A 55,959-nucleotide genomic window follows, 5' to 3' on the forward strand; every position below is an offset into this window, starting at 1 on the left:
GAGGCGCGGGTCGGGCCCGACCCGCGCCTCCCGTCCGTCAGACGCGCAGGTCCACCGCGGACGACGCGCGGACGCCGTCCACCTCGACGACCACCCGCTCACCCCAGAACGCGACGCGGTCGCGCACGGCGGCGACCGCGGGGAAGGGGTCCGGGTAGGACCACGCGACGTCCTCGACGGTGCCGTCCGCGCGTCGGACACCCCAGTACGCGGTCGCGTGGCCCTTGTACGGGCACTCGCTGACGGTGTCGGTGGCGACGAGCTCGTCGAACCGGACGTCCTCGCGGGGCAGGTACCAGCGCGTCGGCAGGCCGGTCTCGTACACGGCGACGGGCGAACGGGAGTCGGCGAGCACTCGGTCGCCGTCGCGGACCACCACGTGCCGGCTGCTCGGCAGTGCGTCCACCCGGTTGTGCGGGTCGCGGGGGTGGGTGATGACGCGCTCGTCCTCCTCGTACCAGGCGTCCAGGACCCCGGGGGTCCACGTGACGCCGAGCCACCCGTCGAGGCCGTCGTCGTCCCACGACCAGGCGACGTGCGGGACGACCCGGTCGGGGAGCCGGAGGTGGTACCAGCGTCGGGCCGGTCGGACCGGGCGCCAGGACCGACCCGGTGCGGGTGCGTCGTCCGCCGGCGACAGGAGGTCGGTGCGGACGTCGGCTCGCGGGATCCCGTACTCGGGGACCTTGTGGCCGGCCTCCCACACGAGGATCGGCGCACGGGTGTCCACGACCGTCAGGCCGTCGACGACCGCGCGGACCCAGCGGCTGCTCGGCTCCCACGTGAGGTGGTCCGGCAGGGCGGGGTGACGACGGCGGAGGGTGTCGGATTCGGCGGGCTGCGGCACGGGGCGATCATGCTCCTCGGACGCGGTCCGTGCGCACTCCTACGTTGTGTGACGTCGCGCAACGCTCCGTTACGTCGCCGCTCGTGGACCGTCGGTGGTGCGTGTTTGCATCACTCCACTGACGAGGGAGTGTTCCATGACGCACGTCGAACGGGCCGCCCGCGTGGCCTCGGTGCCACTGCGGATCGCGGTGTTCTCGCACGGGACGGAAGCGCCGCCGGCGAGCCGGGCGTACCGCGACGAGCTGGACCTGTTCGCCGCCGCGGAACGACTCGGGTACGAGAGCGCGTGGGTCCGTCAGTTCCACTTCCGGCACGACGACGACCCGACCCGCGGCGGGCTGCCGTCACCGTTCGTCTTCTTCGCTGCCCTCGCCGAGCGCACCTCGACCCTGCGGCTCGGACTCGGTGCGGTGACGCTCCCGCACGAGGACCCGGTCCGCGTCGCCGAGGACGCCGCGGTGCTCGACGCGCTCAGTGACGGCCGGGTCGAGCTCGGCGTCGCGAACGGCGGCGGCCCGGAGACCCTCGACGTCTTCGCACCGGACCTCGCCCACGCCGAGCACGAGGCACGTCGGGCGGCCTTCGACGCCCAGCTCGACACGCTGCTCGGTGCGCTCCGCGGGGAGCCGCTCGGGACCGGCACGGCCCGACTGAACCCGGACGGCAGCGCACTGCTGGACCGGCTCTGGGACGCCACCCTCACCGCCGGCAGCGCTGCGATCGCCGCCACCCGGGGACACGGGGTCCTGGTCGGCACCACCCAGACGGTACCGGCCGAGGTCACCGCCGCCGCCTACCTCGACGCGCTGCCCGACGGCGCGGTGCCGCGGGTGGCGCTCTCCACCGCGATCTACCCGGCCCGTGACCGTGCCACGGCGCTGCGCGAGGCCCGTGCCGGCATCGAGGCGAAGTACGCGTGGGGCGAGTCGTTCCTGCCCCCGGCGTCGACCCTGGCCGAGAAGGCCGCGTCGCTGAACCTGCACTACGGCACCGCCGAGGACATCGCCGAGTCGATCCTGTCGAAGCCGTACTCCCGGTACGCCACGCAGCTCAACGTGCAGGTCGAGCACGGCTACGCCGACCAGGAGCGTCGGCGCGAGGCCCTCGCGCTCTTCGCGGAGGACGTCGCGCCGCGCATCGGGGCGACGGTGGGGCCGGTCGCACCGGCACGGACACGAGAGGCGGTGACGGCATGACGCGCGACGGCGGCCTCGTGCTGGGCGGGATGGTCTTCTACCCGGGCGGTGAACACGTCACGAGCTGGCGGCTGCCCGGCAGCGAACCGGAGCAGTACCTCGACGTGGAGTACTACGTCCGGTTCGCCCAGACGCTCGAGCGCGGCGGGTTCGCGACGCTCTTCATCGCCGACGAGCTCTACGTCTGGGACCGGTTCGACTCGGGCATCGACCACGTCGTGAACATCCGCACCGAGCCCTTCACGCTGCTCGGCGCGCTCTCGCAGCGGACCGAGCACATCGGACTCGCCGCCACGGTGTCGACGACGTACAACGAGCCGTACCACGTCGCCCGGAAGCTCGCCTCGCTCGACCACCTCAGCGAGGGCCGCGCCGCGTGGAACCTCGTCACGAGCGCCTCCGACGAAGAGGCGTGGAACTTCGGGCGCGACGCCAACCTCGACCACGCGGTGCGCTACCGGCGCGGGGCCGAGTTCGTCGACGTCGTGCAGGGACTCTGGGACAGCTGGGACGACGACGCCTTCCTCCACGACAAGCAGTCCGGGTACTTCGCCAAGCGCGAGGGCCTGCACGTCCTCGACCACCAGGGGGAGTTCTTCCGGGTGCGGGGACCCCTGAACATCGCCCGTCCGCCCCAGGCGCACCCGGTGCTGTTCCAGGCCGGCGCGTCCGAGGCCGGCCGAGCGCTGGCCGGGGCGAAGGCCGAGGGCGTGTTCACGCTCTGGCAGGACGAGCTCGCCGACGCGCAGGCGCTGTACGCGGACTACAAGCGCCGAGCCGTCGACAACGGCCGCGACCCGTCGTCGATGCTCATCCTGCCGGCCGTGTCGCCCGTCATCGGCGACACCGAGGCGGACGCGCTGCGCCAGCTCGACGAGATCGAGGAGCTCACGCCGGACCGCGTCTCGCTCGACCTGCTCTCCCATTACCTGCAGACCGACCTGTCCGACCGGCCGCTCGACGCGCCGTTCGAGCACGTCTTCGACGAGTCGTCGATCACCCAGTCGAAGTCGGTGTACGAGTCGATCCGACGCATCGCCGCGGACGCCACGACGCTGCGCGAGGTCTACCGGACGATCCTGCGGCGCCGGTTCCTGCCCGGGACACCCGAGCAGATCGCGGACTGGCTGACCGAGCGCTACGAGCAGGACGCCGCGGACGGCTTCATGCTCGCGTTCTCGTCGATCCCGGTGAGCGTGGACCGGTTCGTCGACCAGGTGGTGCCGGAACTCGAACGCCGCGGCGTGTACGACCGCACGTACCGCGGGGACACCCTGCGCGAGCACCTCGGGCTGGCGCGACCGGCGAGCACGATCCGGACGGCGGAGGTCTCGGCATGAGCGACCGGATCCTGCTCGGCGCGTTCGCCTTCCACCCCGGCGGCGCGCACGTCACCGGCTGGCGGCATCCGTCGTCGCGGCCGGCCGAGCACCTGACGATCGGCCACCACCGCCACATCGCGCAGAGCGCCGAGCGCGGGTTCTTCGACACGCTGTTCCTGGCGGACGGCCTGTACTTCTGGGACCGGTACCCGTCGGGCGTCGACCACTACGGCGCGCTCCGCCCGGAGCCGTTCACCCTGCTCGCGGCGCTGTCCCAGGTGACCAGCCGCATCGGACTCGCGGCGACGGTCTCGACCACCTACAACGAGCCGTACCACGTGGCGCGGACGATCGCCTCCCTCGACCACATCAGCCGGGGCCGCGCGGCGTGGAACCTCGTCACGAGCCGCTACGACGAAGAGGCCCGGAATTTCGGCGGCGACGCGCACATCGACCACTCCCGCCGGTACGAGCGCGGCCGCGAGTTCGTCGACGTCGTCCACGGTCTGCTCGACAGCTGGGACGACGACGCGATCCGTGCGGACGCCGCGTCCGGGATCTTCGCCGACCGGGACGGGCTGCACCGGCTCGACCACGACGGGGAGTTCTTCCGGGTGCGCGGTCCGCTCAACATCGCCCGGCCGCCGCAGGGCCACCCGCTGCTGTTCCAGGCCGGCGGCTCCGAGTCCGGCCTCGAGCTCGCCGCCGACACCGCGGACGCCGTGTTCACGCGGGGTGGGTCCGCGGCCGACGTCCGCCGGTTCGTCGACGACCTGCGCGCCCGGGCGGTCCGACACGGTCGCGCTGTCGACGCCGTGAAGATCATGCCCTCGGTCATGCCGGTCGTGGGGGAGACCGCCGCCGACGCCCGGGCCGAGGCGGACGCGATCCTGGCGCTCACCCCGGACGCGCTCATCCTCGAGGACGTGTCGCACCAGATCGGCCAGGACCTGTCCGGGCGCGACGTCGACGTGCCGTTCGACTACGCCGAGGAGTTCGACACCTCGAACGAGACCCGGTCACCGAAGCCCGCGGTCGAGCGCCTGCTCGCGGACGGGCCGGCGACGCCCCGCGACGTCTACTCGTGGTCGTACCGGCGGAGCCTGCTCACCGGCACCGGGCCGGAGATCGCCGACCGGCTCGAGGAACTCGCGGACGACGGCGGAGCGGACGGATTCATCGTGCAGTTCCCGTACCTGCCGGGTGGCATCGACCGCTTCGTCGACCACGTCGTGCCCGAGCTGCAGCGCCGCGGCCGGACCGCCACCACGTACGACGACCTCACCCTGCGCGAGCGGTTCGGACACCCCCGCGTGCCCGACCGCGCGCACCGCTGACCGCACCACCCCCTGCACCCCGAACCCAGGAGCCAACCATGACCGTCGACCTCACGTCGCGGCGGCGTCGCCTCAAGCGCCTCGCCCTCGCGGCCACCGCGTCCGCCCTCGCCCTCACCCTCGCCGCGTGCTCGTCCGGCGGCGAGGCCTCGTCCGGCTCGTCGGACGCCGGCACCTACACGCTCGGCCTCCAGGAGCCCGACAGCACCATCAACCCCCTCACCACGTCCGACTACAACGCGATGTTCATCGTCGGGCTGGCATCCGAGGGACTCCTCAGCCAGGACGCGCAGGGCAAGCTCGAGGGCCGGCTCGCCGACTCCTGGAAGGCCTCGTCCGATGGCCGCACCTGGACCGTCACCCTGCGCGACGGCCTGAAGTTCTCGGACGGCGCCGCCCTCACGAGCAAGGACGTCGTCGCGACGTTCGACTCGATCATCGGCACGGACAGCCAGTCGCCCGGCAAGTCGAGCTTCGAGGGCATCCTCGGGTCCGTCGCCGCGGACGGCGACTCCGCCGTGGAGTTCACGCTCGACAAGCCCTACGCCGACTTCCCGTACCTGCTCACCGGCTCGAACACGACGATCCAGCCCGCCGGCTTCACGGCGTCGACGAACTGGGCGAAGCAGCCCGTCGGTGCCGGCCAGTTCGTGCTGTCGAAGTACTCCGCCGGCCAGGGCGCGACGTTCACGAAGAACCCCGACTACTGGGACGCGAAGGACGTCGACCTCGAGAAGGTCGACGTGAAGTTCTACGCCGACGACCAGGCACAGCTGCTGGCCTTCCAGAGCGGCGAGATCGACCAGATCGCGTCGAGCCCCACCGCGACCTCGACGCTGCAGGCCTCCGACTACAACGAGACCAAGCCGTACTACAACAAGTTCGACGGCATCTTCCTCGACGTGACCAAGGCGCCGTTCGACGACCCGGACGTCCGCGAGGCGTTCGCCCTGGCGCTCGACCGGAAGGAGATCGTCAAGACGGTCTACGGCGGGAACGCCGAGGTCGGCAACGACACCACGTTCTTCCCGAGTTCCGCGATCCAGCCGAAGGGCCTCGAGCAGCGGTCGCAGGACGCGGCGAAGGTGCGGGAGCTCCTCGGCGGCAAGACCGTGTCGTTCGAGATCACCACGCTCGACGCCGAGAAGGCGCTCGCCCAGGTGGTGCAGCAGCAGCTCGAGGCCGTCGGCGGGTTCGACGTCACGCTCAAGGTCCTCACGAGCGCGCAGTACTACGCCGACGGGGCCGACACGCCGTGGCTCAACGCCCCGGTGACGATCACGAACTGGGCGCAGCGACTGCCGGCCCAGTACGTCGACCTGATCTACCGGTCCGGCGCCGCCTGGAACGCGTCGAAGTACTCGAACCCGGAGCTCGAGACCCTCGTCGACCAGTACGAGTCGACCACGTCGGAGTCCGAGCGGCAGGACCTCGCCGACCGGATCGCGACGATCGAGTGGACGGACCTGCCGGTGATCGTGCCGGCGTTCGCGTCGAGCAGCATCCTGCTGCAGAAGCGCGTGACGGGGACCTTCCGGTCCGGGCAGGACTTCCCGGGCGGGTTCGACTTCCGCGGGATCGGGGTCACCTCGTCATGAGCACCGCGCGCCGCCGTCGTCTGCTGTCCCTCGTCGGCCAGCGGGTCGTCCAGATCCCACTCGTCCTGGTCGTGGTCTCGATCCTCACGTTCTGGCTGGTCCAGGTCGTCCCGGGGGACCCCGGTCGGAACGCGCTCGGGCAGTACGCGACGGCGGCGCAGGTGCAGGCCTGGAACGTCGACCACGGACTCGACGGCTCCCTCGTGAGCCGGTACCTGCACTGGATCGGCGGGTTCGTGACCGGCGACTGGGGCACGAGCTTCGTGTACTCCGAGCCGGTGCGGGACCTGGTGCTCGGACGGCTCGGCAACTCGCTCCTGCTGGGCGCGTACGCCTTCGTCATCATGGTGCCGGTCGCCCTCGTGCTCGGCGCCGTGCAGGCCTACCGACAGGGGCGCAGGTCGGACCGTGCCGTGACGGTGGGCCTGCTGACCGTCTCCGCGATCCCGGAGTTCGTGGTCGGGATCGTCCTGCTGCTGGTCTTCGCGGTCTGGCTCCGCGTCGTGCCCGTGCAGGCGTCCGGGGCGCTCGACGCGGGGTTCGGCGAGCGGCTCCGGGTGCTCACCCTGCCGGCGGTCGTGCTGGCCCTGGCGTACCTCGCCGTCCTGACCCGGATGGTGCGGGCCGGGGTCATCGAGACGATCCGGTCGCAGTTCCACCGGACCGCGGTGTTGAAGGGGCTGACGACCGGTCAGATCGTCCGGCGGCACGTCGTCCGCAACGCGCTCATCCCGACCTTCTCGGTGCTCGGGATCTACCTCGGCACCCTGCTCGGCGGGAGCGTGATCGTCGAGACGCTCTTCTCGTACCCGGGGCTCGGCGCGCTGCTCGTGTCGGCCGCCGAGCGGAAGGACGCGCTCCTGCTCGAGAGCGGCGTGATGCTCGCCGGAGCGCTGTCCCTCGGCGCGCTGCTGCTCACCGACCTCCTGTTCGTCGTGGTGGACCCCCGGATCCGGTTCGAACGGCGGGTCACCGCATGACCGCCGTCGTCCCCGGAGCCCTCGCCACCGACGCCCCGGTCGCCACCGGGCCGGAGCAGACCGCCGGGTCGCGCCGTGCCCGTCGTGGCTGGCGCGCGCTGCTGGCTCGCCCGACCTTCCTGGTCTCGGTCGCGGTCCTCGTCTGGTGGGTCGTCCTCGCCGTCGGGTGGCACGCGCTCGGGTTGCAGCCGTTCGCGAAGACCGGGGAACTCCTGCAGGCGCCGAGTGCGGCGCACTGGTTCGGCACCGACTCGCTCGGGCGCGACGTCTTCGCCCGGGTCGCGGCCGGAGCCCGCCCGGCGCTCGTGATCGGCCCGTTCGGTGCCGCGCTCGCGACCGTCCTCGGGGGCACGCTCGGGCTCGTCGCGGGCTTCCACCGCGGCTGGGTCGACACCGCCCTGATGCGGTTCTTCGACGTGCTCCTCGCGCTGCCGAGCCTCATCTTCCTGGTGGTGCTCGTGGGGGCGTTCGGCGTCTCGACCCCGGCGCTCGTGCTCATCGTCGGCGTGCTGTTCGCACCGGGCATCGCGCGCATCGTCCGCGCCGCGGTGCTCGTCGAGATGGGCAAGTCCTACGTGCAGGCGGCCCGGCTCCAGGGCGAGAGCGCACTCCGGGCGATGCTCACCGAGCTCCTGCCGAACGTCGTCGGGGTGTTCGTCGTCCAGGCCGTCCTGAGCCTCGGTGCCGCCATCTTCATCACCGCGTCGCTGTCGTTCCTCGGCCTCGGGTCGCAACCTCCGGCCGCCGACTGGGGCCTCGACATCAACGCGAACCGCGCCTACCTGCAGGCCGCCTGGTGGACGGTCGTCTTCCCGGGCGTCGCCGTGGCGTCGATCGTCGTCGCCGCGAACCTCATCGCGGACAACCTCAAGGAGGTCGCCGAGTGAGCGAACCGCTGGTCCGGGTCGAGGGACTCACCGTCGCGTACCGCGGCGTCAGGGTCGTCGACGGGGTGTCCTTCACGATCGAGGCGGGCGGATCGTACGGCCTCGTCGGCGAGTCCGGCTCCGGCAAGAGCACGGTGGCGGGGACCCTCACCGCTTCGCTCGATCCGGATGCCGACGTCTCGGCGGCGGCGCTCGTCGTCGACGATTCGGACGTCCCCACGCTCCGGCGCGAACGGCTCCGGCGCTTCCGGCGTGACGTGGTCGCCGTCGTGCACCAGGAGCCGGGCCTCGCGCTGAACCCGACGATGCCCGTCGGCCGTCAGGTCGCCGAGGTGCTCCGTGCCACCGGGTCGGGGCGGGCCGAGGCCGAGTCCGGCACGGTCGAGGCGTTCACCCGCGTCGGTCTGCCCGACCCGGACACGATCGGCGTCCGGTACCCGCACGAGCTGTCCGGCGGGCAGCAGCAGCGCGTCGCGATCGCGATGGCCCTGGTCTCCCGGCCGCGGCTGCTCGTGCTCGACGAGCCCACGACCGGCCTCGACAGCACCGTCGAGGCCGGGATCATGGCGCTCATCGACGAACTGCGCGAGGAGACCGGCTTCGCCACGCTCCTCATCAGCCACAACCTGCCGCTCGTCGCCGCGCACTGCGAGCGGGTCGGTGTCCTCCGGCACGGCGTGCTCGTCGAGGAGGGCTCCGCCCGAACGGTGCTCGGTGCGCCGTCCGAGCCGTACACGGTGCAGCTCGTCGAGGCGCTGCCGGACATCACCGCGGGCAAGGCCGCACGTGGCACCACGGAGGACGACGTGCTCGTGTCGGTCCGCGGCCTCCGAAAGGAGTACGACGGTGCGGTCGCCCTCGACGGCATCGACCTCGACCTGCACCGGGGCGAGGTCCTCGGCGTCGTCGGCGAGTCCGGCTCCGGCAAGACCACGTTCGGGCGCGCCCTCGCCGGCCTCGTCCGGTACGACGGCACGGTGACCACGGCTGCGTCCGCCGCGGGCGACGGCCCCGGGCAACGGACCCCGCCCGTGCAGGTCGTGTTCCAGAACGCCGACGCGTCGCTCAACCCGAGGCGGACCGTCCGGCAGGTGCTCGGCCGGGCGATCCGACTGCTCGGTGGCGAGGGCAGCGCCGAGGACCTCGCCGCCCGGGTCGGACTCGACGCCGCGGTCCTCGACCGCCGGCCGGCGCAGCTCTCCGGCGGACAGAAGCAGCGCGTCGCCATCGCCCGGGCCTTCGCCGGTCCCGTCCCGTTGGTCGTGTGCGACGAGCCCACCTCGGCGCTCGACGTGTCCGTGCAGGCGCGGATCCTCGACCTCGTCCTGGACCTGCAGCGCACCACCGGGACGACGTGCGTCTTCGTGTCGCACGACCTCGCGGTGGTGCGTCGCGTCGCCGACCGGATCGCGGTCTTCGACGCCGGGCGGATCGTCGACGTCGGTCCGGCCGAGCAGCTGTTCGACGCGGGACGGCACCCGCGCACGCGGGAGCTGGTCGCGGCCGCGTTCGACCTCCGTCGGCGAGCGGGCCTGGTCGCACCGGTGCCCGACGGGGTGGTCGACGCATGACGCACGGGGACGGACGTCCGCGGTAGCGTGCCGCCATGAGCGACGACACGACCCCCGCCCCCGCGCGTGACTCCCGCATCGCCGTCGTGACCGGCGGCGGCAGCGGGATCGGCCGCTCCGCCGCACTCGCGCTGGCGGGCGACGGGTGGACGGTCGTGATCGCCGGACGGCGGCGTGGCCCGCTCGACGAGGTCGCGGCCGTCTCGGAGCGCATCGTGCCGGTCGTCGCCGACGTCTCGGTCGAGGCGGACGTCCGACGGCTCTTCGACGAGACCGTCGCGCGGTTCGGCCGACTCGACCTCCTGTTCAACAACGCCGGCACCGGGGCGCCGGCGACGCAGTTCGACGAGATCACGCTCGACACCTGGGACGAGGTGCTGGCCGTGACCCTCACGGGTTCGTTCCTCTGCGCCCGCGAGGCGTTCCGGATCATGCGGACCCAGACACCGCAGGGCGGCCGCATCATCAACAACGGCTCGATCTCCGCGCACGCACCGCGTCCGCTCTCCGCGCCCTACACGGTCGCCAAGCACGCGGTGGCCGGCCTGACGAAGCAGCTGCAGCTCGACGGTCGGGCGTTCGGCATCGCCTGCGGGCAGCTCGACATCGGCAACGCCGCCACCACGATGGGGTCGGGCACGGCGGACGGGACGATGCAGGCGGACGGCTCGATCCGAACCGAACCGACGATGGACGTCGCCGAGACGGGCCGAGCGGTGGCGTACATGGCCGGGATGCCGGCCGGCACGAACGTGCCGAACCTGACGGTCATGCCGACCGCCATGCCGTTCGTCGGTCGCGGCTGACACCGGACAGGAGGGACGGTGCGGCTCCGCGCGCACCCGGAGTCCTCGACGGCGCGGGTCTGTCGCGGGGCGGACCGTTCAGCCCCGCGCGGCGCGCGCCCCACCGGGCAACGACCGCCGCGCCCGCCGCCACCACGCACCCCACGGCAGCGAGGTCGCGAGCGCCAGGCCGATCACGACGCTGCCGAACCACCCGACGACGACGCCGGGGATCGGCACGAGCAGGCTCGTCCACAGCAGCACCGCGAGGATGCCCAGCACGTACGCCGCCCCCGCCTTGAGGTACCGGAGCCGCTTCAGCCCCGACGCCTCGTCGAGCCGCGAGGTCAGGCGCGCCAGGAACACCGCCCCGACCCCGATCGCGGCGATCGCCACGGCCGCCTGTTCGAGCGCCCCGAGCCCGTCACCGCCGAGCACACCGGAGCCGGACAGGCTGTAGACCCCGTCGAGGATCTCGAACAGCATGAACACCACGAGCCCGCGTTCGAAGACGACCGTCGAGGCGTAGGCGTGGATCCGCCAGGCGCCGCTCCCGGTCCCGATCGACGCCGTGTCGGTCCCGTCCGTGCTCCGGAGCGCCCACGCCGCGATCCGCTTCGACCCGAGGTACGCGCCGATGCCGATCGTCCCGCCGAGGACCACCGGCAGCAGCGTCGGTGGGGACCACCCGGCCTCGACCCCCACGAGCACCGAGGTCAGCAGCACCCCGGTGCCGGCGGTGACCAGCGACCAGACGCGAGGGCGGGCGACCCGGGCGAGCCGCGCCTCCAGTCGGCCCAGCCAGGACCGACGCGACGCGCGGTCCGTGTTGAAGAGGTACTCGGCGAACACGAGCCAGATGAACGCGGCGCCGAAGGCGGCGAGGGCCGGCCGCACCTCGGCGAGGTGCGCCGAGAACGAGCCCGGTGCGAACACGGCCTCGCCCACCGAGCTCGCCGGGTCGGTCGCGTCGCCGACCGCCACCGCGGCCGGTGGGAGCAGCAGCCGCATCGCGAGGACACCAGCGACGATGCCGAGCGACAGGAACAGCCGCCGTGCGGGGGAGTGCAGGCGCGACGCGATGCCGGCCATCGGGACCGACGAGTCGGCCGCCATCGCGATCTCGAGCAGTGCGAGCGCGACGAACGCGAGCGCGGCGGCCGGACCGAGCACGAACCACGCCAGGGCGGCGGCTGCGACGGTGGTGAGCAGGGGGACGGTCAGGAGCGATCTCGTGGCCATCAGCCCATCCAGCACCGTCGGCCTGGGTGGGCAGTGGAGCGCTCCTGGGCATCGGCCTGGAGGAACGGCTCGTTTCGCCCGGGACGGGTGACGGCCCGTCCCCACTTGCGGGGACGGGCCGTCAGGTCACGTCGGCAGGCGGCCGGGTACGGCCTCCGGTGCGGTCAGTCGTGGAACGTCTCGATGGACGCGCCGAGCGAGTTGAGCCGTTCCTGCAGCTGCTCGTAGCCGCGGGCGATGATGCCGACGTTGCGCAGGACGCTCTCGCCCTTGGCCGCGAGCATCGCCAGCAGGATGACCACGGCGGGGCGGAGGGCCGGCGGGCAGCTGACCTCGGCACCCGAGAAGTGCGTCGGGCCGGTCACGTCGAGCCGGTGCGGGTCGCGCAGGGTCACGCTCGCGCCCAGGCGGGTGAGGTCGAGCAGGTGGATCGCGCGGCCCTCGTAGACCCAGTCGTGCACGAGCGTGGTGCCCTCCGCCATCGCGGCGATGACCACGAAGAACGGCAGGTTGTCGATGTTCAGGCCGGGGAACGGCATCGCGTGGATCTTGTCGATCGGCGCGTGCAGCTCGGACGGGTGCACCGTGATGTCGACCAGGCGGGTGCGGCCGTTCGCGGCGGGGTACTCGTCGGTGACGTCGAAGCGCAGGCCCATCTCGGCCAGGGTCGCGAGCTCGATCTCGAGGAACTCGATCGGTGCGCGCGTGACGGTGAGCGTGGAGTCGGTGACGATGCCGGCGGTCAGCAGGCTCATCGCCTCGACCGGGTCCTCGCTCGGCCAGTAGTCCACGACCTCGTCGATGCGGCTCTTGCCGGTGATCCGGAGCGTGGTGGTGCCGATGCCCTCGATCTCCACCCCGAGGAGCTCGAGGAAGAAGCAGAGGTCCTGCACCATGTAGTTCGGGCTGGCGTTGCGGATGACGGTCTCGCCGTCGCGGGCGGCCGCGGCCAGGATCGCGTTCTCGGTGACGGTGTCGCCGCGCTCGGTGAGGACGACCGACTTCGTCGGGACCTCGGTGTTCGCCACGTCGACCTCGTACCAGCCCGACGTCGCCTCGACGTCGACGCCGAACGGGCGCAGGGCGATGAGGTGTGGCTCGACCGTGCGGGTGCCGAGGTCGCAGCCGCCGGCGTACGGCAGGCGGAAGGACTCGTACCGGCCGCTGAGCGGACCGAGGAACATGAGGACGCTGCGGGTCCGGCGGGCGGCGTCGGCGTCGATCGCGTCGAGACGGAGGTCGGACGGAGCGACGATCTCGAGGGTCTCGCCGTCCTCGGACCAGGTGACGGTCGCGCCGAGGCTGCGGAGCACGTCGATGATGCGGTCGACCTCGACGATGCGCGCGACCTTGTGCAGGCGGGTCACGCCACGGTTCAGCAACGAGGCGCACAGGAGCGCCACGGCGGCGTTCTTGCTCGAGTTCACCGCGATCGAGCCGCTGAGCTTGCGGCCGCCCTGCACGCGGAGGTGGGCACGCTGCGGGGCGCCGCCGATCGAGACGATCTGCTGGTCGAGGGCGTCGCTGATGCGGGTGAGCATCTCGAGGGACAGGTTCTGGCCGCCCTGCTCGATGCGGTTGATGGCGCTCTGGCTCGTGCCGACGCGTTCGGCGAGCTGGGCCTGGGTCATGCTGCGGCCCTTGCGGGCGCCCCGGATGAGGGCGCCGACCTCGCGGAGCGGGGCCGGGGTGGTCGGGGGAGCGACGATGGTGGTGTCGGTCATGAGGGGCACGCTAACACGCTCATGAGATAAATCATGGGGGACAACGCCCAGGCTTCTCAGGATCGGGTCGGGAATACACCGTCTGTGAGAACTTCGTCGTCACCTGTCGTCCAGCGGAGCGCGTCGCCGTCGAACGTCCAGACGGTCGCGGCGTCGTCGTCGACCACCGGTTGCGGGTCGCGCAGCCACACGGTGGTGTCCGGCGTCCACCCGGCGATGACGCTCGCGGTGTCGGGGCCGACCGGGATCGCGGTGCCGGCTGCGCGGAGCCACGCGCGGACCGTCACGTGGACGGCGTCGTGGGTCTCGGCGAGCGCGGACCAGTCCGGTGTCAGCCACCGTCCGTCGCGGCCGGTGGTGCGGTACCAGTCGTGCCGGCGCGTCGTGTCGCTCACGTCGACGGACCACCGGCGGCAGAGCGCACCCCAGTCCTCCGCGGAGTCGACCACCAGGACGCGGACGTCCGGTGTCGGGTGGATCGGAGCGACGGTGGCACGCTCCCAGCCGAATCCGTCCTCCACCGCCCAGAGCCCGATCGGGCCGAGGGTCCCGACGGCGGCGGTGGTGGTGACGAGCTCGGACGGTGGTGTCGACCACCAGGAGCCGCTCACGTTCGCCGCGGCCGGGCGACGACGATCGCGGGGCCGCACTGCGGCCACCTCGGTCGTCAGTGCGCGGTGCCACGCAGTGAGGCTCCGGGCTGCTGCTCCCGGACCGGCGCCGCGGTCGGGGTGCCGCCCGTGCTCGCCGTCGAAGACCGTGCTCCACTGCGTCACCGCTCCGGGCGGTTCGACGACGGCGGTCACCGCGGGGAGGGACGCCCAGGTGCTCGCGAGCCGGGCGAGCGCCGGGGCGAACTCGGACCGGGCGAGCAGGACGTCGGTCGCGTCCGGCTCCTGCCAGGACATCGCGGTGTCGGCCGTGTCCGCGAGCGCGCGGAGGACCTGCGTGGTGTCGATCGACCGCGGGTCGACCGTGTCGATGACCGCCTCGAGTGCGCGGACGACCTCGGACGTCGACGGAGCGGGCTCCGGTCGGTCGGCACCGGGTCCGAAGAGCGAAGGAGCGTCCCCGCGATCACGGTCGAGGTGGTACTCGGTCCAGACCATCAGCTGGTACAGGTGCTCGGCGACCGCGGACGACTCGTCAGCCGCGTGTCCGAGGAGCTCGAAGCAGAAGCGTCGGCCTCGGGGGCCCACGAGCAGGTCCTCGGGGGTGATCACGGCGTCAGGCTACTGCGCACGTCCTCGGTCAGGGGCGTGCGAGCCGGCCGCGCACGATCGAGTCGCCCGAGTGCGCCGGGTCGCCGTCGTCCGCCTCGGCCGAGACGTCGACGACCGGGAAGCGTGCGGTGTCCATGCCCGACGGGACCGTGAACCGCCCGCGGTCGCCGTCGAGGAACCCGACGCTGACGAGCCCGTCGAGGTCGGAGCGCATCATCCAGACCTCGCGCAGGGCACCGGTACCCGTTCGTCCGGTCCCGCCGCGCAGGTCGACCACGAGCGAGAGCCGCCCGTCGCGGTCCCGTTCCAGCTCGGCGGTGCCACCGGCGCCGGACCATCCGGGCAGCGCGTCGAGCTCCGCCCGCGCGAGCACGGTCTCGGACGCCGAGCCGGGGAGCCCGGGCAGGGCACCCGTCGCCACGCCGATCCCGAGCACGATCGCGAACGCCCCGACGACGGCCGCGACGGTCAGGAGGACGCGCCGACGGCGGTGGACGCGGGGCCCACCGGGGGTGACCCGTCCGCGGGGGCGGGTCGTTCCTCCTGGGCGGCCCGTTCCGGAGACCGCGACCGGTGCGGTTGACTCCGCCGGGAGGTCGCGCGGCGGACCGTCCCGGACCTCCGCGGCGATGCGGTCCCAGACCGCCTCCGGGGGTGCGTCGAGCCGGACGTGGGAGGACGAACGCGTCACGGCGGCCACGCGCTGCAGGTCCGCGACCTCGTCGCGGCACCGGGCGCAGGCAGCGAGGTGCTCCGTCACGGCGTCGTCGGCCACGACACCGGAGACCGCGAGCATGGCGAGCGTCTCGTCGTCGACGTGCTTCATTCGATCACCTCGAGACGTGTTCGGAGCCGAGCCAGACTTCGGTGGATGTGACTCTTGACGGTGCCGAGGGGGAGTCCGAGCCGTTCGGCGATCTCACGATGGCTCAGCTCGTCGTAGAACGCCAAGCGCATGACCCGGCGTGGCACGTCGTCGAGCCGGTCGAGCTCGCCCGCGACCAGTGCGCGTTCGGCGAGGTCGAACTCGGACTCCGGTGCCGCCGCGGTCTCCTCGACGACGGTCGGGTCGGTGGTCCTGGCGTGCCGTGTCCGTTCCGCGAAGGCGTCGGCGATGCAGTTCCGGGTGATCCCGACGAGCCAGGCGCCGAGTGGGGCCCGCTCCGGGTCGTAGCTGGCACTCCGGCGCCAGGCCTTCACGAAGACCTGTTGCGTCACGTCCTCGGCCGCCGACTGGTCGCCCAGCGCGCGGAGCGCCAACGAGTACACGAGCGGGGACCAGCGGTCGTAGACGGCGCGCAGGGCGTCCTCGCTCCCGGCGCTGAACGCGTCGGAGAGTTCGCTGTCGTCCGGGAGGGTGGTCGTCACTGGATCCTGTCGCTGGCGTGGTCGTCGTCGACCGTGACCCGATCGTACGGCGGTCGTGATCGGTCCGGTCCCGGGCGGTCAGGCGGGCGTCGCGCTGATGATGAGGTTGCTCTTGTAGTGGTGGGTGGACTCGTCGAACGCGCCGCCGCAGGAGACCAGGACGAGCCGTCGCGGTCCGTCGGTCCGGAAGACCGAGGCCCACGGGAGGCCGCGTTTGGCGACGAGGGCGACCGAGTCGATCCGCCACCGGGTCCGGTCACCGGCCGTGTCGGTCACGGTGACGGTCGTGCCGGTGGGGACGTCCCGGAGGTGGGCGAACGGCCCGACGCCGTAGCCGACGGCGTCGACGTGGGCGGCGATCACGACGGTCCCCGTGGTCGACGCCGGTGCTGCGCCGTACCGGTACCAGCCGGCGACGGCCGGGTCGGGCGGCAGGGACATCGCGCCCTGGTCGTCGACCCCCTCGGGACGGACGTCGGCCCGCACCCCGGCCCAGTCGACGGCGATCCGGGCCGGAGCGGCGACCCGGACGGTCGGTGGGACCGTGGCGCGGACCTGGGGTACCGCGGTCGAGAACGCCGACGGCGCCGGGGTCGGCGTCGACGACGGCCCGGAGAGGATCGCGGTCGAGGGGTGCCCGTCGGGGGTGGGGGAGCCGCCCGACGAGCACCCGGTCAGGATGGTCGCGGCCACCGCGGCGACGACGAGCGCCGCCGCGGTGGTCCGGACCGGGGACGGCACGGTCAGTGACCCGAGTCCTGCCGCTGGTCCCCGGTCACGGTGCGGCGGCGCCGGAGCACCACCGCGCCGATCGCGACCGCAGCCGCGAGGGCTGCTGTCGTCCCGCCGACGATCCCGACGGTGTCGGTCCGGTTCGTCGCGACGAGTCCGGCATTGCCGGCCGGGACCCCGTTCGGCGTGCCGCCGAGGTCCGAGATCGTCTGGGTGGCGAGCGCCAGGTTCTGGTCGTCCAGGCTGCCCCAGGCGTACACGATCGTGTCGGCGCCGGCGGTGACCGCGACGTCGGCCGGACCGATCACCGGGTCGGTCGTGCCGGTGGCGGCGACGGATGCCGAGACGGTTCCGGCGGGGAGCTCGAGTGCCTGCTCGTCCGGGTTCGACAGGTTGCTGACGACGGCCTCGCCACCGGCGAGCACGTCGACCGCGGGAGCGGCTGCGACGTGCCGGACGACGAGACGGCCCTGTCCGGCCGGGGTGGCCGAGACGTCGTTGGTGAAGAGCGTGGCGGTGGGCTTCCCACTGGTGTCGTCGTGCGCGACGGCGGTGTAGTTCCCGCCGGCGTCGAGCGTGACGTCCACGGGGCCGATGACCGGCTCCGACGCATCGGCTGCGTCCGAGGCGGTGATCGCGAGCTGGTGGGCGCCCGCCGGGACCATCATCGGGCCGGCGAGGGTCCCGGGCGTGAAGTCGTCGAGGGCGCGCTTCCCGTCCAGGTAGACGTCGACCGTGACGTCCGGGACGGCGTGCAGGACGGAGAGCGTCGCGTCCCCGGTGGCGGCGGAGGCGGTGGCCGCCGGGACCGCGGCCGCAGCGGCGGCGAGCAGCACACCGGCGGCGAGGCCGGTGGCGAGTGTCTTGCGCATGTCGGGTCTCCTTCTGGCCCCTTCGGGCCGGTACGGACGACGTCGTCGTCGACGTCACACCGGCACTACCGGCGGACGGGGCCGATCGGATGCAGTGGATCCGGAATCCGGCGTCGGCAGGTCATGCCGGTCATGCCGGTCATGCCGGTCATGCCGGTCATGCCGGTCATGCCGGTCACGCCTAACGAACGGCCCCGGCCCGCCGATAGTCCTCGGTGCAGCCCACGGACGGGCAGCATCCCGCCCCACGGACGGCGGCGGGACGATCGAGAACCAGGACGGGCCATGATCGTCGTCACACGACTCAACGGCAGCGGATTCGCTGTCAACCCCGATCTCGTGGAGCGCATCCAGGAGACGCCGGACACGACGCTCATCATGGTCGACGGCGCCAAGTACATCGTCCGCGAGTCCCTGGCCGACGTCATCGACCTGATCGCCGCGTACCGGGCACGCATCGTCGGCATGGCCTACGGCACGGACACCGCCGCGCGGAACGCCACCGGCCCGCAGCCGACGCTGGCACCGGTCGCCCCGATCCACGCCGTGTCCACCGACCGGGCACCCCGCACGCAGGACGGGGGTCGCTGACGTGGACATCGCGACGATCATCGGGATCCTGCTCGCCTTCGGCGCCCTGTTCGGCATGGTCGAGATGGAGCACGTCGAGCTCGCCGGGCTGTTCCTGCCGGCACCGATGCTGCTCGTGTTCGGCGCCACGATCGGTTGCGGCATCGCGAGCACGACCCTCAAGGACGCCATCGCCAGCTTCAAGGCCGTGCCGAAGGCGTTCACCGGCAAGGTCACCCCGCCGCAGTCGGTCATCGACGACGTGGTCGGGCTCGCCGAGACGGCCCGTGCGAACGGTCTGCTCGCGCTCGAGCAGGAGGCCGACAAGCACGACGACCCGTTCATGAAGAAGGCGCTGCAGAACATCGCGGACGGCACGGACGGCGACGAGCTGCGGATCCTGCTCGAGGACGAGATCGAGTCGAACGCCGCCCCGGTCCGGTCGGCCAGCTCGTTCTTCATGGGCCTCGGCGGCTTCGCCCCCACCGTCGGCATCATCGGCACCGTGGTGTCGCTGACCCACGTCCTCGCGAACCTCGGCAAGCCCGACGAGCTCGGTCCGCTCATCGCGAGCGCGTTCGTCGCGACGCTCTGGGGCCTGCTCACCGCCAACTTCCTGTGGCTGCCGATCGGCGGGAAGCTCCGCAAGCTCGCGCAGCTCGAGGCCGACCGCCAGACGCTGCTCATGGAGGGGCTCCTCGCGGTGCAGGCCGGCAGCCAGCCGCGCCTGCTCGGCGAGCGCCTGACCGCCATGGTCCCGCCCGCGGCGCGCGGTGGGGACGCCAAGGGCGGCAAGGCGAAGGCCGGCAAGGGCAGCGACGCAGACGCCGACGACCAGCAGCTGGCGGCCTGACGATGAGCGCCAACCCCCGCGGGCGCGGTCGTGGACGCTCGAAGAAGTCGCACGACGAGGCCGAGCACCCCGACGAGCGCTGGATGGCCTCGTACATGGACATGATCACCGTGCTGATGTGCATGTTCCTCGTGCTCTTCGCGATGTCCACGGTCGACCAGCAGAAGTACATCCAGCTGAAGAACTCGCTCGCCACGGGCTTCGGCGAGGTGAAGTCGCAGAAGGTCGACACGGCGTCGGGCACGGTCGTGACGAAGGACGAGGTCAAGGACGGCTCCGGGTACTCCGTCGACAAGTCCCAGGCGGACCACTCGACCGCGTCGTCCGGCACGAAGGACACCAACGTCGACCCGGCCTCCACCGTGGTCCCGACGACCGCGACGAAGGCCGACGTCGCCGCGGCGAAGAAGGAGCTCGACGACCTGCAGGCCATCGAGCAGGCGATCAAGGCGAACCTCGCGAAGGCCGGGCAGACGTCGAACGTGCAGTTCACGGTCGACGCCCGCGGGCTCACGGTCCGGCTGGTCGGCAGCGAGACGTACTTCACCACGAACAGCGCCGACCTGTCCGACCAGGCGAAGCGGATCATGGACGCCATCGCCCCCGTGCTCAAGACCAGCGGCCACGACGTCAGCGTCGAGGGCCACGCCGACCAGCGGAACTCCACCGCGCCGTACGCGACGAACTGGGAGCTGAGCGCCGCCCGCGCGACCGGGGTGCTCCGCGACCTCGTGGAACGCGGCGGGATGCCGGCCCAGCACATCCAGAGCGTCGGGTTCGGTTCGAGCCGTCCGCTGGCGAAGGGCGGGACGGACGCCGACCTCACGCTGAACCGGCGGGTCGACATCGTGGTGCTGTCGAACCAGGACCAGGACGTCAGCGCGCTGATGCCGGCCCTGGCGAAGGCGCAGGACGGGGCACGAGCCGGCTGAGTGCACCACCGCCCCAGAAAGGGGCACAGTACTGACGGGTCTTCCACAGCGAACCGATAGACGCACCCGTGACCGAGACCCTGCCAGCGCCCGAGGTGTACGACTTCGCGCGCCCGTCGACGCTCGCCCGCGAGCACGCCCGGGTCCTCGAGCTCGCCTTCGAGACCTTCGCGCGCCAGTGGGGCACCCAGCTGACGGCGAAGGTCCGCGCGGTGAGCCAGGTCACGTGCGAGCAGGTCCAGATGACGACGTACGACGAGTACGCCGCCTCGCTGCCCGCGCTCACCGGCATGGTCCTGCTCCCCATCGCGGACGTCGTCCCGAAGGGCGTGCTGCAGGTCCCGCTCGACGCCGCGCTCACCTGGGTCTCGCACGCGCTCGGCGCCTCCAAGCCGCTCCCGACCCCGGACCGGACGTTCACCCCGATCGAGCAGGCGCTCGTCCGCAAGATCGTCGAGGACGCCCTCGACGACCTCCGCTACTCGTTCGGCGGCCTGCTCGCGCACGACGTCACCGCCGGCGGCTTCCAGTTCAACTCGCAGTTCGCCCAGGCCGCCCAGAAGGGCGACCTCATGATCGTCGCCTCGTTCACGATCCGCGTGGGGGAGCGCGTCGCCCCCGGCACGCTCGCGCTGCCGGCCGACGCCGTCCTGCCGCAGCTCGGCGAGGCCGCTGCCCACGTCACCCCCGCCGACGCCCGCGCCCTCGTCGACGCGCAGCTCGCCGGCGTCCCGGTCGGCGTCAGCCTGCGGTTCGCCCCGGCGACCGTGCTGCCGTCGCAGGTCCTGCGCCTCGCCGTCGGCGACGTGCTGCCGCTGCCGCACCCGCAGCACCGCCCCCTCACCATCGCGGTCGACGGCGAGCCCGTCGGCACCGCCGCCGTCGGCGCGAACGGCTCGCGCCTCGCCGGCATCGTCGTCACCACCACATCGGAGCAGCCCGCATGACCGTCACGACCACCCTCCACACGCAGGCGGCCGAGGCCCTCGCCGCGCAGCTCCCGACGGCCGCTCCGCTGGCAGCGGTGGCGGTCCCGGGAGGCGCGACCCCCGTTGCCCTCGAGGCCGCCGGTGACGCGGTGGTCGCGTCCTTCGTCGGCGGCCTGTCGGCCGACCTCGTCCTCGTGCTCACCGACCTCGAGGCCGTCGTCGCCGCGGGCGGCACCGACCACGGGATCGTCGACGTGACCGACGTGCTCCGCCCGTCCCTCGAGGCCGCCGCCGGTGTCCTCGGCGTCGGCGTCCTCGGCGACGCTCGGCGCGAGTCGGCCTCGGCGCTCCTGGCCGACCCGGACACGGTCGTGTTCGAGCTGACCGCCGGTGGCGTCCCCGGCGGCTGGTTCGCGCTGCGCGTCCGCGAGAACGGCACGGTGTCCGCACCTGCCGCCGCGGCGCCGACGACGAGCCTGCCCGCCGGGAACCTCGGCCGGATCAACAACGTCGAGATGACCCTGACGGTGGAGATCGGCCGCACCCGGATGTCCGTGCGCGACGTGCTCGGCATGGAGCCCGGCGCGGTCGTCGAACTCGACCGCAGCGCCGGAGCCCCGGCCGACGTCCTGCTCAACGGCCGGCTCATCGCGCACGGCGAGGTCGTCGTCGTCGACCAGGACTACGCGGTCCGGATCACGAAGATCCTCGACGTCGCCGAGAGCGTCTGAGCCCCGACGTGGACACCGCCGTCATCGTCCTCCGCGTCGCGCTCTCGCTCGGCGTCGTGCTCGCCCTGATGTGGGTGCTGCACCGTCGCGTCGCGAAGAGCGGCCTGGGTGCGGGCAAGGCCAAGGGCCGCCGCTCGGCGTCGGTCGAGGTCGTCGGCCGCCAGGGCATCGGCGGCAAGGCGAGCGTCGTCGTCGTCGACGTCGAGGGCGAGCGCCTCGTGCTCGGTGTCTCCGAGCACGGTGTCGCCCTGCTCACCAGCGGGCAGGCGCCGGCGCCGGAACTCACGATCGTGACCGGGCCGGTGACGCTGCCGGTGCGTCCGACCCCGTCGGCCGACCGCTTCCGTCAGGAACTGGAGCAGCAGACGGCAGCTGAGCCGTCCCTCCCGTCCGACGCGGCGCAGCCGCTGCCCATGCGTCCCCGCAACCGCCGCTCGCAGCGCACCACGCTGCCCACGGCGCAGCAGCTGCAGGGGTCGATCCTGTCCGCAGACACCTGGCGGCAGGCCGCCTCGGCGCTCCGGAACCGGCGGGCCGGGTGACCGCGGCACGCACCGGACGCCTGATCGCCCTCCTCCTGCTGGGGGTGACGATCGTCGCCGGCTTCCTCATGCTCACGGCGACCGGCGCCCACGCGGCCGGTGTCGTGCAGCCGACCGCTCCCGCCACGCCCACGCCGCCGTCGACCGGTGACTTCAGCGTCAGCGTGAACGGCCCGGACGGCACCCCGTCGTCCGCCGTGGTCACCCTGATCGGGATCACCCTGCTCAGCGTCGCACCGGCCCTCATGCTGATGATGACGTCGTTCACGAAGATCTTCGTGGTGCTCGCGATGACGCGGAACGCCCTCGCGCTGCAGTCCATCCCGCCGAACCAGGTGCTGGCCGGCCTCGCGCTGTTCCTGTCGCTCTTCGTGATGGCCCCGGTCCTCGGGCACATCAACGACGACGCCCTGCAGCCGTACCTCGCCGGCCACCTCGACTTCACCCAGGCGGTCGAGATCGGGACGAAGCCGCTGCGGACCTTCATGCTGCACCAGACGCGTGAGGAGGACGTGGCGCTCATCACCCGTGCCGCCGGTCAGGACAACCCGAAGTCGATGGCCGACGTGCCGATGACGACGGTGATCCCCGCGTTCGTGATCTCCGAGCTCCGCAGCGCCTTCATCATCGGGTTCGTCATCTTCATCCCGTTCCTGGTCATCGACCTCGTCGTCTCCGCGGCGCTCATGTCGATGGGCATGATGATGCTCCCGCCGGTCATGATCTCGCTCCCGTTCAAGATCCTGCTGTTCGTCCTCGTCGACGGGTGGGGGCTCATCATCAAGTCCCTCATCGAGAGCTACCAGGTGGTGCACTGATGAACCAGCAGGCCGTCATCGACCTCACGCTCCAGGCGCTCCTGGTGTCGGCGAAGCTCGCCGCGCCCGTGCTCGTGACGTCGCTCGTCGTGGGCTTCGCGATCTCGCTGTTCCAGTCGGTCACGCAGATCCAGGAGGTCACGCTCTCCTTCGTGCCGAAGGCCGTCGCCGTCGCGATCGCCCTGGTCGTCTGCGGCAACTGGATGATCTCGGAGATGGTCGGGTTCACGCACGTCGCGTTCGACATGATCCCGAAGCTCTTGGGAACGGCCTGATGGAGCTGTCGATCGACGGCGACCGCCTCGAGGCGACGATGCTCGCCGGCGTCCGCCTCGTCGCGTTCTTCGTCATCGCGCCGCCGTTCTCGTACCGCGCCTTCCCCGCGACGGTGAAGGTGATCCTCGGCATCGGGCTGGCGATCGGCGTCGCCCCGCGCGTCGCGGTCGGGTACGAGTCGCTCGACACCGGACCGTTCCTGCTCGCGCTCCTGACGCAGCTCCTCGTCGGGCTCGCCCTCGGGTTCCTCGTGTTCCTCGTGTTCGCCGCCGTGCAGTCGGCCGGTGCGCTCATCGACCTGTTCGGCGGGTTCACGCTGGCGCAGGCCTTCGACCCGCAGTCGCAGGTGAACGGCGCCCAGTTCACGCGGCTGTTCCAGATGGCGGCGCTCGCGCTGCTGTTCGCCTCGGGCGGGTACCAGCTCATCGTCGCCGGCCTCGTGCGCTCCTTCGACGCGGTGCCGCTGACCGGCACGTTCGACCTCGGCGGCCTGGCGTCCGTGCTCGTCACCGCGCTCACGCAGATGTTCCTGTCCTCGCTGCAGATCGCCGGGCCCCTCGTGGTGGTGCTCTTCCTCGCCGACGTCGGCCTGGGCCTGCTCACGCGCGTCGCCCCGGCGCTCAACGCCTTCCAGATGGGCTTCCCGATCAAGATCGGGCTGACCGTCGTCTTCGCCGGCGCGCTCTTCATGGCCCTGCCGTCCGTCGTCTCGTCCCTCACCGGCGACGCGGTGGCCGCGATCACGGGACGGGGGTGACGACGTGTCCGACAGCGGAGAACGCTCCGAGCAGGCGACCCAGAAGCGCATGCGCGAGGTCCACCAGAAGGGCCAGATCGGGCGGTCGCAGGACCTCGGCGCGTGGATCGGGATCGCGGTCGCGGCACTCATGATGCCGTCCGCGATCGGCAACGCCGCCGCCGCGGGCTCCGAGCAGCTCCGAGCCGTGCAGCGCGTCATCGCCGACCCGACGATCGGCACCATGAACGCCGTGTTCCACGAGGCCCTCGGCTCGCTCGGCGGGACCCTCGGCCCGATGCTCGGGGTCGTCGCCGTCGCCGTGCTCGCCGCAGCGGTCGCGCAGGGCGGCGTGCACGTCCGGAAGCTGGCCCCGCAGCCCGAGCACTTCGACCCGATCCAGGGCTTGAAGCGGGTGTTCGGCACCCAGGCGCTCTGGAACGGGTGCAAGGCGCTCCTCAAGACCGCCGTCGTCGGCCTCGTGCTCTGGACGGCCGTGCAGGCACTCGTCCCCGTCCTCATGACGAGCGGGTCGCTGCCGCTGTCCGCCGTGCTCGACGCCGCGGCCGCCGGGACCGGCACCCTGCTGCGGGCGGCGATCGTCGCCGGCCTGGTCCTCGCCGCGCTCGACGTCTTCGTCGTGATCCGCCGCAACCGCAAGCGCACGATGATGACCAAGCGCGAGGTCAAGGACGAGAACAAGCACGCCGAGGGCGACCCGCTCGTGAAGTCCCAGCGCCGGTCCCGACAGCTCGCGATGAGCCGGAACCGGATGGTGCAGGCGATCGGCACCGCGGACGTCGTGATGACGAACCCGACGCACTACGCCGTCGCGCTGTCGTACGAGCCGGGGAAGTCCGCGCCGCGCGTCGTGGCGAAGGGCGCCGGTCCGGTCGCGGCGATGATCCGCGACAAGGCGCTCGAGGCCCGGGTGCCGATCGTCCAGGACGTCCCGCTCACCCGTGCGCTGCACGCCGCGTGCGAGCTCGGGCAGGAGGTGCCGGTCGACCTCTACACGCCGGTCGCCCGCGTGCTGTCGTTCGTCATGGCGCTCAAGGCCAGGGGCGCGGCGGCCGGGACGCACGCGCCGCCGCGGCCGACCACCCCGGACGAGGTCGCGACGGTCATCGACCCGGCCACGATCAGCGGGGACCTCCGCCCCCGGAAGCTCCGCCCGAACCCGACTCCCGAAGGGGTGCCCGCATGAACCGCAAGGACCTGCCGAAGCTCGTCGTCCCGGTCTTCATCGTCGGCATCATCCTGCTGCTGATCCTGCCGGTGCCGTCCTTCCTGCTCGACTTCCTCATCATCTGCAACATCCTGCTGGCGCTGGTGATCCTGCTCACGACGCTGTTCGTGAAGAAGCCGCTCGACTTCTCGGTGTTCCCGTCGCTGCTGCTCGTCGCGACGCTGTTCCGGCTCGGCCTGAACGTCGCGTCGACGCGGCTCGTCCTGGGCGAGGGGTTCGCCGGCGACGTCATCCAGGCGTTCGGCCACGTGGCGGTCTCCGGCTCGATCATCATCGGCGCGGTGATCTTCCTGATCCTCGTCGTCATCCAGTTCGTCGTCGTCACGAAGGGCGCCGAGCGCGTCGCCGAGGTCGGGGCACGGTTCACCCTCGACGCGATGCCCGGCAAGCAGATGGCGATCGACGCGGACCTCAACGCGGGGCTCATCACCGACGCCCAGGCGAAGGAACGCCGTGCCGCCGTGTCCGCCGAGGCCGACTTCTACGGCGCCATGGACGGTGCGTCGAAGTTCGTCAAGGGCGACGCGATCGCCGGCATCCTCATCATCGTCATCAACCTCGTCGGCGGCATCGCCATCGGCATGGTGCAGAACGGGCTGTCCATCACCGACGCCCTGTCGAAGTACGGCATCCTGACCATCGGCGACGGGCTGGTCACGCAGATCCCGGCGCTCCTCATGGCGGTGTCGACGGGCATGATCGTCACCCGCTCCGGCGCCGAGACCGAGATCGGCACCTCGGCGTCGCAGCAGCTCACCCAGTCGCGGAACGCCCTCGTGATCGCGGGCGTCGCGGCGATCGCGATGGGGTTCATCCCCGGCATGCCGATCGTCCCGTTCCTGGTCATCGGCGCCACGCTGCTCGTGATCGGGTGGCGCCTCGGGCAGAACACCAAGCGCGAGGAGGCGGCCGTCGCTCAGCAGCAGGCCATGGAGGCCGCCGCGCCGAGCGCCGACACCCCCGAGGACCTCATCGAGCAGATGCGCGTGCACGCCCTCGAGATCCTGCTCGCGCCCGACCTGGTCGACATGGTGTCCGGCGCCTCGGACGACCTGCTCGGCCGCGTCCGGGCACTCCGCCGGAAGATCGCGATCGACATGGGGATCGTCGTCCCGCCCGTCCGGACCCGCGACAGCATCGAGCTCCCGCCGTCGACCTACGCCATCCGCATCGCCGGCGTCGAGGCCGGCCGGGGCACCGCACCGTCGCGCAGCGTGCTCGCGCTCGGCGACCACCTCGAGGGCCTCCCGGGGGAGACCACCGTCGAACCGGTGTTCGGCCTCGCCGGCAAGTGGGTCCCAGCCGAGCTCCGGCACGCCGCCGAGATGACCGGCGCGACCGTCATCGACCGCGTCTCCGTGCTCGTCACGCACCTGCAGGCGATCATCGGCGACAACGCCGCGCGGCTCCTCACCCGCGAGGACGTCAAGGTCCTCACCGAGGGCGTCAAGCAGGTCAACCCCGCGGCCGTCGAGGAGCTCGTCCCCGGGATGCTCTCGCTCGCCGAGCTGCAGCGGGTCCTGCAGGGCCTGCTCGCCGAACGGGTCCCGATCAACGACCTCGGCCGGATCTGCGAGGGCCTCACGCTCCGCGCCAAGGTGTCGACCGACCCGGAGGGGCTCGTCGAGGCCGCCCGCGCCGCACTCGGCCCCGCGCTGCCCGCCCGGTACCTCGACGCCGCCACGCTCCGGGTCATCATGATCGACCCGCTGCTCGAGCAGTCGATGCTCGAGGGGCTCCGGCCGTCCGAGCAGGGGACCCAGATCGTCCTCGACGCCCACCGCATCGAGCAGGTCCTCGGGTCGCTCCGCGAGGCCGTTCGCTCCGTCGAGGACCAGGGGATCTCCGCCGTCCTCGTCTGCGCCCCGCAGCTCCGCCCGGCCGTGCACCGCATGGTCTCCGCGCAGTCGAACGGCCTGCCGGTGCTCTCCTACCAGGAGGCCACCGCCGCGGGCTCCACCATCGAGACCGTGGGAGTGGTCCGTGCCGCCGACCCGATTGCAGCGTAACGGCGCCACGCTCGACGAGCTCCGGGACGCCGTTCGCTCGGAGTTCGGACCGGGCGCACGCATCGTCGCCGCCGAGCGCGTCACCACACCGGGCATCGGCGGGCTGTTCCGCAAGGCGCACGTCGAGGCGACCGTCGAGGTCCCCGGCCCCGACGACGTCCCGACGGCGCGCGTCGCCATCGCCGACTCGCCGGTGCAGCGGGCGGGCATCGCCGCGCTCCTGGCCGACGCCGAAGCCGCGGAGGCGCGCATCGCCGGCCACGACGGCACCGCGTCCACGCGGGCTGACGCGTTCGCGTCGGTGCTCGACGGCTTCGTCGCCGACGGGATCACGGGGAGCGCCCCGCGCCCGACGCGTGCACTGCCGGAGGCGGGGGCGGAGGAGCAGGGTGGGTCGCGCCTCCTGGACGTGCCCGGTCCGTCCGCGGTACCCGTCGCGTCCGTGGTGCCCGGTCCGTCGGTCGTTCCTGGAGGGACGGCTCGGCTCGTCGACGACGTCATGGCCGAGCAGCTGGTCGCCGCCACCGCACCCACACGGCCCGCCCCGTCGGTCCGGTCCGCCGACGGCGACCTCGTGCTGCTCGTCGGGCGTCCGAACGACGTGGACGCGGCCGCCGGGATCTTCGCGACCCGACACGCACTCCGGCCGACCGACGCGGCCGACCGGCGGAGCGGGATCCTCGCCCGGGCCGAGGGCGTCCGCGACGGGTACGCGCTGCTCGCGGTCGCCGCCTGGGACGACGTCGCGACGGCCGCCGGACTCGCACCCGACCAGGTCTGGGTCGTCGTGGACGTCGGTCGGAAGCACGAGGACTCGGTCCGCATGCTCGCCGCGGTCGCCGACCGGGCCCACGTGGCCGGGGTCGTGGCGATCGGCGCGGGGGAGACCGCCACGCCGGAGTCGGTGCACCTGCTGGGAGTCCCCGTCGTGTCGCTAGGCTGAACGGGTGCTGGTACTCACGCGGAAGGTCGGCGAGCGGATCCTCGTCGGTGACGACATCGTCATCACGGTGCTCGACAGCCGCGGGGACGGCGTCCGGATCGGTATCGACGCGCCTCGCGGGGTGAAGATCCAGCGCGAAGAGGTCGTGCGCGCGGTGACCGAGGCCAACGCCGAGGCCGCTGCCGCTGCTGCCGGCGCCGGGGACGACGCCGAGGCGCGGCTCCGCCGGGCCCTCGAGGACCGCGGGCCCGCCGGCGACGCCTGACGCGCGCCCCACGTCCAGCGCTATGCGCGGGGCTTCTTCTCCTGCTCGGGCAGGCGACCCGCGGCCGCCTCGGCGGCGAACCATGCCTGCGCCTCGTCTTGCCGGGCCTGCTCGGCACCGAGCGCGATCGGTGCGCGGACGTGGCCGGCCTCGTACCCGAACGAGTCGAGCAGCTGCGGGATGACCGGCCGGACCCGGGCGACGAGGCGGTCGATGTACGCAGAGACCGCCCGTGCCCGCTGCGCCGTGATGCGCCCGTGCATGAGGTACCAGTCGAGGTGCTGCTCCAGCAGGCCGAGGGCGAACAGGTCGCGGAGCCAGACGAGCACGCGGCGGGTGTCTCCCGGCGGGACCTCGTCGATGGCCTCGGTGAAGGCCTCCCACTGCATGAGCTCGGCGTGGGCCTTGGCCGCCTCGATGAGCTCGTGCTGCGAGCGGTTGAGCAGTCGGGCACCGCGTGCGCGGTCCTTGCCGGCTGACGCGAGGCGCATGCCGATCTCGGTGACCATCGTGTCGACGCGGCCGGCGAGCAGGTCGCGCTGCGTCCTGGCGTCCTGCAGGTCCGTGACGGAGGCGGCGAGCGAGCCGCGGTCGGTCATGGTCTGCCCGAGGCGCCGGAGGCCGGTTGCGTCGGCGAGCTTCGTGGCCGCCTGGGCCGCGACGAACTTCGCGGTCGACGCCGGGTCCTTCGGCGCCTTCGCGCGGAAGTCGGTGAGCAGGCGCTTGCCGACGAGCTGGAGCAGCACGGTGTTGTCGCCCTCGAACGTCACGTAGACGTCGAGGTCGGCGCGGAGTCCGGTGAGGCGGTTCTCGGCGAGGAACCCGGCACCACCGCAGGCCTCGCGGCACTCCTGGAGCGTGTCGAGGGCCGACCACGTGGACATCGACTTGAAGGCCGCTGCCTGGGTCTCGAGGTCCTCGCGACGCTGCGGGGTGTCCTCACGCCCGCTGAACACGTCGTCGAAGGTGCGGAGGAGCTTCTCGTGGGCGAACGACTGCGCGAACACCGTGGCGAGGCGGGGGATCAACCGGCGCTGGTGCCGGCCGTAGTCGAGCAGGACACCCTCGGTGCCGTCGCCCGTCGGGAACTGGCGGCGCTGTGCCGCGTACGTCAGCGCGATCTCCAGGCCGATCTTCTGGGCGACGACCGCGGCGCCGTCGAGCGACACGCGGCCCTGCACGAGGGTGCCGAGCATGGTGAAGAAGCGGCGACCGGGCGAGGCGATCGGCGAGGAGTAGGTGCCGTCCTCGGCGACGTCGCCGTAGCGGTTCAGCAGGTTGGTGCGGGGGACGCGCACGTGGTCGAAGTGCAGCCGGCCGTTGTCGATGCCGTTCAGGCCGCCCTTGTAGCCGTCGTCCTCGCCGCCGACACCGGGCAGGAACGCACCCGCGGCGTCGCGGAGCGGCACGTAGAACGCGTGGACGCCGTGGTCGACGCCCTGCGTCACGAGCTTCGCGAAGACGACGGCGGCCTTGCCGTGCAGGGCGGCATTGCCGATGTAGTCCTTCCACGCACCGCGGAAGGGCGTGTGGATCTCGAACTCCTGGGTCGCCGGGTCGTAGGTCGCCCGCGTGGCGATGCTCTGGACGTCCGAGCCGTGCCCGGTCTCCGTCATCGCGAAGCAGCCGGGGACCTCGAACGAGACGATGCCCGGCAGGAACTCGCGGTGGTTCCGTTCGGTGCCGAGGTGGTGCACGGCCGAGCCGAACAGCCCCCACTGCACGCCGGCCTTGATCTGCATCGAGGGGTCGGCCGTGGTGAGCTCCTCGAACGCGGCGAGGTTGCCGCCGTGGTTGCTCGAGCCGCCGAACTCCTCGGGGTAGGGGCGCTGGATCGCACCCGCGTCGACGAGGATGCGGAGCTGGTCGAGCGTCCGGGCGCGAGCGTCGGCGTAGGGCATGCCCTCGACCTTGTGCATCGCCGGGTCGAGTGCGAGTCGGCGCGAGGCTCGGCGGTCGTCCGCCCAACGGCCGAGCAGGTGCTCGGCGAGCAGGTCGACGTCGATCCGGACGTCGGTGTCCGTCCCGCCGGCGGGCGTGCCCGCGGCGGGGTCGCCGGCGGCGTCGGCCTTGGGCGTGTTCGTGCTGTGGACGGGTGCGGTGTCGACCATGGTCGGAGCCCTCCTGAACTGCTCTGTCCGGTGTTGCAGAACCCACGCTATTGATCGGACCCGCGAGTCGCGTGAACGCCGTCCGGGGCTGACAACGCGGGTGGCCCGTGGGTCGGCCGCGGTCGTGGGAACCCTCCAAACGACCGCGCCCGGCGTTCCTGAGGCGAGTTCAGCGATTCGGCGTGGCCCGGCTCCGAGGGGCAGAATGTGCGGCATGTCAGGTACCACCACGCCCGCACGCGGGCGGACCTTCTTCGGGCAGCCGTTCGAGTTGTCGACGCCGTTCGCCGTCGAGCTCTGGGAGCGGTTCTCGTTCTACGGGATGCAGGGCATCGTCCTCATCTACATGTACTACACGCTCTCGCAGGGCGGACTGGGCATCGACAAGGGCGTCGCCAGCGGGATCATGGGTGCCTACGGCGGCGCCGTGTACCTGTTCACCATCATCGGCGCCTGGATCGCCGACCGGCTGCTCGGTGCGGACCGGACGTTGTTCGGCAGCGCCGTCGTCGTGATGCTCGGGCACATCGCCCTCGCGCTCATCCCCGGTGTCGCGGGCGTCGGCGTCGGCCTCGTGCTCATCGCGCTGGGCTCCGGCGGGCTCAAGGCCACGGCGACGACGATCGTCGGTGGGCTCTACAGCCGGGACGACCCCCGCCGTGACGCCGGCTTCTCGCTGTACTACCTCGGCGTGAACCTCGGGGCGTTCTTCGGGCCGCTCCTGACCGGCCTGCTGCAGAGCTCGCTCGGCTTCCACTACGGCTTCGGCCTGGCCGCCGTCGGCATGGCGGCCGGGCTCGTGCAGTACGCGATCCGCCGCCGCAAGCTGCCGGAGTCCGTGCGGCACGTCACGAACCCCGTCGACCGCCGTCGGCTCCCGCTCATCGGCGTGCTCGTCCTCGTGGCACTCGCGGTGATCGTGGTCGCCGTGCTGACCGGGCTCCTGAACGTCGACAACCTGCCCACCGTGGTCGTCGCCATCGTCATCCTCGCCACGATCGGGTACTTCGTGGTGATCCTCTCGAGCGGCATCACCGCACAGGAGCGGTCGCGTGTGTTCGCCTTCATCCCGCTGTTCATCGGCAGTGCGGTGTTCTGGTCGCTGTACCAGCAGCAGTTCACCGTCGTGACCGTCTACTCCGACGAGCGCCTCGACCGGTCCCTGTTCGGCTGGGAGATGCCGGTCTCGTGGGTGCAGTCCATCAACCCGGTCTTCATCATCGTGCTGTCCGGTGTGTTCGCGGCGATCTGGACGAAGCTCGGAGACCGCCAGCCGTCCACCCCGACGAAGTTCGCCCTCGGCACCGGCATCATGGGCGTCGCGTTCCTGCTCTTCCTGCCCTTCGTCGGCACCGGGCAGAACGGCACGCCGCTGCTCGCCCTCGTCGGGATCCTGCTCGTCTTCACGATCGCCGAGCTCCTGCTGTCGCCGGTGGGCCAATCGGTGGCCACGAAGCTCGCACCGCCGAAGTTCCAGACGCAGATGGTGGCCCTGTTCTTCCTGTCGGTGTCGCTCGGCACCGCCGTCACGGGGGTGCTCTCGCAGTACTACGACCCGACGGACGAGGCGCCGTACTTCGCCGTCCTCGGGCTCGTCGCCGTCGCGGTCGGGATCGTCCTGCTCGTCCTCGCCAAGCCGGTGCTGAAGCTCATGCGCGGCATCCGCTAACCTGAGGGCAGCCAGACCGGCCCCGGAACCAAGGAGTCACCAATGCTCGAACTCATCGCAGGCGTCATCATCGGCATCGGCGTGCTCGGTGGCGTGGGGGTCTGCATGGCCTTCGCGGCCATGATGAAGAGCGGCAACGAGGAGTACTAGCCCTCGGTGTCCGGTGCCGGCTCGACCGGCACCAGCTGACGACTCAGGACGGTCGCGCGCTCGAACGGGCCGCGACCGTCCTTCGTGTACACGGGTTCCTCGAACGCGACCGTCCAGGTGCGCTGGGTCCCGCCGAGCTGGCTGGCGCCCGGTGCGACGATGACGCCGATCGGTTCGTCGGCCCACTCCTCGCCGCCCTGGTCGGTGTCGACGACCCGCACGAGGGCGCCGATGCCGAGGCCCGGTCGGTCGTGGGGGCGGGGGCTGGGGGAGCGGCGTCCGAACACGCGCCCACCGTACCGCGCGCGGGTCAGTTCCAGATGGAGATCCAGTCGACGGACACGGTGCCCGATGCGTCCGTCGGGACGGCGCCGTGGTCGGTCCACGTCTCGCCCTGCAGGGTCACGCGCATCGGCTTCGTCGGCACGGCCTCGGTGGTGGAGGAGACGAGCTCCCCGTCCCAGTAGAAGCGGACGATGCCCGTGTCCCACTCGGTGGTGGCGACGTGGTACTCGGTGGTGTCGGTCTTCGCGTGGACCTGTACCGAGCGGTCGTACTTGACGTGACGGTTCGCGTACGTCCCCGGGATCGCGGACGCTGGGCGCGGCGATGCCCCGAGCGTGAGCGACTCCGGCCAGTCGATCTCGCCGTCGTTCCACTCGTCGGAGGACGGCCACAGCATGCCGACGAACTTGTACCCGTCGGTGACCGTGGTCTTGTAGCGGATGCTGACGCGTGCCGTCGTGTGCGGCGCGTACCCGTCCGGCATGACCGCGGCGACGAGCGGTCGGCCGTCCTCGGAGTGGAAATTGAAGTCGAGGTTGCCGTCGGCGACGGACAGCACCTTCGCAGGGGCGTACGTGCCGAGTCCGCTGGTGTCCTGGAATCCGTCGTAGAGGCCCATGCCGGGGTAGACGGATGCCACCGTGCCGAGTGCGGCGGGCTTCGTGAAGTCCTCGGCGTACGACTGCCGCCAGGTGCGGCCGTTCGACGTGACGTCGCCGACCGGGAGTGTCGTCGGCACGGCGGTCGGCGTCGCGGTCGGAGTCGGGGTCGCGGTGGGTGTGGGCGTCGGCGTCTGCGTCGGCGTCGGTGTGACCAGCGGAGTCGCTGTGGCGGTGGTCGGTGCCGCTGTCGATCCCGGTGCCGTGGAGGACGGGACACACGCAGCCAGCGCGCCGGCGACGAGGAGCCCGGTGACGATCGCGCCTGCGGTGCGTGTGCGAGTGGTCACGGTACGGTCCCTGCTGGAGTCGGTGGAGCTCCTGGCGATCGTAGTCAAGGAGTGCCCACCGGCCTGCTGTTGCCGGCACCCCAGTCCGGGGGTGGCGGTGACGGTCGCCCCGGTCGCACGACATGCCGTGCGCCCGTCGCTGAGGTCGCACGAGGTGCCGCTGCTGCCGGCGCCGGGCGGCAGTTCGTGCGACCCCGGCGGCCCGGGGACGGGCGGTCAGCCCACGGACGGGCGGCGACCCGGGGACGGGCGGCGCGCCTACGCCCCCACGGCAGCCCGCGCGATCTCGGTGATCGACGAGTGCCCGGTGTCCGGGTGCTTGCGCATCGACAGGAGCCGCTCCATCGAGGGCTCCAGCGCCGTGACCTTGTCGAGCGGCGCACTCACGACGAGCTGGAACCCGAGCCGCAGCCACGCCGTCACCGCACGCCCCGCGAACTCCGAGTCGGCCTTGATGAAGGCCTCGTCGAGGAACACCGGCGCGAACCGCGGCCGCGGCCGGGTCTCGTCGCCGAGCTGGTACCGGAGCGCGGCACCGACGATGAACGCCACGAGCTCCTGCGTCTCACCGCCGGACTTGTCGCCGAGGGACGAGTACACGCCGAGGTCGTTGCCCGCGGTGTCGTACCGCACGGCCGTGATCTCCATGTGTCGACGGACGTCGAGCACGGCGTCGCGCTGCGTGGTCCGGCCGCCACGCGGGACGGACGGGTCGGGGCGGATGACGGCCATGAAGCGTCGGAGCCGGCGGAACCGGGTCTCGAGCACGTCGTCGGTCAGCTCGGTGTCGACCGACGCCGACAGCGCCCGGAGCTCCCGGCGGAAGGCCGTGACCTCTTCGCGCGTGACCCGGCGGATCTGGATCTTCAGCCGGTCGCGGTTCGCACCGAAGGGCAGCTCGCGGAGGATCTCGTTGACCGGTTCGAGCCGCTCCTCGATCTCGACGACGGCCCGGTCGAAGGCACCGGCGAGCGGGACGAGGTCCTCGCCGCTCCACTGCGACAGGCGTCGGCGCCACTCGCTCCGGCGGGAGTGCAGGCCCGTCGCGACGATCTGGTCGAGGATGGCGCGGTAGTCCGGGTAGGACGCGACGCCGGTCCCGAGGTTCGGGTCCGGCCAGGCGTCCTGGTAGCGCTGGAAGGTCAGCGTCAACGCGGTCGAGGCCGAGGCGGCGCCGTCGAGCGCCTGCGCGAGGCGTTCCTCGAGCCGGCGCTTCAGTCGGCGGGTGGCGTCGTCGAAGCCGTCGACGCCGTCCGGCGCTCCGATCTCCTCGAACGTCTCGGACAGCAGCTGCGCCTGTCGGTCGTCCGGCAGGGCGTCTGGGGTGTCCTCGAAGCGCGACAGGATCTCGGCCGCGGCGTCTTGACCGTCCACGAGCACGGCGTGCCGCTCCTCGAGCCGGGCGACGGACTGGCGGGCAGCGGCGCGACGGTCCGACGCCTCGTCGAGGGACGCCCGGAGCCGACCCACGGCCGAACGCAGGGTGCGCAGGCCGTCGTCGGCGGCGAGGAGTGCCTGGCGTTCTTGGTCGAGGCGGGCGAGCGATTCCTCGAGCCCGACGACGTCGATCGCCTCCCACGTGACGTCGACGATGTGCTGGTGCGCGGCGCGGAGGACGTCGAGCGCCGTGATGTCCTGCGCGACGTCGGTGCGCCGGGCCTCGAGCGTGGCGAGGTCCTCGGCGATCGCGGCCAGCTCCTGCTCCACCGAGGCGACCCGCGCCTCGTTCGTGAAGCCGATGACGTTCGCCTGACGTCGGTCGCCGTGGGCACCGCGTCGACCGTCGCGGAGCTGCCCGGACTCGGTGACGCGCCGACCGCCGCCGCCGAGGTCCGCGGCGGACCCGACGCACCGGGCGTCGGTGCGGTCGGACTCGATGCGCTCGCGCACCCAGGTGCTGAACGGTGACTGCTTGATCGCGAGCTTGCCGGACACCATGGACGGGTCGCCGTCGACGTCGATGTGCGGCCCCGTCGGGACGCCCTCGAACTGCACGCGCACCGGCAGGCGGAGCGCGTCGATCGCCTCGCTGAAGTCGGCGAGGCGGTCCTGGTCGACCAGGAGCGTGCGGGCGACGGGCGCCAGGACGGACTCGATCGCCGTGCGCCAGCGCTCCTCGCCGGGCAGCACGTCGAGCAGTTCGGCGACGAAGGGCAGCTCGGACGGGTCGATGCCGGCGGCGCGGGCCATCGCCAGTCGGGCCTCGTGCATCGGCAGCGGCATGGCGCCCTGTCGGTGCTCGAGCGACTGACGCTCCTGGCGGAGGGACCGCTCGCGGTCGAGGAGCGGGTACTCCTCGCGGGTGAGGGCGTCACGGCGCTCGTCGAGCTCCGCGCGCGACGCGGGGTAGGTGCCGAGGAACTCGTGCGACGCCCGCTGCGCGGCGGTGAAGGACTGCTCGGTGGACACGGGCGACCCGAGCACGGCCGTCCGCTCGTCGAACGTCGCCCGGGTGCGGACGACGGCGTCGCGCTCGCGCGTCCGACGGTCGATGCGGTCCTCGAGCTGCGCCAGCGCGTTCCCGCCCTGGTCGCGGAGCCGGGCCTCGGCATCGCGCAGCTCGATCTCGACCGCGGCGTGCCGGGCCTCCGCCGCGGCGACCTCGGCGCGGGCAGCCGTGCGTTCGCGCCCGTTGCGGTCCACCTCGGCGTCCAGGAGCGCGCGCTTGCGCGATGCGGTCCAGTGCGCGAACGGGGAGACCTCGGCGCCGGTCGCGATCCCGTCGAGCGCCTCGGCCGCGGCCCTCGAGCGCGCGATCTCGGCGTGCAGTTCGGTGATGGGGGAGAGGATGCGGACCTTGCGCTCCTCGGTGTCCATCGCCTCGTACGCCTCGTCGAGGGCGGAGAAGTGCGCGAGGGCGCGGTCGGCGGCCTCGTACGTGCCCGGCGTCTCGAGCACGAGCGACTTGTACAGGGCGTCGACGGTCGGCAGGTGCTGCCCGGCCTGGATGCGCGCGAGGAGCCGCATCGCCCGGTTGCCGCCGCCGGAGTCGCCGATCCCGAGGCGGGTCTGCAGCGTGTACGCGAGCTCCTGGTAGGTGTCGCGGATGACGAGCCCCGGCACGCGTCCGGTGAGCTCGAGGTGGTGGAACCGCGTCGGCACGAACTCCTCGAGCCGGCGCAGGTCGAACGTGTCGTCCACCGTCGCCATGGTCATCTGGATGTCGCCGACGCCCCGCGCACGCTTCGGCACGATGTACGCGCGCAGCACCGTGAAGCGCCGCTCGTCGTCGTTCCGGAACGTCACCGCGACGGCACCCCACGTGGTCTGGTCGTCGCCGCGCAGGTTCACGTCGCGCAGGGCGCCGGACTCGGGGTCGCGACGGGTGTCCACCTTGCCGCGCAGGTACGTCAGCAGGTTCCGCTGGTCGGCACTGCGCGCGCGCCCGGTGGTCGCGTCGTTCGACGCGCCGTTGAACGGCACGTCCGACGGCATCATCACGGCGAGGTACGCGTCCATCAGTGTCGACTTGCCGGTGCCGGACGCGCCCGAGATGAGCGTCGCGGTGCCGGACAGCTCGACCTGGCGGTGGCCGTGGAAGCCGCCCCAGTTCACGACCTGCATCGACTCGGCGCGCCACTGCGCGACCGTGTCGAACAGGGCCGGGATCTCGAAGGTGTCGGTCACGCTTCCGTCTCGCCTTCGTCGTCGGTGTCGGTCTCGTCGGCCAGGAGGGACGGGTCGTCCCCGTCGGTCGGCTCGCCGTCCGGGGTGGTCGCGTCCCCGGGCGCGGCGGCGGTCCGCGACGCTGTGCTCGCCAACCACGTGTCGAGGTCGCGCAGCCGCTCCAGCGGGAGCAGCACCTCCACCACGCTCGCGACCCGGAACCGGTCCGGGTCGCTCGTCTTCAGCAGGATCCGGGCGGTCACGAGGCGTTCGACCGCCTTCGCCACGCGGCCCTCGTCACGGGTGCGGTCGGTCGCCGTCGCGGGGCGGAACCCGGCGACGTGCCCGAGGATCTCGGAGCGGTCGACGACGACCTGGTCCGGGCCCGGGCGGGTGTCGGCGCGGAGGCGCATGCGCAGGTAGACGAGGACGATCGTCTCCTCGCGCGTGTACGGGACGTCGCGCAGCAGGGTGGGGAAGCCGCGGCGCTGGCTCTCGGAGCGGGCCTGACGCTTCCAGGCGACCTCGCGGTCGCGGTCCACGTGCAGTTCGAGGAACAGGTCGTTGAGGCGCGAGCGGAGCTGGTACTCCGCGTCGAGCACGGCGCGCCACTCGTCGGCGTGCGTCCGTGCACTGACGTAGGAGTTGCGGAGCAGCGCCACGAGGGCACGGCGCTGCCGGTCGTCCAGTCGTCCCTCGTCGCCCTCGAAGAGGGCGAAGCTCGTCTCGTCGCGCTCGTCGCGCTCGTCGTCCTGCGGGACGGGTGCGGGGTCGTCGTACGGGACCGTCTCGTCGACCGGTGCCGGCGTCGTGTCGCTCACCGCGCCTCCTGTGCGTGTTCGTCGTTCGTGTCTGGCGTCCGGTCGTGGCGCTCGTCGGTGAGCGCCGCGGTCGGCATGTGGAAGGTGACCGGGCTGCCGTCGGGACGGACCGTCCGGTGCTCCGCGAGGTGCGTGGCGGACTCGAAGTCCTCGTGACCGGTGAGGAGGTGCGCGAGCCCGAAGAGCTCGACCGGACGCCGCTGCTCCGGCGGCAGGCCGTGGAAGGCGTCGACGCTGGAGTCGGCCTCGGCCCAGCGCAGTGCCGCGCGGAGCTCGGTGAGGAGCGGTCCGCCGTGTCGCCGGAGCGTCTCCACGTCGAGTTCCTCGAAGACGTCGTCGTCCGGCTCCTCGATCGCGGGCGGCACGGACTCGGCGTCCGGGTCGTAGAACCGTTCGCGCAGCGTGCCGACCTCGGCCGTCGCCGGCAGGAGGCCGAGGGGCAGCCGGTCGCGCGCCGACCCCTGCTCCATCCAGGTCGCGAGCCCGCGCTCGATCGACCGGATGACGGCGTCGAGCTCGCGGTCGCGGGCGACGTCGTGCGCGACGATCTGGTCGCGCAGGGTCGCCGTGAGCTGTCGTCGCTGGGCGAGGACGTCCTCGATGCCCTGGCGGAGGATGACCACCGTGTTGCGGAAGGCCCGGCGCTCGGACGCCCCGAGGGAGTCCGCGAAGGGGTGGGCCAGGATCGTCGCGATGTCGTCTCGGAGCCGCAGCAGCAGGGCGTCGTCGCGGAGCAGCTCGAACGCCCCCTCGAACGCACGGCCCTCGGGCGTGGCCTGCATGAGGTTGTCCGTGCGGGCGAGGTAGTCGTCGAGGATCTCGCCGATCGGACGGACCTCTTGCCGGAAGTCCTCGACGATCGAGCGGTGCATCGTCGCCACCGCTTCCTCCACACGCTTGAAGTCGCTCGGGAGCTGGCGGATCAGGTCGGAGATGTTCGTGTAGCCGTCGCGCATCCGGGCGTCGTCCACGGTGTCCACGTCACCGTGCTCGAGTCGCTCCCGCTCGGCCTGGAGCTCGGCGATCTGCGCGTCGATGCGGCGGATCTGCACGTCGGGGTCGGGCTCGGCGCGGGCGGCCCAGCGGTGCACGGCGTCGACGATCATCGCGAGCCGGCTCTCGCTGATGAGCGCCCGGTCGGACGACAGGGCGTCGACGAGGGACAGGGCCTCGAGCGCGTGGCTCGTCAGGGAGTACTGCTCGTCGCCGTCGGGGGAGTTCGAGCGGACGAGCCACTGCGCGGCGACCCATTCGCGGCAGAGGGCGCGGCCGTTCGGTCGGGCGTCCTGCTCGGGCTGCTCCGCCTGCTCGCTCGCGGGGGTGCGCGCGCCGGCGGCCTGGAGCCGTGCGACGTGCTCCTCGACCTGCAGGTGCATCCGGTCCGCGGGGACGTACTGCACGTCGCGGTCGAACACCGTGCGGAACACGGCGAGGACGACGGCACTGGTCGGCCGGGACATCAGCCGGAGGGTCGGACGGTCGAGGACTGCCCGGACCCGGGCGAACTCGAGGTCGACGTCGGTCATGCGCCCCTTCGTCCGATCTGGCTGGTGACTGTCTCAACAGATGCGAAGAGCCCGACGCTGTTGCGCCGGGCTCTTGCGGGTGGGTGGGCGATACCAGACTCGAACTGATGACCTCTTCGGTGTGAACGAAGCGCGCTACCAACTGCGCCAATCGCCCCCTGCACTGTGCGTGCCAGTCGATAGTAGCGGATGCCGGGGCCGGTGCCGAACACAGCGCGCGTCCCGGGTGTGGCGCGGACGGTGGAACCCGCCCGATCCGCATGAACACGGGGGACACGCCCGGTGAACGAGGAGGATTTTGGTGGATGCCCTCGGGTTCGTATAGAGTTTACGTCGTCGCCGCGACAGCGGGTCAGACAAATGCGGATGTGGCGCAGTGGTAGCGCATCACCTTGCCAAGGTGAGGGTCGCGAGTTCGAATCTCGTCATCCGCTCGAGTGTGGTGTTCTCCGGAACGTCACGACTCACCAGAGGGTATCCCACCGTTCGGGTACTCACGGAGACGTGAACCTCGATGGTGGGGTGGCCGAGAGGCTAGGCAGCGGCCTGCAAAGCCGTCCACGCGGGTTCGAATCCCGTCCCCACCTCCAGTTCCACACTCCTCTGGGCGATTGGCGCAGCGGTAGCGCGCTTCCCTGACACGGAAGAGGTCACTGGTTCGATCCCAGTATCGCCCACCACAGACGAAAGCCCCCGGGAAACCGGGGGCTTTCGTCGTTCCGTCCCTTCGAGGACGCTCACGCCAGGATGCGGTTCCCCTGCCGGTCGCCCGGTCGTTCCCGTCTACGGTTGCCCCATGTCCGACGTCGGTGCGCCCCGGCCGCTCTCCCGGGTGACGGTCTCGGTGATCTGGGCGCTCGCGGCCGTGTTCAACGCGGCGTTCGTCGCCTTCTTCACGTTGTACACGGAGGCTGATGACTGGGCTGTCGACCGCTCGGAGTCGACCGGTGCGTTCGACCCGTCGCAGTTGCTCCCGCACGACGCTGCGCTCTGGGTGGTCGCGCACGCCGCGCTCGGACTCCTCGTCGTGCTCGACGGAGTGGGCATCGCGCTCTCCGTGCGATGTCTCCGGGTCCGGGCTGGTCGGTCGGGCCGCGCTCCCGTGCGAGTCGAGCGGTAGGGAGTCGGCCGGATCAGGCGAGACCGATGCAGTGCGCCAGCACGGCCTGCTGCACCGGCAGCAGCGACCCCTTGAACCCGTGCCCGACGAAGGCCGGGTGTGCCACGGCGTCCGCGCTGACCTCCCGCCCGCGCACGAACGGCGGACACGGGGCGAAGCGGACGCCGGCCGGTGCGGTGTCGAGCAGGTCCGCCGTGACCCGGAACGGCTCGAGCGCCTCGGCATGCCGACCGGGCCCGTCGGTGATGACGACGTCAGCGGTCCGGATCGCGGTCGCGAGGTCGTCCGTCCACGCGGCTCCGGGGGTCGCGAGGTCGGCGGGGCAGCACTGCACCAGGTCGAGCTGCAGGACGCGGGCGGCCTCCTGCCATGCCCGGGCGATGTTGCCGTCGGCGCCCACGAAACGGAAGCGCAGCGTGCCGAGGTCGCGCTGCTCCCGCCGCAGGGCGTACAGGTCGGACAGCACCTCGCACGGGTGGTTCTCGTCGGTCATCGCGTTCACGACGGGGAGTGCTCCGGCACCCGCGAGGCCCTCGACGACGGCGAGGTCGTGGTGGCGGACGACGAGGACGTCCGCCCACGAGGCCAGGTAGCCGGCGACGTCCGAGAGCGCCTCGGGCTTGTCGAGCGTGGTGTCCGGGAAGACGATCGGCTGCAGCCCCATCGTCGCGGCACCGCGCTCGAACGTGACCCGCGTGCGCAGGCTGGTCGCGGGGAAGAACATCACCGCAGAGCCGTCGGTCGTCGGCCCCTGACCGGTGCGGTACGCGTCCGCGAGGGCGAAGACCTCCTCGACCTCGTCTGCCGTCCAGTCGTCGAGCCGGGTCAGGGAGCGCATCGCACCAGCCTAGGGAACGGCGCGAGCCCCACGGCACGAGCCGACCGGGACGCCGCGTCGTTCAGGACTCGCCGAGCGCGGACAGCACATGGTGCCGGACGTCGGGTGCACCGTCGGCGTACCGGTCGACCAGGACGGTGCGCATCCCTGCGGCCCGGCCCCCGGCGACGTCGTTGACCGGGTCGTCACCGACGAAGAGGCACGCCGACGCGGGCACCCCCAGTGCCTCGGCGAGTGCGTGGAAGGCTCCCTCGTCGGGCTTCTGCACGCCGATGCGCTCCGAGATGCACACCGCGTCGAGGGCGGTGTCGAGTCCGGTCGCGGCCAGCTTCTCGGACTGCTGCGCGGCGGACCCGTTCGTCAGCAGCCCGAGGCGGTAGCCGCGCGTCCGGAGCTCGCGGAGCAGCGGCGCAACGTCCGGGAACGCACGCCAGGCGGCGCGGTAGGCGTCGAGGTACCGCTCGAACACGCAGTCCAGAGCGTCGGGGTCGCGGGGGAGCACGATCCCGAGCGGGGGCAGGACGGTCCGGAGCCGCTCGCGCCGCTGCTCCTGGAAGCCGATCTCGCCGGAACGCCAGCGCTCGAAGTGCTCGTCCTCGGCGGCGGACCAGGCGTCGAGCACCGACGGGGTGACGGTGACGCCCAGCCCGGTGAGGAACTGCTCCGCGCCGGTGCGGGCCGCGCCCCGGTGGTCGAAGAGGGTTCCGTCGAGGTCGAACCCGACCGCTCGCGAAGGTGCCACGCGGCCAGGCTACGGCGTGTCCCGGCGACCGTACGATGGCGGGGATGGACATCTCGCAGCGCCCCGGTACCCCCGACGACGTGGAGTGGATCGCGGAGCTCCGGGCCGAGGTGCTCCGAGCCGACCTCCGCCGACTCGGCCGGTACGACGACGTGCGCGTCCGGGAGCGGCTGCGGCGCGGGTTCCTGCCCGACAGCACGCGGGTCATCGTGGTCGACGGTGCCGACGTCGGCTCCGTCACGGTCCGGGTCGACGGCAGCGACCGGTGGATCGAGCACCTGTACCTCGCGCCGCACCTGCAGGGGCGCGGCATCGGGTCGTCGGTGCTGCGGACCGTGCTGGCCGAGCCGCACGCCGGGGACACGCGGCTCATCGTGCTGCAGGGGAGTGCGGCACAGCGGCTCTACGAGCGGCACGGGTTCGTCCGTGACCACGAGGACGACGTCGACGTGGTGATGGTGCGTCCCGGCGACCCGGACCCCGTCACGTCGGCGTACTCGCGTCGCGCCGTCGAGTACATCGAGCACCTGGGGTCGATGACGTCCGTCCACGCGGCCGACGAGGCGCTGGTGACGGCGTGGGCGTCGACCGTCGACGGACCCCTGCTCGACGCCGGGTGCGGCCCCGGACACTGGACCGCACAGCTCGCCTCGCTCGGTCACGACGCACGGGGTGTGGACCGGGTCCCGGAGTTCGTCGCCCACGCCCGGCAGGCGCACCCGGGCATCCCGTTCGCGGTCGCGGACGTCGACGCGCTCCCCGACGAGCCGGAGAGCCTCGGAGGCATCCTGGCCTGGTACTCGTTGATCCACCACGACCCGGCTGCCCTGCGACGTCCGCTCGAGGAGTTCGCGCGGGTCCTCCGCCCCGGCGGCCGGCTGCTCGTCGGGTTCCCCACCGGACCGGACGTGGAGCCGTTCGACCACGCGGTCACCACCGCCCACCGGTGGTCGGTGGACCGCCTGGCAGCAGCGGTCTCCGCAGCGGGCTTCGACGTCGTCGAGACGGTCACCCGGGACGCCGACGACGCGACCCCGCGGCCGCACGGAGCGATCTCCGCGCGGCGTCACGACCGACCGGTCGCCGTCACCACCCCGGGACCTCGACGCGCACGGAACTGATCCGACCGGCCCGGGTCCGTGCCGTCACGGCGGGGTCGTAGCTGTCGGCGGTCGCGAGGTAGAGCGTGCGCCCGTCCTCGCCGCCGAGCGCGCAGTCGATCGCACACCGACCCGGGGCCTCGATGCGGTCCGTCACCGTGCCGCCTTCGACGACCCGCAAGAACTCGCCCGTGTCGACGGAGCAGACCCAGACCGCGCCGTCGCGGTCGACGGTGCTGCCGTCCGGCGTGGTGCCGGCGGGGAGCGCCGCCCACTCGCGTCGTCCGGTCAGGGAACCGTCGGGCTCGATGTCGAACGCCGTCAGACGACCGCCCCACGTCTCGCTGACCACGAGCGTGCGGGTCCCCGGGAGGACGTTCGCACTGTTCGGGAAGACGAGACCGTCCGCGGCGAGGCGGTGCGACCCGTCGGTGTCGATCACCCAGAGCGGGCCGGGGCGGAGCTCCTCACCGCCGTAGAGGTCGTAGCCGAAGGCGCCGATGTAGGTGCGGCCGGTCGCGTCGTCGACGACCAGGTCGTTGAGCAGCGAGGACTCGACCCCGGACAGGTCGGCGAACACCTCGGCCGCGCCGTCCTCGCCCACGGCCACGACCGTGCGGGACTCCATCGCGCTGACGATCAACCGGCCGTCGGGCAGCCACCCGAGGCCCGAGGACTGCCCGTCCACCGTGGCCTCAAGCCGGGGCTGCGCGCCCGGGCCGGTGCGCAGCGAGAACACCTCGCCCGTGTGCATGTCGGAGTACCAGAGCCTGCCGTCGTGCCACCGGTTGCCCTCGGGGAACCGGATGTCGGTGACGACGTCGGTCGCGGTCGTGGAGTCGAGTGTGATGTGCACCGACCCAGCCTCTCAGAGCTCGCCGGGAGGCCCCGACTGCCAGCGGACCCACGCCTCGAGCTGCGCCTTCGCGCTCTCGAGACTGGTGTGGAAGCCGGTCATGTCGCCGTCCCGCAGCCGCACGACGTACCGCGACCCGAAGACCACCGTGCCGATCACGACGGAGCCGCACCGCGCCTCCCAGGTCCGCGGATCGACCGCCGCCCAGCGGACGTCGTCGGTCTCGGCGTGCTCGGTGCTGGAGAGGGAGGTCATGGTGCTTCCGGTCGCTGGACGATGGGATCGTTCCGGCGGCCGTGGGCTGGGGTCACCTGGCTCGACGGTAGTCCTCGGCGGCTGGGCGGCGGACGCCCCGGCTCAGGCCATCCGGTCGAGCCAGTCGCGGAACAGTGCCGCCGCGACGGCCGGACGTTCCAGGTGGGCGTTGTGCCCCGCCGCGTCGAGCACGGCGTACGTCGCGCGGGGGTAGTGGTCGCGCAGCGCCCAGCCGTCCTCGTACCCGACCACGTCGTCCTGACGGCCGAAGAGGTGCAGTGTCGGTGCAGTGAACGGATCGGGGTGGAGCGCCTCGGGTTCGGTGCGCAGCGCGTAGTCGGACGCGATCCGGTCGACCACGGCCTGGTCGGCGGCGCGCAGGCCGGGGAGCACGGACTGTTCGTACGCCTCGAGCGTCGCGGTGGTCTGGACGACGCTGAGCGCGGCGAAGTCGTCGCGGGCAGCACCGGGCTCGGCCGCGGCGACCACGGCCGGATCGGGGAGGACGACCTGTCGCGGGGGCACTCGTCGGCGTGCGTGGTCCGGTTCGACGACGCCGACGATCGTGGCGAGGCCGAGCACCTGGCTGCGGAGCTCGTGCGCGACGGAGCGCGCGACCATGCCGCCGAACGAGTTGCCGACGATCGCGAACGGCTCGTCGCCCAGGTGCGCACGGACCGCTTCCCGGACGGCGTCGGCGACGTCCTGCGCGCTCGAGGCCGAGGGGTCGTACCCCGGCGACTCGCGGACCCACGGCAGGTCGAGGTGGACCCAGCGCCACGGCGCGTCCGCGACGGCGTGCTCGAGGGGGAGCAGGATGCGGTGGTCGATGCCGAAGCCGTGCACGGCGACGAGCGGGCGACCCTGACCGGTGGTGCGTGTGATCACGCCCGGACCCTAGCGGGGACCGCCGACGGTCACGGGGCCCGGAAGCGCTCGACCACCGGGCAGGCGAACGGATCGCTCGCCGCCAGGCCGACCTCGTTCAGGTACCGCACGACGATCACGTAGGAGTGCACGAGGGTCGTCTCGGTGTACGGCACCCCCTGCTCGTCGCAGTACCGGCGGACGAGGTTCCGCGCCGCACGGAGGTTCGGCCGGGCCATGCTCGGGAAGAGGTGGTGTTCGACCTGGTGGTTCAACCCGCCCATGAAGAACTCGACCCACCGCCCGCCGCTGATGTCGCGGGAGGTCAGCACCTGGCGGGAGAGGAAGTCGACCCGGCGTCCGGCCTCGATGATCGGCATGCCCTTGTGGTTCGGCGCGAACGCGATCCCCATGCAGAACCCGAACACCGCCAGCTGGACCCCGAGGAACGCGAACGCAATGCCGATCGGCAGGACCCAGAAGACCGCGCCGACGTAGAGCACGAAGCGTCCGGCGAAGACGGACCCCTCGGCCCAGCGGTGCTTGACGGCGCCGCGTCCCGTGTAGGTGCGGATCGACTGCCAGTGCAGGTTCGCGCCCTCGACGAGGAGCATCGGGAAGAATGCCCACCCCTGCACCCGGACGAGGACGTGCAGGAAGCCGGTGCGGCTCCGCGCGTCCTCCGCCCGGAACGAGATCGCGTCGAACGAGATGTCCGGGTCCTTGCCGACCGTGTTCGGGTTCGCGTGGTGCCGGGTGTGCTTGTTCATCCACCAGGCGTAGCTGATGCCGGTCAGGAACGTGCCGACGTACCGTGCGGCACGGTCGTTCCAGTCGTGACTGGCGAAGACCTGCCGGTGTGCGGCCTCGTGCGAGAGGAACGCGAACTGGGTGAAGAGCAGTCCGAGCACCCCCGCGACGACGAGCTGCCACCACGAGCCGCCGAGCACGGCGAACGCGGTGCCCGTGGCGACGAGCAGCGCCGTGAGGACGGCGACGAGCCCCCAGTACCAGCCGGTCCGACGACCGAGGAGTCCGGCGGTGCGGACCTGGGCGAGCAGCGCGGTGTAGGTCGACGTCGTGTCGGGCCGGCCGTCGCGCGGTGTGGTCTTCCGGTAGCCGACCGGTGCGGTCGTGTCGTCGACCATGGTGTCCTCCTGGGTGCAGCGGTGACGCTGTAACCGGGGACCGGGGCTACGTGGTGTCCTGCACGCTACGCGGAGCGACCTGCGCGGCTCAGGGGATGACGAGTCGCCGCTCCACGACCGCGCGCGCGACGTCGGCGAGCAGCTCCTGGTTGGACCGCGCGTGGGCGCGCAGCTTCGCGAAGGCCTGGTCCATGTCGATCCGGTGCGTCTGGGCGAGGAAGCCCTTCGCCTGCTCGATGACGATCCGGCTGTCGAGCGCGCGCTGGAGCTGCTGCTGCGCCAGGTTGGCGTGTTCGAGCGACCGCTGCTGCAGGATGCTGATCGTGGCCACGTCCGTGAGCGCCTGGGCGGCGAGGGCGTCGTCGCGGTTCAGGGCGCCCTCGGTCTCGCGGAACAGGTTGAGCGACCCGAGCGTGGTGTCGCGGAGGCGCATCGGGATGGCGTGGACCGAGGCGTAGCCGGACTCGGCCGAGGCCGCGGCGAACGTCGGCCACCGACGTTCCATCTCGGCGTGGTCGCGCACCGAGACCGGGCGCCCGGTGGCGAAGCACTCCACGCAGGGGCCCTCGCCGGCGTCGAGCTGCAGGAGTCCGAGGAAGCTCGACCGGTCGCTCGTGGACGCGAGGACCTCGAGCTCCTGCGACTGGTTGACGAGCAGGATGCCGGCGGCGGACGCGTCGAAGATGTCGACGACGCTGTCGACGAGGTTCTGCAGGAGTTCGACCACGTCGTAGTCGTCGACGAGGATGTCGGTCAGGGCGACGAAGGTGTCGACGAGTCGGTGCTCGCGGGTCGGTGCCATGGTTCGTACTCCCTAGGTCTCGGAACCGTACGGCCGGGCGAGGTCGAGTCGGCGTTCGATGATGTCCGCGGCGACGTCGCGGACGGTGCGTTCGGTGGCGTACGCGTGGGCCTGCAGGACGAGCAGGGCGTCCTGGACGCTGATGCCGAGCTGGGCTGCGACCATACCGGTGGCCTGGTGCACCTCTCGCCTCGAGTATCGTCCGGGCTCCATGTCCGCGCGCCCGTCGGCGGCAGCGGCGAGCAGGGCGTCCCGGAGGACACGCCGAGCGGCGACCGTGCTCAGCTCGATCGCCCCCTGGACCTGCCCGCGGGTCAGGGTCCGTTCCTCGCCCACCGTGAGGTCGACGGCACCGACGGGGATCGTGCCGATGCGCATCGGGAAGGAGAAGAGCGCACCGACCCCGGCACGGAGGAGTTCCTCGAGTGCGACGGGCCAGGTCGCGGTCGTCGTGGCGGTGAGATCGGCCTCGAGGACGGGGCGTCGGGTCTCGAGCGCCTGCCAGCAGGGTCCCTCGCCGAGGTCGAGTTGGATCTCGTCGACCCGCTCCGCCATCGCGTCACTCGCGCACACCGTCATCGAGCCCAACGGGTCGCCGAGCGTCGAGATGCCGACGCTCGTCACGGGGAGGGTGGCGAGGAAGGGCGGGCACAGGTCGGTACCCTCCGGCGCGGCCTGCATGGCGGCCGCTGCAGCAGCGAATTGATCCATGGGTGACACCGTTCTCGGTCGTCCGCCGTCGTGCGATCCGTCGCACGGTCCATCCGGCCGTCGATGCATTGTCCGTTTTCCGAGACCCTAGTGCACCCGTGCTGCGTCCGGGACGAAGCGGATGCGTTCCGCTGCCCGTGTCACGTCCTGCGCTCGGGCCGTCCGGTCGTCGAAGTCGGCCCGTGCGGCGTCCCGCGCGACCTCCTTCTCGGCCAGCGACGCGCGGCTGACGGTGTCGACGATCGTCGCGACGGCGGTGGCGAGGCCGCGTTCGAGCTGCCCGAGGTTCGTGTGCCCGATCACCAGGCGGCGGTCCTGGACGTCGAGCGTCACGTCGGGGTACCCGGCTGCGGCGAGCCGGGCGTGTCCGTCGGCACCGCGCAGCGCCGTGGTCTCGGTGGCGTCTGGTCGACGGTTGAAGACTGCCGGGACGTCGTAGTACTTCGCTGCCGCGGGGCTGCCGAGTTCGCTGGGGAGGCCGGAGGCCACCACGCTCGTGAGTGCGAGGGGTGTCGTGGCCGCCTCGGATGGGTTCGTCATGGGGTCTCCCTCGGCGGTTCCCCAGGGTGACCGAGGGGTTCCGCGGTCCACCCTGGTGACACCGTGCCGTCAGTGTGGGGCCACCCGATGTGCACGCTCCCAGCCGGCGTGGAGGTCGCGGAGCAGCGCGACCTCGGCTGCGTGGTGCACGAGCTCGTCGACGACGTGCAGGACGAACGAGAGCCGACTGTCGGCGCCGTACGGACCCGCGACCGGGCCGAGGGGCTCGGACGCCGAGTCGCCGAGCCCACGGGCCAGCGCGGCGAAGCGGGCGGCGGCTTCGCAGACGGCGGCGACTGCCGCATCCGCCGACGCCGCGGGGACGGGTGCCGCCTCGTCGGACGGTCCGGCGCCGAGGAACTCCCGGTTGCGCGGTTCGTCGAGCGTCTCGGCGATGTGGTCGAGCCGCCAGCGGATCGACACGCGCGGTTCGTCCCCGATCGGCTCCCAGGCCCACTCGTCGTCGGTCAGGCCCGCGACGCGGTCCAGGAGGCGCGTGGTGGCGTACTCGAAGAGGGCGACGACGTCCTCCAGAGCGGTGGTCACTGCTCAGCCGACCGGCCGGTAGATCGCGATCGGGGGCGCCTGGTCGTCGCCGTCGTCGTGGCTCTCGCCGGAGGACAGCCAGGTCCGGCCCTCGTGCTCGATCGTCGTCGGCAGGTCGCCGTGCACGAGGATCCGCGCCGCTGGTTCGTCGCCGTCGACGAGGTCCACACCGTGGGCCTCGGTACCGCCGGGGTTGTCGTGCACGTAGCTCATGGTGTGATCGAACTCCCTCGGCCTGGTAGTGTTCTCGTGTACGCGGATGTGGCGCAGTGGTAGCGCATCACCTTGCCAAGGTGAGGGTCGCGAGTTCGAATCTCGTCATCCGCTCGGAACTGCGAAGGCCCCGGTCACTCGACCGGGGCCTTCGTCGTCCGGGCTGGTGGCCGGATCCGGTCCGTGGGGCGCAGGCTTCGGGTGCCCGCGCCCCTCGGACGCGCGGGCCACCGTGCCCTCACGAGCGCCGGCGGATGGGTGGTCCGGTCGGCGCCCATCGGGTGATCCGGAGCGGCGCCCCGTCCGGATGGGTCGGATCCCGGACCGTGCGGTTTCCCGCACGGATCCCGCATCTCCTCGCACATGCTCGGCGTGTCGCTTGCACTCCGCCCGGATGGACGCCGTCAGTCGGCGTCGAGTGCCACCCGTGCACCAGGGATGCCGACCCACGGTCCGCCCGGGGCGCCGACGACCGTGACGAGCACGTCGTCGCAGTGCGGGCACCGCGCGACGAAGCCCATCGGGCTGGCGTGCACCCGGGTGCCCGCGAGCGCCCCGACCGTCCTGCACCCCGAGCACCGGAGCGCGGCCACCGTGGGGTCCGAGCCGAGGAACCCGATGAGCACCCCGGCCAACGCGTTGCCGTCGAGCACGGTCATGCGCTGCCTCCGAACCGCTCGGCGCGGACGTCGGTCGTGTCGTGCCCGAGCTCGCCGAGCCACGTCAGCACCTGTTCGACGAACGGCGTCGACCCACAGACGTACACGAGGGCGCCGGCGTCCGGCGGGAACACCGCTGCGGCCACGGCGTCCCGGGTGAGTCGGCCGGCCGGGACCGCAGCACCGTCCGGGGCACGGCGGCTGTACACGACGGTGGTGTCGACCCCGGCGGCCTCGGCACGGGCGAGCTCGGTGCGGAAGAACACGTCCTCCGGCGTGCGCACGGCGTAGAGGAGCCGGAACGGTGCGGCGTCACCGGCGTCGGCGTGCGCGCTCGCGATCGCGGCGAGCGGGACGATCCCCGAACCGCCGGCGATGAGCTGCACCGGCCGCTCCGACACGCCCGGGCGCCAGACGAACCACCCGCCGAGCGGTCCGTGCACCTCGAGTGCGTCCCCGACCTGGACGGCGTCCACCAGGAAGGGCGAGACCTCGCCGTCCTCGACCCGGTCGACCGCGAGCACGACCGACGTCGTCGCGCCGGAGGAGGCGATCGAGTAGGAGCGGGACGCCTGGTAGCCGTCCTCGGCGGTGAGGCGGAGGTCGAGGTGCTGGCCGGGGTCGTTGCCCGGCCACGTCGGGACGTCCAGGACGATCCGCCTGGCGTTCGGGGTCTCGGGGGAGACGGCGGCGACCGTCGCGGCGTGCCAGGCCGGCCGCCGCCGGAGGGCAGCCGACGTCGGCGGGGTGATCCGTTCCTCCAGGCCCTCCACCGCGCTCACCAGTACCGCTCTTCCTTCCACGGGTCGCCGTGCAGGTTGTAGCCGGCGTTCTCCCAGAAGCCGGGTTCGTCGTCGGACTGCATGACGATGCCGCGCACCCACTTCGCGCTCTTCCAGAAGTACAGGTGGGGGACCAGCAGGCGTGCGGGACCGCCGTGCTCGGGGGTGAGCGGTTCTCCGTCGGCCTCGAACGCGATCCACGCCTGACCGTCGAGGAGCTCGTCGAGCGGCACGTTCGTCGTGTACCCGCCGAAGCTGTGCACCATGCAGTAGTCCAGCGAGGTCTCGACGTCGGCGAACAGCCGGTCGAGTGGGACACCGCGCCACGACATGTCGAGCTTCGTCCAGTGCGTCACGCAGTGGATGTCGACGGTGACGTCCTCGACGCCGAGCGCCTGCACCTCGTCCCAGGTCCAGCTGTGCAGGCCGGACTCGGTGCGGATCGAGAAGCTCCAGTCGGACGGTTCGATCTCGGGGGTGGCGCCGGCCGACAGCACGGGCCAGTCGCGGACGAGTGTCTGGCCCGGTGGGATGCGCGGGTCGTCGCGGTCGTCACGGCGACCGCCGAAGCCTCGGGTGAACGTCGCCATCGGTGCTCCTCGGTCGCGTGTCCGGCGACCACGCGGGCGCCGCTCTGGTCGATCATCCCGCCTCGCACAGGCGCTCGTGTAACGGGTTGGTAAACGTTCCCGTGCCTCTGGTGCGGCTGCGGGAGACCGCTCGATCGCGGTCACCGTGCGGATCGGGGCCCCATGAGGGCGACCGGCGTCCGTCGCGTCGGGCTTGGCCGGGGACGATCCGCCCTCTATCGTTCACCGGAACGATTACCAGGAGGGGTCACCCCGAATGCAGCCCATCGTCCCCGAACCCCGGAACGCCCGCGGCCCGAGCCGTCGTGCGCTCCTCACCGGCGCCGCCGGACTCGCCGGCCTCGGCCTGCTGACGCTCACCGGGTGCAGCTCCGGCGCCTCGGCCGGCACCACCGACCTTCCCGAGGCCGCGGCCACCGGCACCGCCCGGAGCGGCGGTCGACTCCGGATCGCCCGACCCGCCGCGTCGGCCGCCGAGACCCTCGACTCGGCGAGCTCCCTGTCCGCGTACGAGTACCTCGGCGCGCTCTACAACCGGCTCGTCAAGCTCGACCAGCAGGGCCGGACCGTGCCCGACCTCGCCGAGGAGTGGTCGGCGAACCAGGACGGCACGGAGTGGACCTTCCGCCTCCGCCGGGGCGTGCGCTTCCACGACGGGTCGCGCTTCTCGGCCGACGACGCGATCGCGAGCATCCGGCACATCCTCGACGAGAAGACCGGCAGCCCGCAGGCCGGGGTGCTCGGCGAGGTGATGGACGCCCGCTCGATGACGGCCGTCGACACGTACACGCTGCGGTTCGCCCTCACGAAACCGAACGCGGAGTTCCCGTCGCTGCTCACCGCGTACCAGTGCTACATCGTGCCGGCCGGGGCGATCGCCGACATCGGCCGGACGGGCATCGGGACCGGGCCGTTCCGCCTGTCGTCCTTCACTCCGGCGGGTGCCGGCAGTGTCGAGGCGTTCGACGACCACTTCGCCGGCCGCCCCGCACTCGACGGCATCGACTTCTACTCGATCCAGGACACCACCGCCCGGGTGAACGCCCTGCTCGCGGGGCAGATCGACCTCATCTCGCAGACGAACCTCGACTTCGCGACGGCTCGGGTCGTCGCCGCCTCCGATCGTGCGACCATCGCCCGCTCGAAGAACGCGCAGTGGTACACGATCCCGATGCTCGCCACCTCCGAGGAGTTCCGCGACCCGCGGGTCCGCCAGGCGATGAAGCTCGCCTACGACCCGCGCACGATCGTCGACACCGCCCTGCAGGGCACCGGGTCGCCGGGCTGGGACAACCCCGTGCCGCCGCAGCTCGCCGCCTTCGTGGACGACCACCGCGAGTACGACCCCGACAAGGCGAAGGCGCTGCTCAGGGCCGCCGGTCGGTCGGACCTCCGGGCGTCGATCTACACGTCGAGCTACGAGTCGGTGTTCACCCCGATGGCCGTCGCCTACCGCGACGCCGTCGCGGACGCGGGCATCCGCCTGACGGTGAAGAACGCCAGCTCGGACTCGTACTACACGCAGATCTGGATGCAGAAGCCGCTCATGGTGAGCTACTGGTTCACCGGCCGTCCGATCGACCAGCTGCTCAACCAGATCTTCCGGTCCGGCTCGTCGTACAACGAGAGCGCGTGGTCCAACGAGCGGTTCGACGGGCTGCTCGACGACGCCCGCGCCGAGATGGACGACGCGAAGCGGCTGACCCTGTACCAGGACGCCCAGCGGCTCGTGGTCGAGGACGGCGCGGACATGACCCCGATGTTCGGCGACCGCCTGGTCGGGCTGTCCCGCGACGTCGTGAACTACTCGGAGTACGGCTTCGAGTTCGACTACCTCCGGATCGGACTGCGACGATGACGACGACCACGAGCAAGCCCTCGGACGTCCTCGTCCCCGTCCTCCGTCGGCTCGGCATCGCCGTGCTCACGGTGGTGCTCGCCTCGCTGTTCGTGTTCCTCGCCGTGCAGGCGCTGCCCGGCGACGTCGCGCAGCAGCTGCTCGGGCAGAACGCCACACCCGACGCCGTCAAGCAGCTCCGGGAGTCGCTCGGCCTCGACCAGAACGTCTGGCTCCGGTACCTGCAGTGGCTCGCCGGAGCGGTGCACGGCGACTTCGGCACCTCGCTCGTCAGCGGGGAGCCGGTCGCCCCGACGCTGTTCACGGCGTTCCGCAACAGCATGCTCATCGCCGTCCCCGCGATGGTCGTGGGCGTCACGTTGTCCCTCGCGCTCGGCGTCATCGCCGGGGTCCGCCGCGGCCGTGCGTCCGACCGGGTGATCTCGATCGTCAGCCTCGTCGTGATGAGCGTGCCGGAGTTCATGGTCGCCACCGTGCTCGTGCTGCTCTTCGCGATCGGGCTGCCGCTCTTCCCCGCCGTCGTCCTGCGCGGCAGCGACGCCACGGTCGGCGAGCTCCTGCCGACGATCTGGCTGCCGATCATCGTGCTGACGCTGGCGATGGCCGCGTACATCGTCCGGACCGCCCGTTCCTCGACGATCGACGTGATGGCGTCCGAGTTCGTGACCACCGCGGAGCTGAAGGGCCTGACGATGCGCCGGGTCGTCTGGAAGCACGCGGTCCCGAGCGCGCTCCTGCCGACGCTCAACGTCGTGGCGCTCAACGTGGCCTGGCTGCTCGGCGGCGTGGTCGTCGTCGAGAACGTCTTCAACTACCCGGGCATGGGCAAGCTCATGCTCGAGTCCGTCTTCAACCGCGACCTGCCGACGATCGAGGCGATCGCGCTCCTCAGCGCACTCGTCTACGTCGTGTGCAACCTCGCGGCCGACCTCGTCGCGCTGGTGCTCGACCCGAAGCTCCGAACACGACAGCGACGGGCGCGCACCCGGAGCCGCACCGGCACACGCCCCACCCGGAAGGCAGCAGCATGACCGCCATCGCCCCGCGTTCCCGGAACGTCATCGGCGCAGCCGTCGCCCCCCTGCGCAGCTCCACCGCGCTGGCCATCGGCCTCGGCCTGATCGCGCTGCACCTCGTGCTCGCCGTCCTCGCCCCCGTCATCGCCGGCCACGACCCGGTCGCGACGAACTCCGCCGACGTGCTCGCCGGCCCGACGTGGACGCACTGGCTCGGCACCGACCAGTACGGCCGCGACATCCTGTCCCGGACGCTCAACGGCGGACGCTACGCCCTGCTCGTGACCTTCCTCGCGACGACGATCGCCGTGGCGGTCGGCACCGTCCTCGGCTGCGTCACCGCGTACGCCGACAACTGGTTCGACGAGGTCGTCATGCGGATCGTGGACGCCCTGCTCAGCGTGCCGTCGATCCTCGCGCTCCTCGTCGTCGTCACCGTGTTCGACGCCGGGCTCTGGGTGATCGTCCTCGCCGTGACGATCGTCTACGCGCCCGCCGTGACCCGGGTGGTGCGCGGCGCGGCCCGGACGGTGATCACGCAGGACTACGTCACGGCCGCGCGCGCCCGGGGCGAACGCTCCCTGTCCATCGTGTTCCGCGAGATCCTGCCGAACGTCCTCGACGTGGTCCTCGTCGAGTACGCGATGCGCGCCTCCTGGATCGTGCTGCTCGTGGCGTCGCTGTCGTTCCTCGGCTTCGGTGCGAACCCGCCGACACCGGACTGGGGGCTCATGGTCCAGGAGAACCGGACCGCCCTCACGGTCGTGCCCCTCGGCACGCTCGCGCCCATCGTGGCGCTCGCGACCCTGGTGGTCGGCCTCAACCTCGCGGCCGACGGGCTGAGCAAGTCGCTCGGTGTCGACCGCGCGACGAAGGGAGTCAGCGCGTGAGCATCGTCCAGGTCGACCGCCTCGCGATCTCGTACGCCGCCGGCAAGCGCTCCGTGCCGGTCGTCCGCGGCGTCTCGTTCGCCATCGAGGCGGGCCGCACCCTCGGGCTCGTCGGCGAGTCCGGCAGCGGCAAGTCCACCGTCGCCCGCACCCTGCTCGCGCACCTCCGGACCGGGTCGCGCATCGAGCACGGCACGGTGCACGTCGACGGCGAGGACGTCTTCGCCCTCTCGCCGGCCGGCCGACGGGCGCTCCGTGGCGGCACCGCGTCGGTGGTCGCGCAGAACGCCGGACAGGCACTCACGCCGTCGATGCGCGTCGGCGAGCAGATCCGCGAGGCCCTCCGCGCCCACGGCGAGCCCGACGGTCCCGAGCGCGTGCTCGAGCTCGTCCGGCTCGTGCGGCTGCCGTCGCCGGAGACGATCGTCCGCCGGTACCCGCACCAGCTCTCCGGCGGGCAGCAGCAGCGCGTCGCGATCGCGATGGCCGTGGCCGCGCGCCCCCGCGTGCTCGTCCTCGACGAACCCACCACCGCCCTCGACGTGGTCACGCAGGCCGCCGTGCTCGACCTCGTCGCCGACCTCGGCCGCGAGCTCGGGATGGCCGTCCTGCTCGTCAGCCACGACCTCGGCGTCGTGTCCGCGATGGCCGACGAGATCGCCGTGATGCGCGACGGCGAGGTCGTCGAGCACGCCGAGACGGCGGCGCTCTTCGCCGCCCCGCAGCACGAGTACACGCGTGCCCTGCTGGCCGCGGTGCCGGACGGGCGC

General features: G+C 72.1%; 56 protein-coding genes and 5 tRNA genes (1 of these 61 cut by a window edge). 32 read left to right on the plus strand and 29 right to left on the minus strand.

Translation table 11 applies throughout. From position 1 onward, the window contains the following. Window positions 1-37: 37 nt before the first annotated feature. Entirely contained in the window at window positions 38-847 is an 810-nt protein-coding gene (locus BIV03_RS02995) for a DUF427 domain-containing protein (RefSeq protein WP_071294607.1), read from the minus strand. A gap of 136 nt (window positions 848-983) precedes the next feature. Between BIV03_RS02995 and BIV03_RS03000 the strand changes: the two genes are divergently transcribed. The 8 genes from BIV03_RS03000 to BIV03_RS03035 are packed head-to-tail and all read left to right on the plus strand — an operon-like array spanning window position 984 to window position 10,546. Next, entirely contained in the window at window positions 984-2,045 is a 1,062-nt protein-coding gene (locus BIV03_RS03000) for an LLM class flavin-dependent oxidoreductase (protein ID WP_070418888.1), read from the plus strand. Continuing rightward, window positions 2,042-3,385 (plus strand): LLM class flavin-dependent oxidoreductase, encoded by a 1,344-nt coding sequence (locus tag BIV03_RS03005; RefSeq protein WP_071294608.1) that lies wholly within the window; start codon window positions 2,042-2,044, stop codon window positions 3,383-3,385. Before BIV03_RS03000 ends, BIV03_RS03005 begins: the two co-directional genes overlap by 4 nt. Further along, window positions 3,382-4,704: an NtaA/DmoA family FMN-dependent monooxygenase gene (locus tag BIV03_RS03010; protein WP_071294609.1), complete on the plus strand. Its 1,323-nt coding sequence runs from the start codon at window positions 3,382-3,384 to the stop codon at window positions 4,702-4,704. Before BIV03_RS03005 ends, BIV03_RS03010 begins: the two co-directional genes overlap by 4 nt. A gap of 38 nt (window positions 4,705-4,742) precedes the next feature. Then, a complete protein-coding gene (locus BIV03_RS03015) occupies window positions 4,743-6,302 on the plus strand; it encodes an ABC transporter substrate-binding protein (protein WP_071294610.1) in 1,560 nt (519 codons plus the stop codon). Next, on the plus strand, window positions 6,299-7,282 hold the full coding sequence (locus BIV03_RS03020; RefSeq protein WP_070418892.1) for an ABC transporter permease: 984 nt from the start codon (window positions 6,299-6,301) through the stop codon (window positions 7,280-7,282). Before BIV03_RS03015 ends, BIV03_RS03020 begins: the two co-directional genes overlap by 4 nt. Further along, window positions 7,279-8,169: an ABC transporter permease gene (locus BIV03_RS03025; RefSeq protein WP_083403168.1), complete on the plus strand. Its 891-nt coding sequence runs from the start codon at window positions 7,279-7,281 to the stop codon at window positions 8,167-8,169. Before BIV03_RS03020 ends, BIV03_RS03025 begins: the two co-directional genes overlap by 4 nt. Further along, window positions 8,166-9,740 carry an ABC transporter ATP-binding protein gene (locus BIV03_RS19410; RefSeq protein WP_071294611.1) on the plus strand — a complete coding sequence of 525 codons (1,575 nt, stop codon included), beginning with the start codon at window positions 8,166-8,168 and terminating at the stop codon, window positions 9,738-9,740. The genes BIV03_RS03025 and BIV03_RS19410 overlap by 4 nt, the downstream gene beginning before the upstream one ends. 35 nt (window positions 9,741-9,775) lie before the next feature. Beyond that, complete coding sequence (locus tag BIV03_RS03035; RefSeq protein WP_071294612.1) at window positions 9,776-10,546, plus strand: SDR family oxidoreductase; 771 nt, start codon at window positions 9,776-9,778, stop codon at window positions 10,544-10,546. A 78-nt stretch (window positions 10,547-10,624) separates the two neighbouring features. Here the strand turns inward: BIV03_RS03035 and BIV03_RS03040 are convergent, their stop codons facing one another. The 7 genes from BIV03_RS03040 to BIV03_RS03070 form a co-directional block, all read right to left on the minus strand. Next, window positions 10,625-11,767 carry a DUF475 domain-containing protein gene (locus BIV03_RS03040; protein ID WP_071294613.1) on the minus strand — a complete coding sequence of 381 codons (1,143 nt, stop codon included), beginning with the start codon at window positions 11,765-11,767 and terminating at the stop codon, window positions 10,625-10,627. A gap of 164 nt (window positions 11,768-11,931) precedes the next feature. Next, entirely contained in the window at window positions 11,932-13,491 is a 1,560-nt protein-coding gene (locus tag BIV03_RS03045; protein ID WP_070418895.1) for a UDP-N-acetylglucosamine 1-carboxyvinyltransferase, read from the minus strand. Window positions 13,492-13,547: 56 nt separating this feature from the next. After that, complete coding sequence (locus BIV03_RS03050; protein WP_071294614.1) at window positions 13,548-14,714, minus strand: hypothetical protein; 1,167 nt, start codon at window positions 14,712-14,714, stop codon at window positions 13,548-13,550. A 28-nt stretch (window positions 14,715-14,742) separates the two neighbouring features. Continuing rightward, entirely contained in the window at window positions 14,743-15,540 is a 798-nt protein-coding gene (locus tag BIV03_RS03055; RefSeq protein WP_071294615.1) for an anti-sigma factor, read from the minus strand. After that, a complete protein-coding gene (locus tag BIV03_RS03060; protein ID WP_071294616.1) occupies window positions 15,537-16,082 on the minus strand; it encodes an RNA polymerase sigma factor in 546 nt (181 codons plus the stop codon). The genes BIV03_RS03055 and BIV03_RS03060 overlap by 4 nt, the downstream gene beginning before the upstream one ends. A gap of 78 nt (window positions 16,083-16,160) precedes the next feature. Next, on the minus strand, window positions 16,161-16,823 hold the full coding sequence (locus tag BIV03_RS03065; RefSeq protein ID WP_083403169.1) for a class F sortase: 663 nt from the start codon (window positions 16,821-16,823) through the stop codon (window positions 16,161-16,163). A 2-nt stretch (window positions 16,824-16,825) separates the two neighbouring features. Next, entirely contained in the window at window positions 16,826-17,686 is an 861-nt protein-coding gene (locus BIV03_RS03070) for a DUF4397 domain-containing protein (RefSeq protein ID WP_071294617.1), read from the minus strand. A gap of 285 nt (window positions 17,687-17,971) precedes the next feature. Between BIV03_RS03070 and BIV03_RS03075 the strand changes: the two genes are divergently transcribed. The 13 genes from BIV03_RS03075 (at window position 17,972) to csrA (ending at window position 28,539) form a co-directional block, all read left to right on the plus strand. Next, entirely contained in the window at window positions 17,972-18,277 is a 306-nt protein-coding gene (locus tag BIV03_RS03075; protein WP_070418899.1) for a flagellar FlbD family protein, read from the plus strand. A 1-nt stretch (window position 18,278) separates the two neighbouring features. Next, complete coding sequence (locus BIV03_RS03080) at window positions 18,279-19,109, plus strand: motility protein A (RefSeq protein WP_071294618.1); 831 nt, start codon at window positions 18,279-18,281, stop codon at window positions 19,107-19,109. Window positions 19,110-19,111: 2 nt separating this feature from the next. Next, window positions 19,112-20,041, plus strand: coding sequence for a flagellar motor protein MotB (locus BIV03_RS03085; protein ID WP_071294619.1), 930 nt, complete (start codon window positions 19,112-19,114; stop codon window positions 20,039-20,041). Between the two features lie 68 nt (window positions 20,042-20,109). Next, entirely contained in the window at window positions 20,110-20,988 is an 879-nt protein-coding gene (locus BIV03_RS03090; protein ID WP_083403170.1) for a flagellar motor switch protein FliM, read from the plus strand. Next, on the plus strand, window positions 20,985-21,701 hold the full coding sequence (gene fliN, locus BIV03_RS03095; protein WP_071294621.1) for a flagellar motor switch protein FliN: 717 nt from the start codon (window positions 20,985-20,987) through the stop codon (window positions 21,699-21,701). The genes BIV03_RS03090 and fliN overlap by 4 nt, the downstream gene beginning before the upstream one ends. 8 nt (window positions 21,702-21,709) lie before the next feature. Next, window positions 21,710-22,243: a flagellar biosynthetic protein FliO gene (locus BIV03_RS03100; RefSeq protein WP_071294622.1), complete on the plus strand. Its 534-nt coding sequence runs from the start codon at window positions 21,710-21,712 to the stop codon at window positions 22,241-22,243. After that, the gene (gene fliP, locus BIV03_RS03105) at window positions 22,240-23,061 is read left to right on the plus strand and encodes a flagellar type III secretion system pore protein FliP (protein WP_070418904.1); all 822 of its coding nucleotides are present in this window, start codon (window positions 22,240-22,242) and stop codon (window positions 23,059-23,061) included. The genes BIV03_RS03100 and fliP overlap by 4 nt, the downstream gene beginning before the upstream one ends. Beyond that, complete coding sequence (fliQ, locus tag BIV03_RS03110; RefSeq protein WP_070418905.1) at window positions 23,061-23,336, plus strand: flagellar biosynthesis protein FliQ; 276 nt, start codon at window positions 23,061-23,063, stop codon at window positions 23,334-23,336. Before fliP ends, fliQ begins: the two co-directional genes overlap by 1 nt. Further along, entirely contained in the window at window positions 23,336-24,094 is a 759-nt protein-coding gene (locus BIV03_RS03115) for a flagellar biosynthetic protein FliR (protein ID WP_070418906.1), read from the plus strand. Before fliQ ends, BIV03_RS03115 begins: the two co-directional genes overlap by 1 nt. Before the next feature lie 4 nt (window positions 24,095-24,098). Then, window positions 24,099-25,280 (plus strand): flagellar biosynthesis protein FlhB, encoded by a 1,182-nt coding sequence (locus tag BIV03_RS03120; RefSeq protein ID WP_071294623.1) that lies wholly within the window; start codon window positions 24,099-24,101, stop codon window positions 25,278-25,280. Continuing rightward, the gene (locus BIV03_RS03125) at window positions 25,277-27,331 is read left to right on the plus strand and encodes a flagellar biosynthesis protein FlhA (protein ID WP_071294624.1); all 2,055 of its coding nucleotides are present in this window, start codon (window positions 25,277-25,279) and stop codon (window positions 27,329-27,331) included. The genes BIV03_RS03120 and BIV03_RS03125 overlap by 4 nt, the downstream gene beginning before the upstream one ends. Next, window positions 27,306-28,274 (plus strand): hypothetical protein, encoded by a 969-nt coding sequence (locus BIV03_RS03130; protein ID WP_139201843.1) that lies wholly within the window; start codon window positions 27,306-27,308, stop codon window positions 28,272-28,274. Before BIV03_RS03125 ends, BIV03_RS03130 begins: the two co-directional genes overlap by 26 nt. A gap of 4 nt (window positions 28,275-28,278) precedes the next feature. Beyond that, window positions 28,279-28,539 (plus strand): carbon storage regulator CsrA, encoded by a 261-nt coding sequence (gene csrA, locus BIV03_RS03135; protein WP_070418910.1) that lies wholly within the window; start codon window positions 28,279-28,281, stop codon window positions 28,537-28,539. A gap of 20 nt (window positions 28,540-28,559) precedes the next feature. Here csrA and BIV03_RS03140 read toward each other — a convergent pair whose 3' ends face one another. Further along, on the minus strand, window positions 28,560-30,650 hold the full coding sequence (locus BIV03_RS03140) for an acyl-CoA dehydrogenase (RefSeq protein ID WP_071294626.1): 2,091 nt from the start codon (window positions 30,648-30,650) through the stop codon (window positions 28,560-28,562). Window positions 30,651-30,855: 205 nt separating this feature from the next. Here BIV03_RS03140 and BIV03_RS03145 point away from each other — a divergent pair, with 205 nt between their 5' ends. After that, window positions 30,856-32,319, plus strand: coding sequence for a peptide MFS transporter (locus BIV03_RS03145; protein WP_071294627.1), 1,464 nt, complete (start codon window positions 30,856-30,858; stop codon window positions 32,317-32,319). Window positions 32,320-32,465: 146 nt separating this feature from the next. On the opposite strand, the gene BIV03_RS03150 is transcribed toward BIV03_RS03145, so the two are convergent. The 6 genes from BIV03_RS03150 to BIV03_RS03175 all read right to left on the minus strand — a co-directional run bounded on the left by BIV03_RS03150 (window position 32,466) and on the right by BIV03_RS03175 (window position 39,813). Then, window positions 32,466-32,756 carry a hypothetical protein gene (locus BIV03_RS03150; RefSeq protein ID WP_254790702.1) on the minus strand — a complete coding sequence of 97 codons (291 nt, stop codon included), beginning with the start codon at window positions 32,754-32,756 and terminating at the stop codon, window positions 32,466-32,468. A gap of 23 nt (window positions 32,757-32,779) precedes the next feature. Beyond that, window positions 32,780-33,493: a glycoside hydrolase family 16 protein gene (locus BIV03_RS03155; protein ID WP_139201844.1), complete on the minus strand. Its 714-nt coding sequence runs from the start codon at window positions 33,491-33,493 to the stop codon at window positions 32,780-32,782. A gap of 468 nt (window positions 33,494-33,961) precedes the next feature. Next, window positions 33,962-37,330: an ATP-binding protein gene (locus BIV03_RS03160; RefSeq protein WP_071294629.1), complete on the minus strand. Its 3,369-nt coding sequence runs from the start codon at window positions 37,328-37,330 to the stop codon at window positions 33,962-33,964. After that, complete coding sequence (locus tag BIV03_RS03165; protein WP_071294630.1) at window positions 37,327-38,130, minus strand: DUF4194 domain-containing protein; 804 nt, start codon at window positions 38,128-38,130, stop codon at window positions 37,327-37,329. Before BIV03_RS03165 ends, BIV03_RS03160 begins: the two co-directional genes overlap by 4 nt. Beyond that, window positions 38,127-39,656 (minus strand): DUF3375 domain-containing protein, encoded by a 1,530-nt coding sequence (locus BIV03_RS03170; protein ID WP_071294631.1) that lies wholly within the window; start codon window positions 39,654-39,656, stop codon window positions 38,127-38,129. Before BIV03_RS03170 ends, BIV03_RS03165 begins: the two co-directional genes overlap by 4 nt. 84 nt (window positions 39,657-39,740) lie before the next feature. Next, a tRNA-Val gene (locus BIV03_RS03175) sits at window positions 39,741-39,813 on the minus strand. A 205-nt stretch (window positions 39,814-40,018) separates the two neighbouring features. On the opposite strand from BIV03_RS03175, the gene BIV03_RS03180 reads away from it, so the two are divergent. From BIV03_RS03180 to BIV03_RS03195, 4 genes are all read left to right on the plus strand, one after another. Beyond that, window positions 40,019-40,090 (plus strand) — tRNA-Gly (locus BIV03_RS03180). Between the two features lie 82 nt (window positions 40,091-40,172). Further along, window positions 40,173-40,246 (plus strand) — tRNA-Cys (locus BIV03_RS03185). A 15-nt stretch (window positions 40,247-40,261) separates the two neighbouring features. Further along, a tRNA-Val gene (locus BIV03_RS03190) sits at window positions 40,262-40,336 on the plus strand. Between the two features lie 116 nt (window positions 40,337-40,452). Beyond that, a complete protein-coding gene (locus BIV03_RS03195; protein ID WP_071294632.1) occupies window positions 40,453-40,776 on the plus strand; it encodes a hypothetical protein in 324 nt (107 codons plus the stop codon). A 13-nt stretch (window positions 40,777-40,789) separates the two neighbouring features. On the opposite strand, the gene BIV03_RS03200 is transcribed toward BIV03_RS03195, so the two are convergent. Beyond that, the gene (locus BIV03_RS03200) at window positions 40,790-41,614 is read right to left on the minus strand and encodes an ornithine carbamoyltransferase (protein WP_071294633.1); all 825 of its coding nucleotides are present in this window, start codon (window positions 41,612-41,614) and stop codon (window positions 40,790-40,792) included. Between the two features lie 61 nt (window positions 41,615-41,675). Further along, window positions 41,676-42,356, minus strand: a complete 681-nt coding sequence (locus BIV03_RS03205; RefSeq protein WP_071294634.1) for an HAD family hydrolase — start codon at window positions 42,354-42,356, stop codon at window positions 41,676-41,678. Window positions 42,357-42,400: 44 nt separating this feature from the next. Between BIV03_RS03205 and BIV03_RS20280 the strand changes: the two genes are divergently transcribed. Further along, entirely contained in the window at window positions 42,401-43,477 is a 1,077-nt protein-coding gene (locus tag BIV03_RS20280; protein ID WP_083403171.1) for a GNAT family N-acetyltransferase, read from the plus strand. Here BIV03_RS20280 and BIV03_RS03215 read toward each other — a convergent pair. From BIV03_RS03215 to BIV03_RS03255, 9 genes are all read right to left on the minus strand, one after another. Next, complete coding sequence (locus tag BIV03_RS03215; protein ID WP_083403172.1) at window positions 43,443-44,312, minus strand: SMP-30/gluconolactonase/LRE family protein; 870 nt, start codon at window positions 44,310-44,312, stop codon at window positions 43,443-43,445. The two genes, BIV03_RS20280 and BIV03_RS03215, sit on opposite strands and share 35 nt — an antisense overlap. Before the next feature lie 12 nt (window positions 44,313-44,324). After that, the gene (locus BIV03_RS03220; protein ID WP_071294635.1) at window positions 44,325-44,567 is read right to left on the minus strand and encodes a hypothetical protein; all 243 of its coding nucleotides are present in this window, start codon (window positions 44,565-44,567) and stop codon (window positions 44,325-44,327) included. Between the two features lie 102 nt (window positions 44,568-44,669). After that, window positions 44,670-45,455, minus strand: a complete 786-nt coding sequence (locus BIV03_RS03225; protein WP_071294636.1) for an alpha/beta fold hydrolase — start codon at window positions 45,453-45,455, stop codon at window positions 44,670-44,672. 29 nt (window positions 45,456-45,484) lie between these two features. After that, on the minus strand, window positions 45,485-46,582 hold the full coding sequence (locus BIV03_RS03230; protein ID WP_071294637.1) for an acyl-CoA desaturase: 1,098 nt from the start codon (window positions 46,580-46,582) through the stop codon (window positions 45,485-45,487). An 88-nt stretch (window positions 46,583-46,670) separates the two neighbouring features. Next, a complete protein-coding gene (locus BIV03_RS03235; RefSeq protein WP_071294638.1) occupies window positions 46,671-47,384 on the minus strand; it encodes a GAF and ANTAR domain-containing protein in 714 nt (237 codons plus the stop codon). Window positions 47,385-47,396: 12 nt separating this feature from the next. Further along, window positions 47,397-48,095: a GAF and ANTAR domain-containing protein gene (locus BIV03_RS03240; protein WP_083403173.1), complete on the minus strand. Its 699-nt coding sequence runs from the start codon at window positions 48,093-48,095 to the stop codon at window positions 47,397-47,399. Between the two features lie 87 nt (window positions 48,096-48,182). Continuing rightward, window positions 48,183-48,635 (minus strand): hypothetical protein, encoded by a 453-nt coding sequence (locus BIV03_RS03245; RefSeq protein ID WP_071294640.1) that lies wholly within the window; start codon window positions 48,633-48,635, stop codon window positions 48,183-48,185. A 69-nt stretch (window positions 48,636-48,704) separates the two neighbouring features. Beyond that, complete coding sequence (locus tag BIV03_RS03250) at window positions 48,705-49,181, minus strand: DinB family protein (protein WP_071294641.1); 477 nt, start codon at window positions 49,179-49,181, stop codon at window positions 48,705-48,707. 3 nt (window positions 49,182-49,184) lie between these two features. Further along, window positions 49,185-49,394, minus strand: coding sequence for a hypothetical protein (locus BIV03_RS03255; protein ID WP_070418928.1), 210 nt, complete (start codon window positions 49,392-49,394; stop codon window positions 49,185-49,187). 42 nt (window positions 49,395-49,436) lie between these two features. Here BIV03_RS03255 and BIV03_RS03260 point away from each other — a divergent pair. After that, window positions 49,437-49,508 (plus strand) — tRNA-Gly (locus tag BIV03_RS03260). 290 nt (window positions 49,509-49,798) lie between these two features. On the opposite strand, the gene BIV03_RS03265 is transcribed toward BIV03_RS03260, so the two are convergent. From BIV03_RS03265 to BIV03_RS03275, 3 genes are read right to left on the minus strand one after another with little or no spacing between them, the layout of a single operon-like run. After that, window positions 49,799-50,053, minus strand: a complete 255-nt coding sequence (locus BIV03_RS03265; protein ID WP_071294642.1) for a DUF6510 family protein — start codon at window positions 50,051-50,053, stop codon at window positions 49,799-49,801. Further along, window positions 50,050-50,835, minus strand: coding sequence for an FAD-binding oxidoreductase (locus tag BIV03_RS03270; protein WP_254790704.1), 786 nt, complete (start codon window positions 50,833-50,835; stop codon window positions 50,050-50,052). Before BIV03_RS03270 ends, BIV03_RS03265 begins: the two co-directional genes overlap by 4 nt. Beyond that, window positions 50,832-51,425 carry a molybdopterin-dependent oxidoreductase gene (locus tag BIV03_RS03275; protein WP_071294643.1) on the minus strand — a complete coding sequence of 198 codons (594 nt, stop codon included), beginning with the start codon at window positions 51,423-51,425 and terminating at the stop codon, window positions 50,832-50,834. The genes BIV03_RS03270 and BIV03_RS03275 overlap by 4 nt, the downstream gene beginning before the upstream one ends. A gap of 256 nt (window positions 51,426-51,681) precedes the next feature. Here BIV03_RS03275 and BIV03_RS03280 point away from each other — a divergent pair, with 256 nt between their 5' ends. The 4 genes in view from BIV03_RS03280 to BIV03_RS03295 are tightly spaced (each overlapping or abutting the next) and all read left to right on the plus strand, a layout consistent with a single transcriptional unit that may run on beyond the window. Then, window positions 51,682-53,283, plus strand: coding sequence for an ABC transporter substrate-binding protein (locus tag BIV03_RS03280; RefSeq protein WP_071294644.1), 1,602 nt, complete (start codon window positions 51,682-51,684; stop codon window positions 53,281-53,283). After that, window positions 53,280-54,314 (plus strand): ABC transporter permease, encoded by a 1,035-nt coding sequence (locus BIV03_RS03285; RefSeq protein WP_071294645.1) that lies wholly within the window; start codon window positions 53,280-53,282, stop codon window positions 54,312-54,314. Before BIV03_RS03280 ends, BIV03_RS03285 begins: the two co-directional genes overlap by 4 nt. After that, a complete protein-coding gene (locus tag BIV03_RS03290; RefSeq protein WP_071294646.1) occupies window positions 54,311-55,189 on the plus strand; it encodes an ABC transporter permease in 879 nt (292 codons plus the stop codon). The genes BIV03_RS03285 and BIV03_RS03290 overlap by 4 nt, the downstream gene beginning before the upstream one ends. Then, window positions 55,186-55,959 carry the start of an ABC transporter ATP-binding protein gene (locus tag BIV03_RS03295; protein ID WP_071294647.1) on the plus strand. Its footprint extends 1,023 nt past the window's final position, so 774 of the gene's 1,797 nt are visible here — the first part of the coding sequence; its start codon is at window positions 55,186-55,188; its stop codon lies beyond the right edge, outside the window. Before BIV03_RS03290 ends, BIV03_RS03295 begins: the two co-directional genes overlap by 4 nt.

This window comes from Curtobacterium sp. MCBA15_016, assembly GCF_001865105.1.
Taxonomy (GTDB): Bacteria; Actinomycetota; Actinomycetes; order Actinomycetales; family Microbacteriaceae; genus Curtobacterium.

Coding starts and splice junctions, on each gene's coding strand:
- BIV03_RS03140 (WP_071294626.1), bottom strand. CDS start 30,650: ATGGTCGACACCGCACCCGTCCACAGCACGAACACGCCCAAGGCCGAC.
- BIV03_RS03040 (WP_071294613.1), bottom strand. CDS start 11,767: ATGGCCACGAGATCGCTCCTGACCGTCCCCCTGCTCACCACCGTCGCA.
- BIV03_RS03075 (WP_070418899.1), top strand. CDS start 17,972: ATGATCGTCGTCACACGACTCAACGGCAGCGGATTCGCTGTCAACCCC.
- BIV03_RS03275 (WP_071294643.1), bottom strand. CDS start 51,425: ATGGCGACGTTCACCCGAGGCTTCGGCGGTCGCCGTGACGACCGCGAC.
- BIV03_RS03280 (WP_071294644.1), top strand. CDS start 51,682: ATGCAGCCCATCGTCCCCGAACCCCGGAACGCCCGCGGCCCGAGCCGT.
- BIV03_RS03070 (WP_071294617.1), bottom strand. CDS start 17,686: ATGCGCAAGACACTCGCCACCGGCCTCGCCGCCGGTGTGCTGCTCGCC.
- BIV03_RS20280 (WP_083403171.1), top strand. CDS start 42,401: ATGGACATCTCGCAGCGCCCCGGTACCCCCGACGACGTGGAGTGGATC.
- BIV03_RS03115 (WP_070418906.1), top strand. CDS start 23,336: ATGGAGCTGTCGATCGACGGCGACCGCCTCGAGGCGACGATGCTCGCC.
- fliN (WP_071294621.1), top strand. CDS start 20,985: ATGACCGTCACGACCACCCTCCACACGCAGGCGGCCGAGGCCCTCGCC.
- BIV03_RS03285 (WP_071294645.1), top strand. CDS start 53,280: ATGACGACGACCACGAGCAAGCCCTCGGACGTCCTCGTCCCCGTCCTC.
- BIV03_RS03005 (WP_071294608.1), top strand. CDS start 2,042: ATGACGCGCGACGGCGGCCTCGTGCTGGGCGGGATGGTCTTCTACCCG.
- BIV03_RS03010 (WP_071294609.1), top strand. CDS start 3,382: ATGAGCGACCGGATCCTGCTCGGCGCGTTCGCCTTCCACCCCGGCGGC.
- BIV03_RS03245 (WP_071294640.1), bottom strand. CDS start 48,635: ATGACGAACCCATCCGAGGCGGCCACGACACCCCTCGCACTCACGAGC.
- BIV03_RS03020 (WP_070418892.1), top strand. CDS start 6,299: ATGAGCACCGCGCGCCGCCGTCGTCTGCTGTCCCTCGTCGGCCAGCGG.
- BIV03_RS03025 (WP_083403168.1), top strand. CDS start 7,279: ATGACCGCCGTCGTCCCCGGAGCCCTCGCCACCGACGCCCCGGTCGCC.
- BIV03_RS03145 (WP_071294627.1), top strand. CDS start 30,856: ATGTGCGGCATGTCAGGTACCACCACGCCCGCACGCGGGCGGACCTTC.
- BIV03_RS03000 (WP_070418888.1), top strand. CDS start 984: ATGACGCACGTCGAACGGGCCGCCCGCGTGGCCTCGGTGCCACTGCGG.
- BIV03_RS03255 (WP_070418928.1), bottom strand. CDS start 49,394: ATGAGCTACGTGCACGACAACCCCGGCGGTACCGAGGCCCACGGTGTG.
- BIV03_RS03235 (WP_071294638.1), bottom strand. CDS start 47,384: ATGGCACCGACCCGCGAGCACCGACTCGTCGACACCTTCGTCGCCCTG.
- BIV03_RS03240 (WP_083403173.1), bottom strand. CDS start 48,095: ATGGATCAATTCGCTGCTGCAGCGGCCGCCATGCAGGCCGCGCCGGAG.
- BIV03_RS03055 (WP_071294615.1), bottom strand. CDS start 15,540: ATGAAGCACGTCGACGACGAGACGCTCGCCATGCTCGCGGTCTCCGGT.
- BIV03_RS03085 (WP_071294619.1), top strand. CDS start 19,112: ATGAGCGCCAACCCCCGCGGGCGCGGTCGTGGACGCTCGAAGAAGTCG.
- BIV03_RS03170 (WP_071294631.1), bottom strand. CDS start 39,656: ATGACCGACGTCGACCTCGAGTTCGCCCGGGTCCGGGCAGTCCTCGAC.
- BIV03_RS03125 (WP_071294624.1), top strand. CDS start 25,277: ATGAACCGCAAGGACCTGCCGAAGCTCGTCGTCCCGGTCTTCATCGTC.
- BIV03_RS03265 (WP_071294642.1), bottom strand. CDS start 50,053: ATGACCGTGCTCGACGGCAACGCGTTGGCCGGGGTGCTCATCGGGTTC.
- BIV03_RS03045 (WP_070418895.1), bottom strand. CDS start 13,491: ATGACCGACACCACCATCGTCGCTCCCCCGACCACCCCGGCCCCGCTC.
- BIV03_RS03200 (WP_071294633.1), bottom strand. CDS start 41,614: ATGCGCTCCCTGACCCGGCTCGACGACTGGACGGCAGACGAGGTCGAG.
- fliQ (WP_070418905.1), top strand. CDS start 23,061: ATGAACCAGCAGGCCGTCATCGACCTCACGCTCCAGGCGCTCCTGGTG.
- BIV03_RS03220 (WP_071294635.1), bottom strand. CDS start 44,567: ATGACCTCCCTCTCCAGCACCGAGCACGCCGAGACCGACGACGTCCGC.
- BIV03_RS03195 (WP_071294632.1), top strand. CDS start 40,453: ATGTCCGACGTCGGTGCGCCCCGGCCGCTCTCCCGGGTGACGGTCTCG.
- BIV03_RS03230 (WP_071294637.1), bottom strand. CDS start 46,582: ATGGTCGACGACACGACCGCACCGGTCGGCTACCGGAAGACCACACCG.
- BIV03_RS03015 (WP_071294610.1), top strand. CDS start 4,743: ATGACCGTCGACCTCACGTCGCGGCGGCGTCGCCTCAAGCGCCTCGCC.
- BIV03_RS03035 (WP_071294612.1), top strand. CDS start 9,776: ATGAGCGACGACACGACCCCCGCCCCCGCGCGTGACTCCCGCATCGCC.
- BIV03_RS03290 (WP_071294646.1), top strand. CDS start 54,311: ATGACCGCCATCGCCCCGCGTTCCCGGAACGTCATCGGCGCAGCCGTC.